Genomic DNA, 56517 nt, shown 5'->3' with positions numbered 1-56517 from the left:
CTGCAGCAGCGCGCCGATCAGGTTGAGTGCGCTGCGCAGCGCCGAGAGCCCGAGCGTGACCGTGAAGACGACCAGCACCTCGAGACCGATGAGCCGGCGCGCCCGCGCGTCCTGAACGACAGGGGTGCCCGTGTGCACGGGCGACAACCACTGGGTCACGGTTGCGGACGGTAGCAACACCGAATTTCTACAGCCGGTAGATGGCCGGTGGGAGGGCCCGGCGTAGTCTGGTCGCGTGCGACAGCTGGTCCTCTCTCCGCGCTGGATCATGTGGCACCTGCTCACGCTCGGTGCGATGGCCACATGTGGCTGGCTCGCGGTCTGGCAATGGCAGCGGGCCGGCTCCGCGATGGGCAGCGCTCTCAACGTCGGTTACGGGCTGCAGTGGCCGGTCTTCGCGGTGTTCTTCGCCGTCATGTGGTTCCGCCTCCTCCGGATGGAGGCCGCGAAGCTCGGCGAGCCGGACGCGGCGCCCGTCGAGCCGACCGCGGCTCCCCAGGCCGCCGCGGCGCCCCGGCCTGCCGCAGCGCAGCCGCCCACCGGGCCGTCGCCGTTCGGACCGCGCCCCGCCAGCAGTGCCCTGCCGGTCGTCACCGATGAGGACGACCCGGAGCTCGCTGCCTACAACCGGATGCTGGCCGAGCTCGCCCGGCGTCCAGAAGGATCGTGAACGAGCCCGTGACGCCCCCGAACGGACTTCTGCTCGCCTACCGCATCGCCGCGTACGTCACCGGCGTCGGTCTGCTCCTGCTCGTGTTCGTGGCGATGCCGCTCAAGTACTTCTTCGGCCAGCCGTGGCTGGTCGCGATCGTCGGCGTCGCGCACGGCTTCCTGTACATGGCCTACATCGTCTGCACGCTGGTGCTCGCCGAGCGTTGCCGCTGGCGGCCGCTGGACGCGCTGGTCATCCTGCTGGCCGGGACCATCCCGATCGCGTCGTTCCTCGCCGAGCGCAAGGTCACGACGAGCGTGCGCGCCGGCCGCTCGCCGTTCGCGAAGGCGGACGTCTCGCTCGACAAGGCCTGACCACCCGTCCAAAATCCCCACCGTTTTGTGCACCTGCGCGCCAAAAAGGCGCGCAGGTGCACAAAACGGTGGGGAAGTTCGGGGTCTCAGGTGCTCGCGGCGCCCTGGAACGGGCATCCGACGAGCTTGCCGAGCTCCTTGCGCAGCTGCTCCACGGTGGTCGCCTCCTCGTCCCACGCCAACCGGACGTCGTGGTCGCGCTCCGGCGCCTCGACGCGCAGCCGCAGCCCGCAGCGGTCGACGCCGAGCGGGCGGATCCGCGCCCCGCGGGTGTCGCGCAGCGTGGTCGGCAGGTGCCGCGAGAGCGCGAGGAAGAGCTCCGGGTGCGCCTCTTCGAGGTGCGCGAGCCACTGCTGCTCGTAGCGGCAGAACGGGTCGGGCTTCGCGCGGGCGAGCTCGACGGGGGAGAGCGCAGCGCTGCCCTCCGCGTCGGAGAGGACGGCCGATCCCGGGTCGAGCCGCACGAGCGTCGCGCCGTGGCCGAGGTCGAGCAGCCGTGGGTGCGGCTGGGCCTCCGCGACGCCGACCGCGATGCGCCGGGCGCAGATGAGGTTCGGCGCCCGGAGCGTCCCGGTGATCCACAGCAGCGCGCGGACGGGCTCCCGGAGCTCGACGGGCGCGCGGTCGGTCAGCTCCAGCATCACCGCGCAGCCGTCGGCGCCGGCGCCGCGGACGCGTTCCAGCACGGGCTCGTCGTCGGAGAGCAGCAGGACCGTCGAGCCGTCGGCGCGCACGTGGTGCACGATCGGGCTCGCGGGAGGCGCACCGGTGCCGACGAGCGAGGCGCTGCCGCCGCGCGCGGCGATGCTACGAGCGCGTTCGGCCGCAGCGGGCGCGGGCGGGCGGCGCAGGCGGGTCGAGCCCAACGGGTCACCTCCGAGTTAGGTGAGCCTAAGCTATAGCGCCGGCGGATTCGGTGTCCACACCCGCTTCCGATCAGCCGTTTTGGAGACGAAGAGGGGCACCCGTTAGCGTCTGGGACCGTGACGACGGCGGCCGGAGAAGACGCATTGGCCATACCTCCGGTTTTTGCCCAGCTCGTGGACGACACGAGCCTCCTCCAACCCCGTGCGACGGCCCCCGCGGCCGACGTGGTGGTGACGCGATACCTCGAAGCGCGTGACGGACGACACGGCGGGATCGTCGGGCAGCTCGTGTGCCCGGTGTCGCGGCTCGCGGCCGTGGTCGCGGCGCTCGCCAAGGCCTCGCCCGATCGTCCCGTCGACCTCTCGCTCGTGGTCGACACCGGCCTCGGCGCGGTCCCGAAGGCGCTCTCCACGGTGTTCTCGCGCCAGACGCTGCTCACCGCGCGCACCGTCGAGACGGCCGCGCCGCCCGACGTCGACGCGATGTGGCTGGAACGGGTCTCGGAGTTCGTGCCGGAGGACGTCGTCGCCGTCGTCGAGCCGCGCCGCCCGCACGCGAACGAGACCGACGGCACCGCCGTGTGGCTCGACGCCGTGCGCCGGGTCGCCGACCACGGGTGCGCACCGAAGCTGCGCTGCGGCGGCTCGCGGGTCTCCGACGTGCCGCCCGTCTCGGACGTCGCGAGCTTCGTCGCGGTCGCCGTCAACGCCGAGCGCGGGTTCACCACGCTCGGCATGCGCGAGGCGATCCGTTCGGAGAGCGGGCACGGCTTCATCAACCTGATCGTCGCCGTGTCGCGGGTGCTCAACGACGGCGACGTGCCCGCTGCGCTCGAGAGCACCGACGGCCCGGCGCTGGCCGCCGAGCTCGAGGCGCTCTCCGAGCAGCAGGTGACCGGCGTGCGCAAGATGCTCGCCCGCTGCGGCGCCGAGCTCGACGCCGAACCCGCCGAGCAGCTCACGAAGCTGGGCCTGCTGGCCTGAGCCTTAGGAGCGCCGCCCGCTACAGTCGGCCGGGTGCCCCGAATCGCGTTCCTCGGACCGCACGCCACGTTCACCGAGCAGGCGTTGCGGTCGCTCCCGGAGGCGGCCGGCGCCGAACTGGTGCCGTGTCCCGGTAGCCCGGCCGTGCTCGCCGCGGTCCGTTCCGGATCGGTCGACCTCGGGTGCGTCCCGATCGAGAACACGGTCGAGGGAGCGGTCCCGGCCGTGCTCGACGGCCTCATCGCCGACCCGCCGCTGGTGATCGTCAAGGAGACGCTGCTCGCCGTCCGGTTCGCCGTGATGGTGCGCCCGGGTACGGCCGCGGCCGACATCCGCACGGTCGCATCGCACACGCACGGCATCGCGCAGACCCGCGGCTGGCTGGCCACCCACCTCCCGGACGCCGAGGTGCTGCTCTCGTCGTCGACGGCCGAAGCGGCGGCGCAGGTGGCCCGCGGCGAGTTCGACGCCGCCGTCGCGGCTCCTGTGGCCGCCGAGCAGCACGGCCTGACGATCTTCGCGGACGACGTCGCGGACAACCCCGATGCGGTCACCCGGTTCGCGCTGGTCGCGCCGTTGCGGCCGCCGCCGGCGCCGACGGGCAACGACCGCACGACGCTCGCCGCGACCACGCAGAACCGGCCGGGAGCGCTGCTCGGGTTGCTGACGGAGCTCGCGGTGCGTGGGATCGACCTGACCCGCATCGAGTCGCGCCCGATCAAGGACCTGCACGCCGAGTACTGGTTCCACCTCGACTGCACGGGACACGTCGCGGAGCCTGCGATGGGAGAGGCCCTCGCCGCCCTGTACAGGCGCTGCGACCGCGTCCGCTTCCTCGGGTCCTATCCGCGTGCCCTCACCGGCAACGGGGGGTCAGCGGCGCCCGTAGGGGCCGTGGTGCCGCTCGGCGGCTCGGCGGCGGAGGAATTCGCCGAAGCGCAGGACTGGCTTGCGCGGGTGCGGACGGGAGTGCAGTCATGAGCGTTTCGCGGTTGGTGCTCGCCAGGCACGGGCAGACCGACTCCAACGTCAACCGGATCCTCGACTCGCGCCCGCCGGGAGCGCCGCTCAACGCGGAAGGCCTCGACCAGGCCGCCGCACTCGGCAAGCGGCTCGCGCACGAGCCGGTGACGGCCGTGCACGCCTCGGTGGCCACCAGGGCGCAGCAGACCGCCGCCCCGGTCGCCGCGGCGCACGAGCTGCCCGTCCAGGTCGTCGAGGGCGTGCACGAGGTGTTCGTCGGCGAGCTCGAAGGCCGCAACGACGTCGAGGCGCTCCAGCAGTTCGAGAAGGTCTACAACGCCTGGTGGCAGGGCGACCTCGACGCGCACCTGCCCGGCGGCGAATCGGCGCACGAGCTGCGCGACCGGTTCGTCCCCGCCGTGCAGGGCATCGTGAACACGGAACCGGGCACCGTGGTGCTCGTCAGCCACGGCGCGGCGATCCGCCTGGCCGCCGCGGCGCTGCTCGGCGACACGGCCGAGACGTTGTGGCTGCCCAACACCGGCCTCGTGATCCTGCGCGCCGAGCCCACCGTCGAGTGCGGCTGGGTGCTGGAGCTGTGGGACACCGGCGACCGGCCCCCGGTGCCCGGCGACGTCACGGGCGGGGCGCCGGACTAGGAGGACCCTCCTAGCCAGGAATCCGCTGCCGGGCTACCCCCAGCCCAGTTCGTGCAGCGTCTCCTCGTCGATGCCGAAGTGGTGCGCCACCTCGTGCACCACGGTGACGGCCACCTCGTGCACGACGTCGTCCTCGTCGTCGCAGATGTCGAGGATCGCGTCCTGGTAGATCGTGATCCGGTCGGGCAGCACCCAGCCGTACGTCGACGTGCGCTCGGTCAGCGCGATGCCCTCGTAGAGGCCGAGCAGGCTCGGCTCCTCCGGGTTGCGGTCGCCGACGAGCACCACGACGTTGTCCATCGCCGCGGTGAGCTCCGGCGGGATCGAGTCGAGCGCGTCGGCGACCAGCTCCTCGAACCGGCGCCGGGTCATGTCCACTCGTCGGCCTGCCTGTCAGGCCCCGCTGGTCGGCGCCGGTGCTGCGGTGGTGGTCTGCGGAGCGCTCGTCGGCGGCTCACCGGTGTTCGGCGGCGGGGTCGGCTCCGCAGGCTTGGTCGGTTCGACGACCGGCGGCAGCGTCACCGGCGGCTGCTCCGGCTCCTCGCCCGGGGGATCCTCGCCGGGCGGGTTGGTCGGGGCGGGCACACCGGGTGTGCTCTGCGCGGGCGGCGCGGGGTTCTCGCCGACCTGCACCGGGCCCTTGACCGAGCCGGTGACCGGGGCGAACCCGCTGCGGTCGGGCAGCAGCGCGCCGAGGTTGCAGTTGACCTTGCGGGTGCCGGCGGCCCATGAAGGCTCGTTCAGGTTGTCCCAGTAGACCGTGAGCTTCTTCGACGCGACGACGTCGGGCCCGCCCGCGTACTCGCCGGCGATCTTGCTGCATTCCTGCTGCAGGTACCCGTCCTGGTCGCCGATCTGCGGGAAGCCTTCAGCGAACTTGCTGCTGAGGTCGACGACGCCGACCGTCTCGACCGCGTGCGGCCCGGCGCAGTCGGCCGGGTCGCCGATCTCGCGGCCGTCGATGGCGAGGCAGGTGCCGGGCTCGTGGACGCCGGACTGATCGCTGTCCGCAGCTCGCCCCGCCATCGCGAACAGGGCGCCGGTCTTCGATGCGCTCTGCAGGCCGCAGCGCAGCTCGCGGTCGCCGTCGGCCCACTTCGTGGGGGAGGGCTTGAGCGCGCCGATCCGGAACTTGCCGGCCGGGTCGTACTTGCCGCCCAGGTAGCCGGTCACTACCTCGCCGCAGCGCTCGTTCACGAGCTGGCGCCACTGCCGGTCGTCCGGCAGGTTGCTCTGGTCGGTGAGCGCCACCGAGCCGGCCTGCTCGAACAGGTGCGGGGCGCTGCACTCGACGACCTCGGCGTCGGCCGCGTCGGGCCGCGTCCAGTTCAGGCACGTGCCGGGCGCCGACGGGGGCGGTTCCGACATGAACCCGCGCGAGCCCTCCGGCGCCGGCAGCGACGCGAACGTGCCGAGCACGGGGACGGTGGCGCCGGCGAACGTGTCGAGAGTTGCGACACCGAGCATCGTCGCGGCGCCGATCAGGATCGCCGTGACGAACCGGCGGACGAGCTTCGGCTCGAACGCCGTACGGCCGGTCGGGGAACCGGCTGGGCGGCCTGCGGGGGCTGGGCCGCCCGCGGGTGCGTTCCGGGCTGCAGGGCTGGGGGACCCGTGCCGGCCGGTGCGCTGGGGAGCACCGGCCTCCCGGACGACCCTCACGGGAGCGGTGGGGAGTACGTCCATGTCAACCGTCATCATGCCGTTACCTGTCAATGGGGCACGCGGCGAGGCGACGATCGGTCGTCGTCGTGCTGCAAGCGTGCAGCATCGTCACTCAATCGTCCGCTCGACGCGCCCGTGTGAGCTACACACGCCAGTCCGCTTCCCGGTACGGTTCCGGCGCGCGGGGTGGACCGCTGAGCGTCACGAGGGGGAACTCGATGCCAGACGACGACGAGGAGCTGTCGTCCGCTGGGCGGATGCGGTTCCAGGACGGGTCGACAACGCCGCGGGAACCGACTCTCGCCGAGCAGAAGGCCCGTGAACAGGCACTTCGCCGGCAGGAAGAGGCGGCGCGGGCGCAGGCGGCGGCCGATGAGAAGTCCCGCAAGAAGCGCAAGCGCATCCTGATCGGTGCCGGGGTCACCGTCGGGCTGGTCGCCGTGATCGCCGTCGGCTACGCCGTGGTGCAGGACGACGACGACGTCGACGCCCGGTGCGTCGAGGAGGACAGCGAGGTGGTCGTCGACGACGCGAACTGCGTGACCCCCGCCGCGAGCGGTGTCTACAGCCACGGCGGCGCCTACCCGATCTTCATCGGCGCCAACGGCCGGCAGTACCACTACCACTACGGCTCGAACAGCACCGTCGGCACGCGCGTGAGCGGCGGGACGACCGTGGTGCCGCGCTACGGGACGAAGGTCAAGACGCTCTCCGGCAAGACGACTGTGCTCGGGTCGGGCAGCTCGACCTTCAACTCGCCGTCGCCGTCGCCGGGCGGCACCTCGGCCGGCACCACGGACAACAGCAACGTCAGCCGCGGCGGTCTCGGGGTTTCCAACTCCGGCTCCAGCGGCTCGTAGGCGCGCGACCGGATGGAACGCCACACGGGCGCACCCCGCCCCGACTGGGAGACCAAGGTCCGCGAGCAGGGCATGGTGTACGGGACACCCGGGCGCGGCGAGGGCGGCTCGCCCCGGCCGTACTGGGACGAGTCGGTGCACTACGTCTTCTCGATGGACGAGGTGCTCTCGCTCGAAGCGGACGTCGAGGTCATCCACTCGATGTGCCTCGAAGCCGTCGACCACGTGGTCACGGCCGAGCGGTTCCGCGACTTCGCGCTGCCCGAGCACTCGTGGGAGGCCGTCGCGGCGTCGTGGAAGCGCAACGACCCGCACGTGTACGGCCGGTTCGACATCCGCTACGACGGCGGCGGGCCGGCGAAGCTGCTGGAGTACAACGCCGACACGCCGACGACGCTGCTGGAAGCGTCGATCCTGCAGTGGAACTGGCTGAAGGACACCCACCCCGACGACGACCAGTGGAACTCGCTGCACGAGCAGCTCGTCGAGCGGTGGGGCCTGATCAAGGACCGGTTGCCGAGCAGCGAGGTCTACTTCACCTGGTCGAGCGGCGACTCGACGGGCGAGGACCACGTCACCGTCGGCTACCTGCAGGAGACCGCGGCGGAGGCCGGGCTCGACACCGTTGGGCTCGCGATCGAGGACATCGGGTGGGACGCGGCGCTCGACCGCTTCGTCGACCTCGAGGAATCGCAGATGGCGGCGATCTTCAAGCTCTACCCGTGGGAGTGGGTGCTCAGCGACGACTTCGGCAAGCACGTGCTGCGCAGCCTCCCCGAGACGCTGTGGATCGAGCCGCTGTGGAAGACGCTGCTCTCCAACAAGGCGCTGCTCGCCGTGCTGTGGGAGATGTACCCCGGCCACCCCAACCTGCTGCCGGCCTACCTGGACCAGCCCGGGATGCTCACCGAGTACGTCCGCAAGCCGCGGCTGGGCCGGGAGGGCGCCAACATCGCGATCGTCGCGCCCGGCATGGAACACCAGACGGGTGGCGTCTACGGCGAGGAAGGGTACGTCTACCAGCTCTTCGACCCGCTGCCCGTCTTCGACGGATACCGTCCCGCGCTGGGCGCGTGGATCGTCGGCGACACCTCCGCCGGCCTCGGCATCCGCGAGACCGTCGGGCTCGTGACCGACGACGGCGCAGCCTTCGTACCGCACCGCATCCCACAGACCTGAACAAGCAGTACAGCTCCCCGCGCACTGGAGGACTACGTGATCGACCCGAGCTTCTTCGCCGTGATCGGCCGCGGTATCGGCGCGATCCTGCTCTACGCCGTGCTCGGCGTGCTGCTCATGCTGCTCGGCTTCTTCGCCGTCGACCTGACGACGCCGGGCAAGCTCAACCGCATGGTCAAGGAAGGCCTGCCGAACGCGGTGATCGTCACCGCCGCCGGGATGATCAGCATGGCGTTCATCGTCGTGACGGCGATCTACTCGTCGTCCGGCGCGCTGCTGGAGGGCGTGCTGGCCTCGCTGATCTTCGGGCTGGTCGGGATCATCGCGCAGGTCGGCGGCGTGCGGCTGCTGGAGTGGGTCACCGGGATCGACATCGGCACCGTCCTCACCGCCGACACCGTCCGCCCGCAGGCCTTCGTGGTGTCGGCCGCGCACCTGGCGCTCGGTCTCGTGGTCGCGGTTGCGATCCTGTAGGTGGGTCGTGCCGCACGAGTGACGGCCGGGGACGCACCGCACACGTTGCCAGGAAAGCCACTTTCCTGGCACCACAGGACAGGAAAGCCACTTTCCTGGCACTCCCAGCCACCCACCCGCAACCGGCTCGGTTGACTCTCGACCATGTCGAGGCCCGAGGGTCGTGGGGTGGAGAGCTTGCGGGGCATCGGGGCGATGTCGCGGGAGTCGGGGCTGACGGTCAGCGCGCTGCGGTTCTACGACGGCGCGGGCGTGCTGCGCCCGGCCCGCGTCGACCCGGACACCGGGTACCGGTCGTACGCGCCCGAGCAGCTCGCGGTCGCGAAGCTGGTCGCGGTGCTGCGCAGGGTCGGGATGCCGGTCGCCGGCATCCGGGAGGTGCTGGCGCACCGCGCCGACCCCGCGCACGTCGACGTCCTGCTCGACGCGCACGTGCGCAGCCTCGAACAGCGGCTCGCCGACGCCCGCCGCGCGCTCTCCTCGGTCACGTCACTGCTGAGCCCCGAGGAGCCCGCCATGTCCGCAACCACCTTCACCGTGCCCGCCGCCGCGCTCTCCGACGCCTTGCGCGCGGTCCGGTTCGCCGTCGGCGCCGATCCCGACCTGCCGGTGCTCTCGGGGGTGCTGCTCGAGGTCGACGGTTCGATGCTCACGCTCGTTGCGACCGACCGGTACCGGCTCGCGCTCGCCGAGGTCACGCTCGCTGAGCCGGCCGATCCGGTGCGGGTGGTCGTCCCGGCGCCCCTGCTCGACGAGATCGCCACGGCGAGCGGCGACGTGCCCATCACCGTCGACGGCGAGTCGCTGACCAGCGGGGACGTCGCCGGGCCGCTGCTGCCCGACGCGTTCCCCGACTACCGGCCGCTGCTGCCCGCGGCCCGCGACGGGATTCTCGTCGATGTGACGGCATTGCGGACGGCGCCCGCCCACCAGGTTCGCGACGAGCCCGACGGCTCCCGCATCGAGGTGCTCGCGCTCGACGAGCAGGGCCGGCCCGCCGCGGCCGGCGTCGGGGTGAACCGCGAGTTCCTCCTCGAAGCTTTCGACGCGGGCGGGCCCGGTCAGCTGCAGCTGGAGCTCGACGGGCCGCTCGCCCCGCTGGTCATCCGCTCGCCGCGCTCGGTCTCGCTGCTGATGCCGATCCGGCTGGACGCGTAAGCGTCAGAACCAGCGCTCCAGCACCAGCGCCAGCCCGTCCTCGGCGTTGCTCGACGTCACCTCGTCCGCGACGTCGAGCAGCGCCGGGTGCGCGTTGCCCATCGCGACGCCGTGCCCGGCCCACCGCAGCATCTCCAGGTCGTTCGGCATGTCGCCGAACGCGATGACGTCGGCCTGCTCCACCCCGAACGTCGAGGCGACCTCGGCCAGCCCGGTTGCCTTCGTGACCCGCGGCGGGGAGATCTCGACCAGCCCGCGCGGGCTGGAGAACGTGATGTCGGCGGCGCCGCCGAGCACGGGCGAGAGCGCCGCCACCATCGCGTCGCTGCTCAGCTCGGCGCAGCGGACCAGCATCTTCACGGCGGGCAGCCCGAGCAGCTCGGCACGCTCGGTGACGCCATGGTCGGCGTCGGGCCAGGCATGCTTGTAAGCAGGCTCGGCGACGAAGTTCGCCACGTTGCCCTCCAGCGCGCGTTCGCCGACGCGTTCCACGGCGAGCCCGCACTCCGGGAACGTCCCGGTCACCGCCGCGGCCAGCTCGCCAAGCAGCGCGACGTCCAGGGTCCGCGCCCAGACGATCTCGTCGGCCACGACGTCGTAGAGCACGCCGCCGTTGGCGCACACCGCGAGCCTGGCCACCCCGAGCTGCGCGGCGACGGACGGGATCCAGCGCGGCGGCCGCCCGGTGACCAGCACGAAGCCGGTGCCCGCCGCAACCAGCCTGCCGATCACTGCGGCCGCGCGCGGCGTGACCTTCTCGGACGGGTCGAGCAGGGTGCCGTCGACGTCGGTCGCTACCAATCGGGGGGCCTGCACCCGCACCAATGTACGGACCGTCACCGCTCCTAGTCTGGGCTTTGTGCGCGTACTCATCGTCGCCCTGCCGCTGGTCGGGCACACACTGCCGATGCTCCCGCTGGCCGTCGCGCTGCGTGCCGCCGGGCACGACGTCCAGCTGGCGACCGGCGGCGACGCGCTCGTGGCCGATACCGGGCCGCTCACGGTGCACGACGTCGGCGCCGACCTGCCGCCCACGTCCGCGTGGCGGCTGGTGCTCGGCAACCCGGTGCTCTCGGCGAAAGTGGCTACTGGTCGCGGTGGTGCGGCCGGGGCGGCGCTGGTGCTGCAATCGATCAACGCCGGGATCGTCGCGCCCGTGCGCGCGCTCGCCGCACAGTGGCGGCCGGACCTGGTCGTGCACGACCCGATGGCGATCGCGGCGCCGATCGTCGCGGCGGAGCTCGGCGTGCCGGCGGTCCTGCACGGCAACGCGCTGATGGACGTCGAGGAGCTGCGTTCCGCCGTCATCGAGCGGCACGGGCTGGGTGCGCTGCCACCCGCCGCGCTCGCGCTCGACATCGCGCCGCCCAGCGTCGTCGGGCCCCGACCGGGGTTGTCGCTGCGCACGGTCCCGTGGAGCGGTCAGGGCGCCGTGCCGGAGTGGCTGGCGCGCCCGGCCGACCGCCCGCGGATCGTGGTGAGCCGGAGCACGATCAACGGTGGTCCCGGCGCCGACCCGATCCCGGCCGTCGTGCGCGCCGCCGCGGCCGTCGACGCCGAGATCGTGCTGGTCAGGCCGGCGTCCGAGGCGAAGTTGCCGGGCAACGTCCGCACGGTCGGCTGGGTGCCGCTCGACCAGGTGCTCCCGCACTGCACCGCGGTCGTGCACCACGGCGGCGCCGGCACCGTGCTCGGCGCGCTCGTCGCCGGCATCCCGCAGCTCGTCGTGCCGGGCATCGGCGACCGTCGGATCAACGCCGACCTGATCGCCCGCCGCGGCGCCGGGCTCGCCGCGCCGTCGCGGAGCATCACCGCCGAGGTGCTGCGCCGGCTCATCGCCGACGACGAGCTCGCTGCGGCCGCCCGCGAGGTCCAGCAGGAGATCGCGGCACTACCGGGCCCCGCCGAAGTAGTCCCGGAGCTAGCCAGACTCACCTAGAAGCGAGGACGGCAGGACCGGGCGCGGCCGCGGGGAGGGCAGGAAAGCCACCTTCCTGCCCCCACAGGGCCTGAAAGTGGCTTTCCTGCCCTCGTGGCGCGGGAGCGTCACCGACCGGAGCCGGCGCCCCCCCACCAGCTCGCGGACGATCTCGGCGGCCGGCTTCACGTCGCGGACCAGCCCCACTCCCTGGCCGGCGTAGTGCACCATCGCCTCGACGTCGCCCTCGACGCCCGTGGTCGGGATGTCGCTGCTGTAGCGCAGCTGCGGCTCGCCCCTGCGCACGGCGACCTGCTCGCCCTCGCCCGGCCGCGATCCGGGAGGCGGGGACCCGGCCGCGAGCCATTCGCGGACGGTGCTGTTGCGCAGCGTGCGGTGCGGCGCGTCCGGCCACCCGCCGTCGAACAGCTCGCTGAGCAGGGTGTCCGTCTCGGCAGCCGCCGCCACGGCGGCGCGGTAGCCGGGATGGGCGCCCGACTCCTCCGCGAGCAGGAAGCGGGTGCCGATCCAGCCCGCGACCGCGCCGAGCGCGAGCACGGCGGCGAGCCCGCGGCGATCCGCGATCCCGCCTGCCGCGATCACCGGCACCGGGTGGACGGCGTCGACCACCGCGGGGACCAGCGCCAACGTGCCGACCTCACCCCAGACGTGCCCGCCCGCCTCCCAGCCCTGCGCGACGACGACATCGACGCCTGCGGCGACCGCCCGGCGCGCCTCGGCGGCCGACGCGACCGTGTGCAGGTGCAGCGCACCGGCGGCGTGGATCGGTGCGGAGTACGGCGCCGGGTCGCCCCAGAACGTCGAGATCACCCGCACCCCGGCCGCGAGGCAGAGCTCCAGCCGCTCGAACTGCGGACGGTCGAGCACGAGGTTCGCACCGAACGTCCGGGACGTCAGCGCGCCCGTCCGCTCGATCGCACTGCGGATCTGCGCCGGGTCCGACCACGAGAGCGCGAGCATCCCGAGCCCGCCCGCTCCGCTGACCGCCGCGGCGAGCTGCGGCGTCGCCGCTCCGCCGATCGGCGCTTGCACCACCGGAACCGTCATCCCCAGCGCACCGACCGCGCCGTCCCCCACCGTCGAAGGCGTCTCCGTCACGCGCGGCAGAGTGCCAGAGAGTTGCTTGAAGGCATGGTGACGGCTGCCGATGAGACTGCCGCGCGTAGCATCAGGGGTCGTCACGCACCCGATCGGACGCAGCCCACCCGGGCCGCGCCGCACTGGAGGCCCGCCCTCGTGGCCGAGCTACTCGACCGTCCCGGCCCCACCACCCGTCCGCCGGGGACGGCCACGCTGGTCGCAGCCGCGCCACCACCAGCGGAGATCCGCGCATTGGCCGCCGTGCAGCGCACGGCCGGCCACCCGCAGATCGTGCGCACGGCCCGCGGCATGTCGCTCTTCGGTGAGCACGCGGGCGGCTGGCTCGCGCTCGGCGCGCTGGGCGCGCTCGTGGACCGCCGCCGTCGCCGCGAGTGGCTCGTCGCCACCGCCGGTGTGGCGCTGGCGCACGGCGCGTCCGTCGGGGTGAAGCGGGTGGTGCGCAGGGCTCGTCCGGACGACCCGAGCGTCGAGGTGCTCGTCGGCACACCGAGCAAGCTCAGCTTCCCCTCGGCGCACGCCACGTCGACCACCGCGGCCGCCGTCCTCTACGGAGGCCTCGTCGGGGTCCCGCTCGTTCCGCTGATCGTCCCGCCGATGGCCGTGTCCAGGCTCGTGCTCGGCGTGCACTACCCCACCGACGTGCTGGCCGGCTCGGTGCTCGGCGCCGCCGTCGCCGCGGTGACCAGGAGGGCTTTCCGAAAGGGATCGCGATGACCAGCACGGACGTCCCAGCGCAGCACGAGGTGCCGCACCGCTCACCCGTCGGCATGGCGCTGGGTGTGCTCAAGACGATGCGCCCTCGCCAGTGGGTGAAGAACGTGCTCGTGCTGGCAGCTCCGTTCGCCAGCGGCGATCTGCTGATGCCCGGCATCGTGACGAACCTCGCGATCGCCTTCGTGGCGTTCTCGCTGGCCGCCTCCGGCATCTACCTGGTCAACGACGCCAACGACGTCGAGGCCGACCGGGCGCACCCGACCAAGCGCAACCGGCCGATCGCCGCGGGGATCGTCCCGCCGAAGCTGGCCGTCGCGGTCGCCGTGCTGCTGCTCGCGGGCGCGCTCGCGATCAGCTTCATCGCGAGCTGGGGCCTCGTGGTCGTGGTCGCGGTCTACATCGCGGTCCAGCTCTCGTACTGCTTCTGGTTGAAGCACCAGCCGGTGCTCGACATCTGCATCGTCGCCTCCGGCTTCCTGCTGCGGGCCATCGCGGGCGGCGCGGCGACGGACATCCCGCTCTCGCAGTGGTTCCTGCTCGTCGCCGGGTTCGGTTCGCTGTTCATGGTGGCCGGCAAGCGCTACGCCGAGATGATGCTCGCCGAGCGCACCGGCGCGAAGATCCGCAAGTCGCTGGAGAGCTACTCGGCGTCGTACCTGCGGTTCGTGTGGGCGCTCTCGGCCACGGTGCTGATCGTCAACTACTCGCTGTGGGCGTTCCAGATCCGCGAGGAGCAGCACAACCCGATCTGGTCGGCGGTCTCGATCGTCCCGTTCGTGGTCGCGGTACTGCGCTACGCCGTCGACGTCGACTCCGGCAACGGCGGCGAGCCGGAGGAGATCGCGCTGGGCGACCGCGTGCTGCAGGTGCTCGCGGTGCTCTGGGTGGGAACGCTCACGCTCGCGGTCTACTCCTGACCCGAACGGGTCGCCCGCCGACGTGACACCATCTGCCCCGATGAAGGGCATCGTTCTGGCCGGTGGTTCCGGCACACGGCTGCATCCGATCACCCGCGCGGTCTCGAAGCAGCTGCTGCCGGTCTACGACAAGCCGATGATCTACTACCCGCTCTCGGCGCTGATGCTGGCCGGGATCAGGGAGATCCTGCTCATCTCCACCCCGCACGACCTGCCGGTCTTCCGCAGATTGCTCGGCACCGGCGAGGAGCTGGGGCTGACGATCGACTACGCCGAGCAGGCCGCGCCGAACGGCCTCGCGGAGGCGTTCGTGATCGGCGCCGACCACATCGGCGACGCTCCCGCCGCGCTCGTGCTGGGCGACAACATCTTCCACGGCCCGGGCTTCTCCGGGCTGCTGCAGTCGTCGATCACGGACGTCGAGCGCGGCGACTGGTCCTGTGTGCTCTTCGGCTACGAGGTGCGCGACCCGCAGCGGTACGGCGTGGCCGAGGCCGACGCGCAGGGCCGGCTGCTCTCGATCGAGGAGAAGCCGGCCCGGCCGCGCTCGAACCGCGCCGTGACCGGGCTGTACTTCTACGACAACGACGTCGTCGAGATCGCGAAGGGCCTGCGCCCGTCGGCGCGCGGCGAACTGGAGATCACCGACGTCAACCGCGAGTACATGAACCGCGGGACGGCCCGGCTGGTCGATCTGGGCCGCGGGTTCGCGTGGCTCGACACCGGGACGCACGAGTCGCTCCTCGAAGCCGGCGAGTACGTCAGGGTGCTGGAGAACCGGCAGGGCATCCGGATCGCGTGCATCGAGGAGATCGCGATGCGGATGGGCTTCATCGACGCCGCGGCCTGCTACGCGCTCGGCGAGAGCCAGGCGAAGTCGGGCTACGGCGAGTACGTCATGGACGTCGCCAAGACATTCGAGGAGGGCTGACCGTGCAGGTTCTGGTCACCGGCGGCGCCGGGTTCATCGGCTCGCACTACGTGCGCTCGCTCGTCGGCGGCGCGTACCCGGCGTTCGCGGATGCCGAGGTCGTCGTGTTCGACCTGCTCACCTACGCGGGCACGCTCACCAACCTCGCCGAGTGCGAGGGCTCGCCGCGGATGCGGTTCGTGCAGGGCGACATCCGCGACCCTGCCGCGGTCGCCGCGGTGATGGCCGGCACCGACGTCGTCGTGCACTTCGCCGCCGAGTCGCACGTCGACCGCTCGATCGCGGGCGCGGCCGACTTCGTCTCCACCAACGTCGTCGGGACGCAGGTGCTGCTGCAGGCCGCGCTCGACGCCGGGGTGTCGCGGTTCGTGCACGTCTCGACCGACGAGGTGTACGGCTCGATCGAGCACGGTTCGTGGCCCGAGACGCACCCGCTGGAGCCGAACTCGCCCTACTCGGCGTCGAAGGCGTCGTCCGACCTGCTGGCGCGCTCGTACTTCCGCACCCACGGCCTGCCCGTCTGCGTCACACGCTGCTCCAACAACTACGGGCCGCACCAGTTCCCGGAGAAGGTCATTCCGCTCTTCGTCTCGAACCTGCTCGACGGCAGGAAGGTGCCGCTCTACGGCGACGGCCTCAACGTGCGCGACTGGCTGCACGTCGCCGACCACTGCCGCGGCATCCAGCTCGTCGCGGAGAAGGGGCGCGACGGGGAGATCTACAACATCGGCGGCGGCACCGAGCTGACCAACCGCGACCTGACGTACCGGCTGCTGGCGGCGGTCGGCGCCGACGAGTCGATGATCCAGCCGGTGGCCGACCGCAAGGCGCACGACCGCCGCTACAGCGTCGACTGGTCGAAGATCGCCGGCGAGCTCGGCTATTCGCCGCAGGTGCCGTTCGAGCAGGGGCTGGCCGAGACGGTGCGCTGGTACACCGAGAACCGCGCGTGGTGGGAGCCGCTCAAGTCGCCTTGAGTCGCCTCAGTTCGCGGAGTTGACGTACTCGGCGAGCCGTGAGCGCCACGACGGCAGCTCGATGCCGACCTTCTCGGCCTTCGTCAGGTCGAGCACGCTGTTGCGCGGGCGCGGCGCAGCGTCGGGCTTGCCGGCGAAGTAGGCCTCCGTCGTCGTGTCGGTCACCGTGAGGTCGGCGCGGCCGGCCAGCTGGTAGGTCGCGCGGGCGACGTCCGCCCACGACGCGGGCTCGCCGCTCGCCGTCACGTTGTAGGTGCCGAACGGCGCGTCGCTCATGAGCAGGTGCACGACGGCGGCCGCGACGTCGCGCGCGAACGTCAGCCGCCCGACCTGGTCGGCGACCACCGCGGGTTCGACGCCCTTCGCGGCGAGGCCGATCATCGTCCGGACGAAGTTGCGCCCGTCGCCGACCAGCCACGTTGGCCGCACGATGTAGTGCCTGGCCAGTGCGCCGACGGCGATGTCGCCGGCCGCCTTGGCCGCGCCGTACGCGCTGAGCGGCGCGAACGGGGCGTCCTCCGGGTACGGCTCGGGCGAGCGGCCGTCGAAGACGTACTCGCTGGAGATGTGCACCAGCGTGAGGCCGTGCTCGCCGGCGACGCGGGCGAGCGCCGCGGGCCCGCAGGCGTTGGCCTGCCACGCGGCGACCCTGCCTTCAGCGGTCTCCGCGCCGTCGACGTCGGTGTACGCGGCGGCGTTGACCACGACGTCGTGCGCGGCCCACTCGACGCCCGCGCTGCCCGGATCGGTGATGTCCAGAGCGGTGATGTCCAGTTCGGCCCGGCCCAGCGCCGTCGCCCACGGCAGCGCCGCGACCAGTGCCTTCCCGACCTGACCGCCGGCCCCCAGCACCAGAACGCGCATGTCAGACACCCGCAGGGACGACGTCGGCGAGCCGCGGGTGCCCGCGGTCCTTGTCGGAGCGGATCGCCGCGTCCGGCCCGATCGGCCACTCGATGCCGAGCGCCGGGTCGAACGCCTGCAGCAGCGTGTACTGCGCGTCGGGCGACCAGTGCTCGTTCACCAGGTAGGAGTAGACGACGTCCGGCGTGAGCGTCTGGTACGAGTTGCCGCAGCCGCGCGGCACGTAGATGGCGTTCGCCGGGGTCAGCTCCAGCGTCTCGACGACGCCGAACGTCGGGCCCGAGCGCAGGTCGACGATCGCCGCGAACGCCCGCCCGTGCGCGAGCGAGATGTACTTGTCCCACGGCTCGGCGTGGATGCCGCGGGTGACCCCCACCTCGGCGTTGTAGGACACGTTGTTCTGCACGATCTCGAACGCCGGGAACCCCTGCGCCTCCAGCTTGGCGCGCTGGAAGCCCTCCTTGAACCACCCGCGCCCGTCCTCGTGCACGTCCAACCCGATCTTCAGCAGACCGGGGATCGCCGTTTCCTCCACGCTGACCACGAGCGAGAGTGTCCCAGCAGGTGACCCGGTGTTCACCGACGGCACCGGGCTCGCCACACTGTCGGGGTGACCGAGCCCTCCGAGAGCCGCCCAGGCACCGACGCTCCCGACTACGCGGAGCGGCTGCAGACGCTGGAGCAGGCGCGCTGGAAGCAGCTGCTGGACGTGCAGGCGCCCTACCGCTGGAACATCCGGCGGCTGGAGCTCGGCCGCACGCTCGACGTCGGCTGCGGACTCGGCCGCAACCTCGCCCACCTCGGCGGCGACGGTGTCGGGGTCGACCACAACGCCGCCTCGATCGCGATCGCGCGCGAGCGCGGGCTCGAGGCGTACACGACCGAGGAGTTCATGAAGCGCTCGGCCGCCGAGCACGGCTCGTTCGACAGCATGCTCGCGGCGCACCTCGTCGAGCACATGTCGGAGTCCGACGCGATCGGCGTGCTGAAGTCCTACCTGCCCTACGTCCGGCCGGGCGGCAAGGTCGTGATCATCACGCCGCAGGAGAAGGGCTACACGACCGACGCCACGCACGTGCGGTTCTGCGGGTTCCCCGAGGTCGCCTCGTTGTGCGAGGCGGTGGGCTTGCACGTCGTGCGGCAGTACTCCTTCCCCTTCCCGCGGGCGGCGGGGAAGGTCTTCCCGTACAACGAGTTCGTGACGCTGGCTCGTGCGGGGGCCGCGGACGTTACCGGGTTGATCGCGTGATCCAGGCGGCGCGTCGCAAGGCGCCGCCCGCAGCTCAGACCGGGCGTCTTTGCAAGGGCGGCAACGCCGCGAGGCGTCGTCTGGGCGCGCGAGCGACCCGGATTGACGTCCGTGGCCGCCGCACCAGGGTCTGAGTACCGTTCGGGACGTGCCTGCCAGCCGTATGCACACGGCCGTGCACCTCGGTCTCGGACTGGGGGTGCTCGGGGCGGCGGGGTACGCGTTCGTCGCGATCGTCGGGCACGTCTTCGAGACGCCCGCGGAGGCCGGCGCGCTGGGCGCGCTCATCTCGCTCTACCTGATCGTCAACATCGTCGGCGCCGGCGTGTTCGCCGCCGTCGAGCAGGAGACCAGCCGGGCCGTCAGCTCCGCGGCCGCTCGCGGTGAGTCGCTGCGTCCGATCGTCCGGCGGGCCGCGCTGCTCGCGCTCGCGGCGTTCGGCGGGCTCGTCGTGCTGGTGCTGGCGTCGTGGCCGCTCGTGCTCAGCCGCGTGCTCGACGGGCAGGTCGGGCTGCTGGTGGCGCTGCTCGTCGCGATCGCGGGCTGCGCGCTCGTCTACTGGGCGCGCGGTGTGCTCGGCGGGCAGCAGCGGTTCCCCGCCTACGCCCGCACCCTGTACGTCGAGGGTGGCGTGCGGTTGCTGCCCTGCGTGGTGCTGCTGATCGTCGCGGTGCAGCAGCCGGCCGCGTACGGGCTGGCGTTCGCGCTCGGTTCCGCGGTGGCCGCGCTGGCCGTCGCGCCGGCGCTGCGGCTGCCGCCCGCCGGGGACGTGCAGGGCGACACGTCCGGGATGGGCCGGTCGCTCGCCTACCTGATGGGCGCCATCGCGCTGAGCCAGATGCTCGCGAACCTCGCACCCGTCGTCGTGACGTACCGGTCGCCCGGCGACCTGGTGACGGCGGGCGTCTTCGGCTCGACGTTCGTGCTGGCCCGGATCCCGTTGTTCCTCTTCGCCCCGGTGCAGGCGGTGCTGCTGCCGAAGCTGAGCGCGGCCGCCGCCCGCGGTGAGCACGACGAGCTGGTGCAGCGCCTGCGCCAGGTGCTGCTCGTGGTGCTCGGGGTGGGCGGCGCCGGCGTCCTGGGTTGCGCGCTGCTCGGCCCGTGGGCGGCCGAGGTGCTGTTCAACACCGCTTTCGCTCCGTCTGCCGGCATGATCGCGCTGCTCGGGGTGGCCACCCTGATCATGATGCTGGCGCTGGTCGTGCAGCCCACCCTGGTGGCGATCGGCCGCCAGCGGCTGGTCACGATCGGCTGGATCGCGGGTTCGATCGTCTTCCTCGTTGTCGTCGTGCTGCCCGGCGACCCCATCACGATGGCGCTGGCCGCCCAGCTCGCCGGGCCCGCCGTCGTGCTGGCAGTGCTGGGCGGCGGGGCGGTCCGCGCACTGGCCGCCCCGAGCCCGACAACCGCGCGCAGGTAGGTTGGCGCCGCACAAATGCCCGAGAAGCCTGAGAGGTCTCCGTTGGACGCACCACCGTCGGACACGGCTGCCGTGGCCGGCTCCCGCAACGGCAAGGTGAACGACGACGTCTGGGTCATCATCCCCGTCTACAACGAGGCGCAGGTGCTGGAGTCGGTCATCCAGCAGGTCCTGGAGGTCTTCCCGAACGTCGTCTGCATCGACGACGGCAGCCACGACGGCTCCGTCGAGACGGTGCTGCGCACCGGCGCGCACCTCGTCCGGCACCCGGTGAACCTCGGCCAGGGCGCGGCGCTGCAGACCGGCCTCTCCTACGCCAAGGCCCGGCCCGGCGCGCGGTACTTCATCACCTTCGACGCCGACGGGCAGCACCGGCTCGAGGACGCGTCGAAGATGCTGGACGTCGCCCGCTCCGGCGAGGCCGACCTCGTGCTCGGCACCCGCTTCGCGGAGGACGCCGCCTCGGTGCCGCTGCTCAAGCGGATCGTGCTGCGCACCGCGGTGCTGCTCAGCCCGGCGGGGCGCAAGCTCAAGCTCACCGACGCCCACAACGGGTTGCGGGTGATCACGCGGCCGGTCGCCGACGATCTGCAGATCACCATGAACGGCATGGCGCACGCCTCCGAGATCGTCTCCTACCTGGGCCGATCCTCGTGGCGGGTCCGCGAGATACCGGTTTCGATCCGGTACACGGAGTACTCCCGCAGCAAGGGGCAGTCGCTGCTGAACGGCGTCAACATCCTCTTCGACCTGTCCGTGCGTCACCGGGGAGGCTGACCCATGCTGATCCAGTTCGTGCTCGTCATCGCCGTCCTGCTGGTCCTGTTCGTGTTCGTCCGCAGCAGCAACGCGACGTACGTGCAGGCCAGCAAGCGGGTCGGGCTGGTGCTCTTCGCGCTGGCCAACGTCTACGCCGTGATGCGGCCCGACGACCTCACCGCCATCGCGAAGATGCTCGGCGTCGGGCGAGGCACCGACCTCGTGCTCTACGCGCTCGTCGTCGCCTTCATGGCCGGCATGTTCAGCATGTACCAGCGGTTCCGGGTGGTCGACCGGCGCTACACCGAGCTCGCGCGGACCGTCGCGATCCGCGAGGCCGAGATGGTCAACAGCGAGCGCGGCCTCCGCTCGGCCGAGGTGCTCTCGGTGGCGACGGGGGATGGTGACCGCACGCCGGTGGTGACGGAGGACGCGAAGCGGCCGACCATCGAAACAGCGGACGCGAAGCAGTGACGACCGTCGACGTCATGCTGCCGCACTACGGCAGGCTCGACCTCGTCCAGGACACCGTGCGCAGCGTCCTCGCGCAGGACGATTCCGCGTGGCGGCTCACGATCGTCGACGACTCCGGCGAGGCGGCCGGCGCCGAGCTGGAGGCGTGGTGCGCGGGTCTCGACGAGCCGCGCGTGCGCTACCAGCGCAATCCCGTGAACCTGGGGATCAACCGGAACTTCCAGAAGTGCGTCTCGCTCGTCGAGCACGAGCTCGCGGTGATCATCGGTTCGGACGACCTCATGCTGCCCGGCTACATCGGCACCGTCCGCGCCGCGCACAAGGCACACCCCGAGGTGGCGATCATCCAGCCCGGGGTCGAGGTCGTCGACGAGCACGGCGCGCCGACCAGCACGATCGCCGACGTCGCCAAGAGCAAGCTCTACGCGCCGAAGGTCACGGAGCCGACGGTGCTGGCCGGTGAGCAACTGGCGACGAGCCTGCTGCGCGGCAACTGGCTCTACTTCCCGTCGATCTGTTGGAAGGCCGAGCCGCTGCGGCGCACCGGGTTCCGCGAAGGGCTCTCCGTGGTGCAGGACCTCGCGCTGGTGATCGACCTCGTGATCGAGGGCGAATCGCTGCTCGTCGAGCCGGCCACGTGCTTCCGCTACCGGCGCCACAGCGCGTCCGTATCGTCGGCACAGGCCGTCGACGGGCGGCGGTTCGCCGAGGAGCGGGCGTTCTTCGTCGAGACGGCCGACCGGATGGCGGTGCGCGGCTGGCCGCGGGCCGCCCGAGCCGCCCGCCGGCACGTCTCGTCGCGCCTCAACGCGCTGACCCAGCTCCCCGCGGCGCTCAAGCAGAAGCACGGCGCCGGCACCCTGCTCGGCCACGCGTTCGGTCTGTCCCGCTGACTTCCCCACCGTTTTGCCAACCTGCACACCCGAAACGGTGTGCAAGTAGGCAAAACGGTGGGGAACTTACGAGGTGGTCGTGCCGCAGGCCGTGAGGCGGTAGAGCTCGTCGCCGCCGCTCTGCGCGACCCGCTCGAACCCCGCCTGTGGCGCGGCGATGCCGGGGAACTGCTTGGCGCGGCGGTCGTCCCGCCAGAACCGCACCTCGGCGACCAGCATGTACTCGACGTTCAGCCGGCGGGCGACCACACATACCTGCGGGTCGCTCGACGCCTCCCGCAGGTGTTCGGCGAGGTAGCGCTGATCCTCGGTCCAGGCGCCGACCAGGGCGGGGAACAGCACCTTCGTGCCGGTCAGCGGTGGCAGCAGCGCGCTGCCCGACCACGGGTTCTGCGCGACCACCACCCCGGGCGGCACGATCCCGCCGACCTCCTCCAGGAACGCACGGCGCTGCGGCGTGACGAGCCCGTCCTTGGCGGGTGGGGCGTACGACTCGCGGAAGAGGTCGGCGTGGTCGCGGATGTAGAGCCCGCTGGAGAACACCGCCAGCAGCACCGTGGCCACGACGGCGAGCACCGCCGGCTGCAGCGCACGGACGTCGGGCAGCGCGGCGGCGGCCCACGTGCCCGCGCCGATCAGGCCCGCGACGGCCAGCGGCACACCGGTGATCGGCAGCATGGCGGCCAGCCGGAACGAGTCGTTGTACCAGATCCCGGTGAGCGTCGCGGCCAGCACGGACTCCAGCGACGATGCCAGCATGAACAGCGCGCCGGAGAGCAGGTGCGCCGGGAGCAGCCACCGGGTGGACATCTGCTGCGCCGCGGCCACCATCCCGATGATCACGACGAGCGAGATCGTCCACGCCGCCTCGCGGTGGTTGGTGGCGTTCAGCAGTACTTCGCCGATGGCCTGCGGCGGGGTTTGGTAGGCGGGCCAGTCGAACGCGCGGACGTCGGCGAGCAGCGGCGAGGTGAGCATGAAGCCCAGCCCGGCGACGCCGATCGCACTGACCACAACCGCCAGCGCCACCGCGAGGATCCACCGGCGCGCCAGGATCAACCTGCGCAGCAGGCCGACGAACCAGAAGAGGATCGGCACGACGCCGATCACCGCGAGGCTGAACAGCGTGTTGGGGTGCGCCAGCCCGAGCCCGACGACGGCGAACCCGGCGACGACAACCGCCTGCCCCGTCCGGATGGTGCTGTCCACGACGTGCCCGGTGAACGTCACGACGACGGCGAGCGCGGCCGGGACGAGCGCGAGCCCGATGAAGTTCGGCCACAGCACGCCGTAGGTCATCAACGACCACGGGAACGCGACGAACGCGACGGCGACCGGCGGGGTCAGCAGCGCCGCGACGACGGATCGGCCGAGCAGCTGCCGCACGAGCACCAGGCACGAGAGCGGCCAGACGACCGCGGCGACGACGATCGCGGTGATGTTCGTGGCCACCGGGACGGTTGCGCCGCTCAGCATCGCGACCAGCGAGACCAGGTCGTGCCACGCCGCCGGGTAGAAGGCGGAGGTGGCGCCGGGGCTGGTCAGCGTCCCGATGGTCAGCGACGAGCCGTTGCCGGAGGCGAGGATCTCGGCGACCGCGTTGTAGTGGAACACCGCGTCGTAGGTCTGCGAGAGCGTGCTCGGGGTGATCATGCCCCGGACGCCGGTCAGGATGCCGACGGCGACGGCGACGGCCATCCCGATGCCGGCTGCGATGGCCGGGCGGTGTTCCGCGCCCGCGCCGCGTTCCGGCGCGTCGGTCTTGCGCACCCGCCGCACACCCAGCCTGACCAGCAGGATCACCAGCGCGAGGATCGCCGCGGCACCGAGTGCGACGACCGGCGACCAGCTCAGCCCGAGCCGCGGGGCCACGACGGCCGTCACCGCGAGCGTCCCGATGCCGATGAGCGGCGCCGAACCCCACGCGGTGATCGAGCGCAACCCCAGCGCATACGTCGTCGCGAGACCGGGGACGAGCACCCATCCGACCGCGACCAGCACGACAGGGGCCGTAGAGAGCCAGCTCATAGACCCCGCGGTCCCTCCTCGTCGACGCAGCCGGTGCCGGTAGCGCGCCGTGAGCCTACTGACCAGCAACTTCCCCACCGTTTTGGGTGGATGCGCGCCGTCCGAGCGCGCAAGTACCCAAAACGGTGGGGAAGTTCGGGGTCAGGTCCAGGCCCGGCGCATGACGTCGTCGGCGTGCAGGTCGTCCAGGCCGTGCCCGAGCGCGGACCACTTGTGCCGAAGTTCGGTGTCACGACGGTTGCGCTGCTCCACCATCAGTTCGAGCGCGCGATGCACCGTGCCCTTGATCGTCTCTTCACCGGAGGCGGCTTGAGCGGCGGCGATCAGCTCGTCGTCTATGTCACCAGGCGTTTCGTCACCGCAGCCTCCCGTGCCCGGGTCGCCCTGTGTATACGGCAGGCGGAGTGGACGGGCGTCAGGCGGGGCGGTTGGTCACCACGATGATGAGCCCGACCACGACGGTGGAGGTACCGATCCACGTCCAGAGGTTCGCGCGCTCACCCAGCAGCAGGACGCTGGAGGTCAGGATGACGAGGTAGCCGAGGGCGTTGAACGGGTAGGCGATGTTCAACGGCATCCGGCTGAGCGTGATCATCCAGGCCACGGCGGAGATCGCGAACACCGTCAGCCCGATGATCACCCACGGCGACGTCGCCGCCTTGAGCGCCAGCGAGCTCGCCGTGCGGGTCGCACCGGTGGCGGCCTGCTGCATGCCGTACTTCAGCAGCACCTGCCCGCCGGCCGCGGACGCCACCGCGAACAGCAGCACCGCGATGTTCACCGGGGTCATGAATGCGCTCCAGGATGGTTTCTGCGCGGACGGTCGGACGGATCGCGGCTGCTCAGCCTCCCTCAACAACGAGCGCCTCCTCGGCGTGCGGGGTCAATCTCATGATCCACTGGTAGCCGAAGAGCGTCGGGCGGAGCGCGACGAGTTGCTGGTCGACCATCTTGATGACGCCGAGCTTCCGCCCGTCCGCCCCGGAGACGGCGCCCAGCGGCAGGCCGGTCGAGCGCTCGTCGAGGATGTCGAAGCCGCAGCGCTTCACCAGCCGACGCAGGATGCGTCGGGTGAAGAACCGCAGGTGGGTGTCGTCGAGGATGCCGCGGCGGTCGTAGCCGAACAGCCCGGTCGCGACGCGGACGCGCGGGTACCAGTGGCCGAAGTTGGGCACCGAGAGCAGCACCTGGCCGCCGGGGCGCAGCAGTGCGCGCATCTGGCGCAGCGTCTCGGCCGGCCGCGGCAGGTGCTCGATGATGTCGCCCGCGATGATCACGTCGTACCCCGAGCCGACCTCGTCGGGGATGCCCTGGCTCAGGTCGGCCTTGACGAACTCGTTCATCCGCGAGCGGACGCCCTCGACCTCGATGACGTCGACGCCGGTGACGTGGTGCCCGCGGTCGCGCACGCACTCGGCGAGGTGCCCGCCCGAGCAGCCGATGTCGAGCACGCGCGACGGCGGGAGGCCCTGCAGCATCGCCAGCATCGCGGAGTGCGAGCTGCCGTCGCCCTCCTTGAACGCGTACTCCGCGGGCGTCGGGATCCAGTCGGCCGTGCCGAAGCCCTTGGTGGCGAGCCGGTACTCCAGGACGTCGAGGACGACGTCCTTCGCGTACTTCATGCCGTTGACGTAGCAGATCTCGTCGCCGTAGAAGACCGGCGCCGGAATCTCCACGATCCGTTTACCGGCATCCACCATCTGGATGATGATCTGAGTGTCGAAGTCGAAATCATCCGTGTTGTTCTCGAACGGAACGGAGTCGAGTGCCCGCATCGAGTAGGCCCGGTAACCCGAATGGAACTCGGTGAGCTCGGTGCCCAGCATCGCGTTCTCGACGGTCGTCAGCACGCGGTTGCCGATCCGCTTGTACAGCGGCATCCCGCCCTGCTTCGCCGCGCCCGGCACCATCATGCGCGAGCCGAACACGGCGTCGCACTCGCCGCGCACCAGCGGCCCGACCATCTCCGGCAGCAGCTCCGGCGGGTACTGGCCGTCGCCGTGCAGCAGCACGACGATGTCCAGGCCTCGCTCCCTGGCCAGCGCATATGCGGCCTTCTGGTTGCCGCCGTACCCGAGGTTCTTGGTGTGTCGCACGACGATCGTCCTGGGTGTGTCGGCGCGCGCCGCCCACTCCTCGCCGTGGCGGTAGGTCATGTCGGCGCTCGCGTCGTCGAAGATCAGCACCTCGGCGATCCGGTCGCGGAACTCCGGCGGGATCCGGTCGAGCGTCTTCACCAATGTCGTCGCCGCGTTGTACGCGACGACGACGATCCCGATCCGCGGTTGCGCCGAATCAGCCACGCTGCGCTCTCCTCAAGCCGAGCCCGTCAGATCTCTGCGGGCAACCGGGGCATCATCCCCCTTTCTTCAGGATGCCCCATGGAGACGCGCGCGGTAGGTAATTCCTTCGGGCGGCGCCACGCCCGGTCGATACCGAGAGTGACAACCGCGGCCAATGCGCACCACGTCAGGATCATCAGCACCTTCTCCTGGAAGTGGAACGGCATCGCCTCCGCCTCGAACCAGCCCCACGGAGCGTCCACACCGTTCCAGTCTGAGTAGACGGCGAGCACGAACATGCTGGCCGTGGCGTTGTAGACGGTCGCGACGACGTTCCCGACCAGGTAGGCCGCGGCGAGCGGCCAGACGACGTACTGCATCCCGAACGCCGGGCTGAGCAGCAGGAACGTGCCGAGCGCGACGCCGACGGCCGGCCCGACCGCCGCCGGACGTCGCCAGACGAGGTACGCCGGGACGATCGCGCTGAGCAGCAGCACGACGAACCGGCCCGGCCCCACCACCAGCTCGATCAGCCGCCCGGGCGCACGCACCCAGGTGAGGAACTGCGGCAGCCCCCACTCGCGCAGCGCGATGCCCTGGTAGCCGAGCACGTTGGCGCTGAACTCCGGCCACGCCGCCACGAGCAACGGCCCCCACAGCGGAACCGCGAGCGCCGCCGCGCCGATGACGAAGGCGACCAGCGCGCGCCACCCCGCCCTGATCAGCAGCACCAGCAGCAGCGGCGCGAGCACGACCGGCACGAGCTTGATGCTCACCGCCGCTGCGAACGCGAACCCGCCGCCGACGGCCGAACCCCGCACGGCCACCAGGTACACGGCCAGCAGCGCGAACATCACGAAGACCGGGTCGGTGTTGCCGTGGAACCCCGAGATGACGACGAGCACCGGGCTGACCGCCACGGCCAGTCCGGCGAGCCCTGCCAGGTGCACCGCCCGGTAGGCGCGGACGAGCCCGAACACGAGCCACGCCGTCGCGACGTCCGCGACCGAGGCCGGCACCCGGATCAGGTACGGCAGCGTCCCGAAGCCGTGGTCGGTGAGCCAGGCGACGTACGCGAGCAGCATGCTCGTCAGCGGCGGGTGGTTGTACTGGGCGGCGAACGGCTTCCCGTAGATCCCGAAGGGCCCGAACTCGCGGACGCCCTGCGCGAACTCCGTCCAGTAGTGCACGTCGTCGGTGCCGAACGTGTTCGCCGCGATCCAGAGCTTCAACGCGGTTGTGACGAGCGCGACGACGAGCACGGCGGCCCGCCACTGGCCCCTCGACACGGCGAGGAGCCAGCTCCGTCGCTCCGTCATGGCCATGGACACTAGACAGACCAGCGACGATGACGGTGGCGACACGCATGATCACGCACAGTCGACACTGGCGGGTGGAAACAGCAGGATCGAACCGCGCCGCTACCCTCAGGAGTCGTGAGCTACGCGGGATACGACCTCGTCATCGTCGGCTCGGGCTTCTTCGGCCTGACCATCGCCGAGCGGGCCGCCGCCGAGCTGGGCAAGAAGGTGCTGGTACTCGAGCGGCGTTCGCACATCGGTGGCAACGCCTACTCCGAAGCGGAGCCGGAGACCGGCATCGAGGTGCACCGCTACGGAGCGCACCTCTTCCACACCTCCAACGAACGCGTGTGGGAGTACTGCAACCGGTTCACGAAGTTCACCGGCTACCAGCACCGCGTATTCGCTCGGGCCGCCGACCAGGTCTACCCGTTCCCGATGAACCTCGCGCTGATCAACCAGTTCTTCGGCAAGGCGCACACGCCCGACGAGGCCCGCGCGTTGATCGCCGAGCTGTCGAGCGAGTTCGAGACGAAGGACGCCCGCAACCTCGAGGAGAAGGCGATCTCGCTGATCGGGCGCCCGCTCTACGACGCGTTCATCAAGGGCTACTCCGCGAAGCAGTGGCAGACCGATCCGCGCGAGCTCGATCCGTCGATCATCACGCGCCTGCCCGTGCGCTACACGTACGACACCCGCTACTTCAACGACACCTACGAGGGCCTGCCCGTCGACGGGTACACCGCGTGGCTCTCGAAGATGGCCGACCACCCGAACATCGAGGTGCGCCTCGACGTCGACTACTTCGACGTCCGCGAGCAGATCCCGGCCGGGACGCCCACCGTCTACACCGGGCCGCTCGACCGCTACTTCGACTACTCGGAGGGCGACCTCGGCTGGCGGACGCTCGACTTCGAGCAGGAAGTGCTGACCGACACCGGCGACTTCCAGGGCACCACCGTCATCAACTACAACGACGCCGAGGTGCCCTTCACCCGGATCCTCGAGTTCCGGCACTTCCACCCGGAGCGCGAGTACCCGACCGACAAGACGGTGATCGTGCGCGAGTTCTCGCGCTTCGCCGAGCCGGGCGACGAGCCGTATTACCCGATCAACACCGCCGAGGACCGCGGCAAGCTGCAGCGCTACCGCGAGCTTGCGCGCAAGGAGACCGTCAACGCGAACATCCTGTTCGGCGGGCGCCTCGGCACCTACAAGTACCTGGACATGCACATGGCGATCGGGTCGGCGCTCACCATGTTCGACAACCGCATCACGCCCTACTTCACCGAGGGTCGCGCACTGGCCGGCACCGAGACCTCCGAGGACTGAGACAGCACCACATGACGCAGACCATCGAGCAGCCCGTGCCGACCCCGGTCGAAGAACCCGCCGCCAGCAGCCTCCTGCAGCGCGTGATCCTGCCGCGCACCGGCGACCCGATGAGCGTGCGCTCCCTCTACATGGACGAGCGGACGGGCATCCGGCTGACGGTGATGCCGTCGGCCCCCGGCGTGCCGGTCGAGAAGGTCGTCAACCTCTCCGGCTCGTCGATCGGCGCCCGCCGTTTGCACGCCACCTCGCGGACGTCCGCTGAGGTGCGTGAGGCGAGCGAGGTGTCGTTCGGGGCGTACTTCAACGCGTTCCCGGCGAGCTACTGGCGGCGTTGGAGCGCGCTGACCGAGGTGCACCTGCGGCTCGAGCTGGAGGGCCACGGCCGGGTCGACGTCTACCGCACCAAGGCCGACGGCTCGCACATCTTCGAGCGCGGCGAGCTGGTGCGCGGCACCGGCCGGCAGCACGTCGAGATGACGCTCGACCTGCGGCCGTTCGAGGACGGCGGCTGGTACTGGTTCGACCTCACCACCGACACCGGCTCGCTCACCCTGCACGCGGGCGGCTGGTACGCGGGTGTGCCGGCGCCGGGCCGCGCGGCCGTCGCCATCGGCATGCCGACGTTCAACCGGCCGGCCGACGCCGTCGCGACGCTCACCGCGATCGGCTCCGACCCCGACGTGCTCGCGTCCGTCATCGCAGTGATCGTGCCCGACCAGGGCACGAAGAAGGTGCGCGACGAGCCGGGGTTCGAGGCCGCGGCGGCTGTGCTCGGCGAAAGGCTGCGGATCGTCGACCAGCCCAACCTCGGCGGTTCCGGCGGCTACGCGCGGATCATGTACGAGGCGCTGGAGAACACCGACTGCGCCCAGATCCTGTACATGGACGACGACATCCTGCTGGAGCCCGACTCGATCCTGCGGGCCGTCGCGTTCTCCCGCCACGCGCGCGAGCCGATGCTCGTCGGCGGGCAGATGCTCTCGCTGCAGGTGCGCTCGCAGCTCTCCACGATGGGCGAGGTCGTCGACCGCAACGCGTTCCTCTGGCGCAACGCACCCGGCACCGAGCCGCACCACGACCTCGCCGACCGCACGCTGCGCCAGACGCCGTGGCTGCACCGGCGCACCGACGTCGACTACAACGCGTGGTGGATGTGCTTGATCCCGCGCGAGGTGGCCGAGGACGTCGGCATGCCGCTGCCGCTCTTCATCAAGTGGGACGACGCCGAGTACGGCCTGCGCGCCCGCGCGAAGGGCTACCGCACGGCGACCGTGCCCGGCATCGCGATTTGGCACATGTCGTTCATGGAGAAGGACGACACCAGCGACTGGCAGGCGTACTTCCACTACCGCAACCGGTACGTCGCCGCCGCGCTGCGCGGGCCGGACAACCCGCGCGCGCTGGTCGTCGACACGTTCAAGCGGACGCTGCGGCACCTGATGCTGATGGAGTACTCGGCCGTCGCGCTGCAGGAGATGGCGCTGCGCGACTTCCTCGCGGGCCCCGACGAGCTGTTCCGCAACCTGCCGACCATCCTCGGGCAGATCCGCGCCAAGCGGGCCGAGTACGACGACGGGCGCCCGCTCGACTCGGCGACGCAGGTGCCGCTCTCCGAGCTCGACGCGCTCGCGGCGCAGGCGTTCCCCGACCCGCCGAAGGGCAAGGTCGCGATCCTGAAGGGCCTCGCCCGCAGCGTCGTGCACAACCTGAAGAAGCCCGACCCGGCGCATCACGTCGTGCCGCAGCGCAACGTGCCGTCGCGGCAGGCGCAGTGGTTCATCCTGTCGCTGCTCGACTCGGCGACCGTCACGACACCCGATGGGCGCGGTGTGACGTTCCGGCGGCGCGATCCGCAGCTGTTCCGCGTGATGCTCAAGCGTTCGTTCGAGCAGCTGCGTGAGGTTGGAAGGCGGTGGCCGGAGCTGCGCGGCACCTACCGCGCCGCCGACGCCACCCTCACCAGCCGCGAAGAGTGGAACAAGCGCATCTTCCAGCCGGCCGCCGAGCAGGAGTAGCCCGAACTTCCCCACCGTTTTGCCAACCTGCACGCCCTTGCGGGTGTGCAAGTTGGCAAAACGGTGGGGACCTTCTACTGGTCGTCGACGCCGTAGAGGCGGGCCCAGTTGGCGCGGCTGGTCAGGTTGCCCATCTCCGCCCGGTAGCGCGCGGCCACGCCCGGCCCCTCGACGGCAAGCCTGCGCATGACGCGCGCGCCGCGCCGGGCCAGCTGCAGCGCAAGCTTGCGGTCGCGGGTGCGCACCCGGAAGCCCTGCTCGGACATGTCTGCGACCAGCGCCTTCTCGAACGTCGAGACGTGCCACCAGTGCGCGTCGCCGGCCGGGACGAAGCCCGTGCGGTGCGGCGCCCGCTCCAGCAGCAGGAACGCGAGCCGCTTGAGCCAGGTCAGGTTCGGCCGGCCGGGCGGGTTGGCCGCGCGGACGACCTGCACCTCGCGGAAGTCCTTCTTGTCGCCGCCGACCTCGCGCATCGGGTGCATGACGGTCTCCGGGTACGCGGCCCGGATGCGACGGATCTCCGCGGCGGCGGCCGCCGAGCCGTCATGCAGGATCTCCGGACCCTTCAGGAAGTCCTCGATCGCGGTGAGCATCGTGGCCGAGAGGCCGTAGTGCATCGAGACGAGGTAGTGCGAGAGCGTCTGGCTGAGCCTGCCGACGATCCGCCTGGTCGAGAAGCCGGTGTGCAGCGCGGCGGTGATGAGGCCGTTGCGCATGTTGAAGTACCGGTGCCACTCGTCCCAGTCCTTCCACCCGAAGTCGGCGTGCCACACGCCGGCCCCCGGCAGCGAGACGGTCGGGAACCCGGCCGCTCGTGCGCGGTAGCCGAACTCGACGTCGTCCCACTGGAAGAACAGGGGGAGCGGGTAGCCGATCGCCCGCACGATCGCGGCCGGGATCAGGCACGACCACCAGCCGTTGTACTCGGTGTCGACCCGCCGCTCCTGGTTGACGGGCAAGCCCTCCTTGTCGACGCCGAGCAGGTTGGCCTCGTGCAGCGCGCCCGGCATCGGGATGCCGACCCGCAGCAGCTCGATGTCGGCGTACTCCGCCGAAATGTGCAGCTGAGCGGGGTGCAGGAGGTTCAGCATCTGCCCGCCGACGATCGTCGGGTGCGTCGTGCTGGCGGCGAACCCGGTGAGGCGGATCAGGATCTCCGGCTCGAGCAGGACGTCGTCGTCCATGATGATGATGTCGGCCTGCTCGTGCGGCTCGCCGGCCATCGCGTTGAAGATGCCGCGCGTGAAACCGGCCGCGCCGCCGAGGTTGGGCTGGCGGACGTAGTTCAGCTGCTCGCCGAGCGCGGCGGCGACACCGGCGAACCGCGGCCGCGACTCGAGCGTGTCGTTGCCCTGGTCGACGACGTGGATCGTGCCGACGCGCGAGAGCGCGAGCGGGTCGTCGGCGAGCGCCTGCATGGTGTTTAGGCAGTCGTCCACACGGTTGAACGTGCAGATCACGACGTCGGTGCGGGCGAGCGGACGCTCGGTGGCGACGCTCCACCGGACGTCGGTGACCGAGAGCTCGCCGGTCTCGGTGGCGAGCTCCAGCCACATCCCGCCGCCGTCGACGAAGCGGTCGATGCGCCCGACCAGCCGGACGTGGCGCTCCTTGGCGTCGGTGAGCTCGGCCGCCGCGACGATGCGCCAGACCTTGTTGGTGTCGGACGCCATCAGTCGCACGCGACCGGTGCCGGACACGACGGCGTCGACCTCGACCTCGGTGGCGGCCGTCCAGCGCTGCCAGTAGGTGGCGTGGAAGCGCCCGAAGTACGTGTTGGTGCTGACCAGGCTGTTGGGCTCGATCCGGACGCCCGTGCGGTCGCGCTCGGCGGCACCGCGCTCGACGCGTGAGTACAGGTCCTCGGGGACGAGCGACGAGGGGCCGTAGAACAGCCCGCGTTGCGCGAGCAGACGCGCAGGCCCTTCGCTCTCATCCGGCTCGTGCCGCTCCGCTGGAGCCGGTGGGTTCACCGACGTGTCCGTGCTGTCCGGTGTGCGAAGCATGGAAGCGGCCGTCCTCCGGTCGGATGCATGGCTGGGCCCGTACTGCTCCATTGTGATGGCGGCATTCGACGAACCCGTTGCGGGGGGTCACCCAGGCGTGTCGTGTCCGGGAACCCGTGGCTGTCCGTCGAACGCGGTGCCGGCGACGCTGCGACCAGCCACATCCGGCGTCGGCTCGACCAGCGGCACGATCGGGAGCCAGGCGCGCAGCTGCACGGCGTCGCGCATCGGGTCGCCGCGCAGGAACGTCGCCATCCGGCGTTCGGTGACCAGCAGCCGCGATGCGGCAAATGGACCCCCGAAACCTGGCGAATAGGTGATCCCGGCGGAATCGTCGCTCTGCGGGGGTGCCACTCGCCACCGCGGGAGCGTCGCCGTGCCCGGGCCGAGGGCGGCGGGCGTGAGGCAGGGGAAGAGGAAGGCGACCGGCCAGTCGAGCATCGCGGTGCTGCCCGGCGGGAGGACGTCGAGCATCGGGGTGAGCCGGGGCACCCGGGGCAACGAGACCAACGCGGGTCGGGCTGCCGGGCCGGCCCCGACGAGCCGGACGGCGTCCGCGCCGGACGGGATCATGACCCGGAGGTCGAGCGGCGCGGTGCTGTCGATCCGCAGCGTGCGACGTCCGGCTGGCTGGCCACCCTTGGCGAACTCGACGGAGACGGCGTCGCTGCGCCCGACCGCGGTGACCACCACGGGCAGCGGGCCCGGCGCGAGCTCGAACCACGCGGTCTCGAACGGGCCGGTCGCGGCGATGCCGGGCAGTGTCGTGCCGCCGATGTCGACCGGGACGACGCCGGGTGTCCGCGGGCCGGGACGTTGCTGCAGCAGGCCCGCCATGGGATCGGTCTCGACCGAGAGCAGCGGCTGGGCACCGCACGGCTCGCCGCCGAGCGCCGCCAAGGTATCGGCCGCGGGTGTGTAGCCGTCGGGGTGGTCGACCGCGACCTTCACGAACCCGCCGACCTGCAACGTCAGCGCGAGCGCGATCACGAGGGCGGTCACGGAGGCCGCGGAAGGCATGCGGTCGCTGCGACCTCGCCCGCCGGCGCGCCGCCACGCTTCTCGGCCGGCCAGCCAGAGCACCGCGGCGCCGCCGCCGACGATGACGATCGTCGAGACCGGGACGCCGAGCACGCGCGGCGGGGTCGTGCTGAACGTCGGCTCGAACCAGTTCGCCGCGTACGGCCACACGTTCGCGCCGCTCAGCACCACCGCGGCCGTCGCGGTCACCGCGGCGAGGGCGCCGAGGTGCGCACGGGCGAACGTGACCAGCCCGAGCACGAGCACCGCGGCGCCGATACCCGCGAGCACCCCGAAGTGCTGCGTCCACTTCGTCGGGGTGAAGGCCAGCGCGGCGAGGCTGATCAGGAAGGTGAGCACGAGCCTCCTGGCGGGGCCGTGCGGGATGCCGGGCGTCCTGTGCAGGAGCGCGCCGGCCGCAGCGAGCAGCGTGAACAGGACGGCGGCCCGACGGCCGAGCGCGCCTTGGAAGTCGAGCGGCGCGAGCAGCGCCGCGTAGCGCTCGAACTCCTCGTACCACTGCAGCCCGCCACCGATCACAGCGCGGACCCGGATCGCCTCGACGATCGCCGCGGCGCTCTGGTCGTGCGCCATGAGCAGGAGCGCCGATGCCGGAGCTGCGAGCAGGACGGCCATGAGTGGAAGGCCGCGTTGCAGACGGAGCAGGCGGAGCAACGGGACCGCGGACGCCAGGAAGGGGGCGAACGCGACGAGGCCGCCGGGCGTCACCGCGGCCGTCGCCGTTGCTACGACCAGCGCGGACGCGAGGGGGCGGAGCCGGCGGGTGGCGACGGCCCGCTCGACGATCGCGTACACCGCGAGGGCCCCGACGGCCACCCACGGCTCCGGGCGCAGCCCCAGGTTGAACGGCACCCACCACGCCGCGAACGCCAGCGCCGCCAGCCAGGACGCCCACCGGTGACGGGTGATGCGGGGCAGCACCGCGCGGGAGAGCAGCCACCAACAGGTCAGGCCCAGCAGCGTCGAGGGCAGGCGCATCCACGCCGCGGTCGGCGAGGCGAGCGACCACAGGTGGTACAGCTCGTACACCCAGCTGAAGGGCGCTTCGGGGGCGTTGAGCCAGCGGTAGAGGTTGCCGATCAGCCCGTTGGTGCCGCGGCTGCGGACGATCCCGGCGATGTAGCCGTCGTCGACCGTCGCGGAGCCGACGACCCACCAGACGGCGAGCACGCCGGCGACCGCGGCGTCGACCGGGCGGGGGCGCCACCAGCCGCGGGGGAGCAGCCGCACCCGCCGCTCGCCGCGGCCGAGCGAGATCAGCATGCCGGCGAGCGCGGCCAGCGCGATCACGCCGATCGCGAGCTTGAGCGGCGAGATCGTCGTCTGGAAGCGGGTGTCGGTGGTGATCGTCGCGGCGACGGCGGCGCCGCTCAGGTCGCTGAACGCGCCGGCGACGTCCGGGCGGAGGTCGCCCGCCCTGTCGACGACCGGCATCCCGTCGACGACCAGCGCGGTTCGTGCGGGATCGGACGTGAACGTCGCCGCGCAGTCGCCGGCAGGCAGTGGGGCAGCGCCCAGGTCGACGCCGGCGCTCGTGACCTGCACGGACCCGTCGCGAGCGGTGATCGTGAGCCCGGCCAGCGGCTCCGCGGCCGGGTCGACGACCCGCGGCACGGTGGCGAAGACGGTGCCCTGCACACCCCGCAGCGTCGCGCACTCGAACCGCACCTCCAGCCGCGCGGGCTGGTAAGGCATGAGCGGGATCGCAGCCGGCCCGTCGGTAGCGGACCACGAGTACGTGGCGACGGGCTGCTCCACCGGGGCAAGCGGGAACGCCACCGCTGCGACCAGCGCCACCAGCCCGAACACCAGCACGCGCACGGGCGCAGCCTAGTGACCCGCGAGTCCCCCGTCCCCGCAGGCGAGCCCCCACTCCAGCGGGCGTGTCCCCCGTTTCCGCGCGCGAGTCCCACGTTCCGGCAGGCGAGTTCCCCGTTCCGGTTGGCGAGTCCCACGTTCCGGCGGGCGCCCTTTTCGGTGGGCGTCTCCCCGTATTCCGGTGGTGGGGATGGGCGCAACCAGGCGTCTCGAACGAGAGACTCGCGCGCTGACACGTGGGACTCGGGCGCGATGAGTAGGAAACGGTCAGGAGAGTGTGAACACGCCTCCCAGTACGAGGAGGATCGCGAGAACGATGAAGGCTGGTCGCCACGAGCTGTCCGGCCAGTTCGGGCTCAGCAAGTTCGCGAGCAGCGTCAAGAAGCCGCAGACGCACAGCGCGATGCCAGTAGTTCGGGATCCCTTCATCGAGGCTTGGCCTCTTTTGAAGGCGAAATGCATTCACCACCGGGGCGCTCCATGGGGAGCAACTATGCCCTTCTCGCAGTGTGCAGGGTGACAGCTCACCTGAATGTCGGAATCGAGTGCCCGCACGGTGGGCGTCTACAGGTGGACGGACCGTCCTTCCCCTCACCCGCCCAAATCTCCCCACCGTTTTGGGTGGATGCGCGCTGAAACGGCGCGCATCCACCCAAAACGGTGGGGAAGTCAGCCGGCCGCTGGTGGCGCCACCTCGTCCGCCAGCCGGCGGAGGTAGCCGCCGAACCGCTCGCGGTCCTCGGCGGCCCAGCTCGCCGTCAGCTGCTCGAACGTGTCGCGCTGCCACTCGTGCGACGCGGTGAGCAGTTTCTGTCCGGCGTCGGTGAGCTGCAGCGCCGCCCTGCGCCGGTCGTGCTCGGCGGTGGCGCGGGCGAGGTGGCCGGCGAGCGTGGCGTCGCGGACCATCCGGCTCGCACCGGAGTGGTCGAGGCCGAGCTGGTGCGCGACGTCGGCGACGGTCGCGTCCGGCCCGGCGGCCGCGACGGCCTCGATCGTCTGGACGTGCTGCACGTTGCGCATGTCGCCGGTGAGTCCCGTGGACGTCTGGTTCATCCATCGCCGCGACCAGAAGCGGACCAGGCGGAAGAGTGCCGGGCCGGCGTCACCGTCAGTGGTCATGGGGCAGAAGACTAGTGCCGTGACGGGCCGTCCGTGGGGAGGCATGATCGAACGATGACGCTTCCCTTAACCCCCGACGAGCTGCTGACGACGACCCGCTCCGTGCGCAAGCGCCTCGACCTCGACCGGCCGGTGCCGATGGAGCTGATCAGGGAGACCCTCGAGGTCGCGCTGCAGGCTCCGACCGGCAGCAACCTGCAGGGTTGGCACTGGATCGTGGTCACCGACGCCGAGCTGAAGGCGCAGATCGGCGCCTACTACAAGGAGTCGTTCGACTCCTATCGCAACTCGTCCGGGTACGCCACCCGCGCCGCGATGGGCAGCGAGGAGCGCCAGGCCGCGACGGTGCGGGTCGGTGCGTCGTCGGTCTACCTGTCAGAGGTCATGGGTCAGGTCCCGGTGCTCGTCCTCGCCTGCATCACGGCGAGCGCGGAGCTGCCGAACGGCAACCAGGCCGGCTTGTGGGGATCGTTGCTGCCCGCTGCGTGGAGCTTCCAGCTCGCCGCGCGGGCCCGCGGGCTCGGCACCGCGTGGACGACGCTGCACCTGAAGTACGAGCAGGAGATCTCGGAGCTGCTCGGCATCCCGCCGAACGTGCGTCAGGGTGTGCTGCTGCCCACCGCCTACTTCACCGGCGAGACCTTCAAGCCGGCCCATCGGGAACCGCTCGACAACGTCCTGCACGTCGACCGCTGGTAGCTAGTGCGGCGGCCACGAACGTCTACCGGGTCGCTCGCGCGCCCAGACGACGCCTCGCGGCGTTGCCGCCCTTGCAAAGACGCCCGGTCTGAGCTGCGGGCGGCGCCTTGCGACGCGCCGCCTGGATCACGCGATCAACCCGGCAACGTTCGTGGCCACCGCACTGGACACCCGTGTCAAGCGTGTCGCTCAGCGTGTCGGGCCCGATCTGGAGCAGGGCGTCCACATTGGCGTGACGCTGCACGATCGGGCGAAGATCCGTCAACGCTGAGTGACGCGTTCGCGCATCCCGGTACGTTCCGGGCGACACTCGTACCGCGGTCGTGAAATGCCTCGTTGACCAGTCCGTGACGAAGGCGAGCCCACGAACCACCCCATCCGGCGAACGTGCGACCTTCGCCGGTGAGATCAGAGGGCTGACCGGGCTGCGCATCGTCGCCGCGGCGTGGGTGGTGGTCTTCCACTTCCACTTCACGCCACTGCCCGGGGTGGCGGAGGTGGTCGGCGTCGTGGGGCCGCTGATCACCTCCGGGGCCCTTGGAGTCGACCTGTTCTTCGTGCTGAGCGGGTTCGTCATCGCCCACACCTACCTCGACAAGCTCGGCCCGGCGCTGCGGGTCGGGGCGACCGCGCGGTTCGGCTGGGCGCGGGCGGGCCGGATCTGGCCGGTCTACGTCGTGGTGTTCCACCTCTTCGGGGTGTGGTTGCTGGCCAGGACGATGCTCGGAGCCGACGGCGAAATCGCGTTCCAGGCCGTGCAACCCGTGCTCAGCGTCGGTGAGTGGCTCCAGCAGCTCTTCATGATCCAGCTGTGGGACCAGCCGTTCTTCGATGGCGCGTCGTGGGTCGGTGCCACCTGGTCGATCAGCGCGGAATGGCTGGCCTACCTGCTGTTCCCGGTCGCGGCGCTCGCGTTCTACCGGATGCGCAGGCTGCCCGCTGCGGTGCTGGTGCTGGCCGCGCTCGTGCTGATGGCACCGATGGCGGCCGCCTACCTGACGGCGGGCCACCCGTACTACCCGTGGAGCTGGCTGGTGCGGATCCTCTGCGGGTTCGCCGCGGGCGTCTTCATGCTCATGGCGGTGCGGCGGATGCGCTGGACCTCACGCGTGCGACGCGGCGCCTCCGTGCTCGCGGTCGTGATCCCCGGGCTGATCGCGGTGGGCCTGCTGCTCGGTGAGCTGTTGGGGCCCGGCCGCGGCGGCGCCGTCATCGTGCTGTTCCCGCTGCTCGTCGCGACGATCGCGGTGGCGGACCGCGGCCCGGTGATGCTGCTGTCGAGCCGCGCCGCCAACTACGGCGGACGCCTCTCCTACAGCCTCTACCTCGTGCACATCCCGGTCTTCGAGGTGTTCTGGCTCGCGCTGCGCCGCTTCGAGTGGCTGCGGCCGGACTCGGTGCTCACGCACGTCGTCGCGCTGGGTGTGCTGCTCTCGACGCTGCTCGTTGCGGCGATCGCGTTCCGGCTGGTCGAGGAGCCGTCGCGGCTCGGCATGCGCCGGATGGCGCAGAAGCGGGAGCCGGTTGTTCCGGTCGTGTCGGCACAGCGCGTCGACCTGGTCGCGTCGTTCCGGGCCGCCCGCGAGCTCGGCCCGCGCCACGCGTCCGTTCCCGGCAGGCAGCCGAAGCTCGCCGCGGCGCTCGTGCAAGCGCAGCGGCGCCGGCCGGTGCACGGCAGCGACCTGCTGGCCGACCTCGAACGTGCCGGCATCCTGCGCAACGGCTACCTGCACACGCCGTGAACAGCGCCGTGAAAGCTCAGCCGGGTATGCGACGGAAAACCGCACGCGGCAGGTGCCGCAGCACGCTCATCAACACGCGCACCGGCGCCGGGGCCCACACCAGCTCACGGCGCTTGCGCACCGCGTCCACCACCACGGCGGCGACGGCCTCCGGGGTGGTGGACAGCGGTGCCGGCGACATCCCCTCGGTCATCTTCGAGTGGACGAAGCCCGGGCGCACGATCGTGACGTGCACGCCGTGCGGCCGCAGCGCCTCGGTCAGCCCGTAGTAGAAGGCGTCGAGCCCGGCCTTCGTCGAGCCGTAGACGAAGTTCGAGCGCCGGGCCCGCTCCGCGGCGACCGACGAGAACGCGACGACCGAGCCGTGCCCCTGCTGGCGCAGCCGCTCGGCGAGCGCGACCCCGACCGACACCGCGGCGGTGTAGTTGACCTGCGCCATCTCGACGGCCGTTGCGGCGTCGGTCCACGCCTTCTCGTTGTCGCCGAGCAGCCCGAACGCGACGATCGAGACGTCGATGTCGCCACCGGCGAACGCCTTGCTGATGACGTCGGCGTGCGACTCGAAGTCTTTTGCGTCGAACGGCAGCACCTCGACGCCGCAGCGCAGCTTCTCCAGCCGCGCCTTGGCCGCGTCGAGCCGCTCGGACGGTCGACCGGCCAGCACGACGCGCAGCGGCCGGTCGGATGCGAAGGCCTCGACGACCGCGAGCCCGATGTCGGACGTGCCGCCGAGCAGGAGAATGCTCTGCGGGTTGCCAACTGCGTCGATCACGTGAGCTCCAAGCGTCGGGACATGTCGGACGCGAACACGCCCTCCGGGTCGGCGGTCTCGCGGATCTTGCGCCACTCGTCGATGCGCGGGTAGCCGCGGCGGATCGTCTCGGCGCTCGCGCGCGACTCCTTGGCCAGGTAGAGCCGTCCGCCGGCGCCGAGCACCAGCTCGTCGAGCTCGTCGCAGAAGCGGTGCAGGCCGCGGGTGATCGGGAAGTCGACGGTGATCGTCCAGCCCGGCCGGGGGAACGAGAGCGGCGCTGCGTTGCCCTCGCCGAACCGCTTGAACACGTTGAGCCCGGAGACGTACGGCGACTGCGCGATCTTCTCGACGATCCGGCGGATCGTCGGCTCCTCACCGAGCGGCACCACGAACTGGTACTGCAGGAACCCGCGCGACCCGAAGATCCGGTTCCAGTCGCCGAACAGGTCGAGCACCTGGTAGAAGGCCGTGATGTTCTGGACGGAACCATGCTTGCGCTTCGGCGCCTTGCGGTACCAGAGCTCGCTGAACGCCCGCAGCGTGACGCGGTTGGCCAGCCCGTTCGGGAACACGTCGGGGAACGAGAGCAGCTGCGGCGCCTCGAACTTCAACGGGTCGCTGCGCAGCTTCGCCGGCAGCTGGTCGACCGTCGCGAGCGAGCCGCGGGTGAGGACGGAGCGGCCGAGCTGCGCGCCCGTGGTCGTGGTGTCGAACCACGCGGCCGAGTAGCCGTACGAGTCGTCCGAGCCGTCGGTGAGCAGTGCGAGCAGCTCGTCGAGGTCGGCGGTCCGGTCGGTGTCGACGACGAAGTACGCCGACTCGGTGCGGTGCAGCTGCACGGTGGCGCGCACGATCACACCGGTCAGGCCCATGCCGCCGACGGTCGCCCAGAACAGCTCCGACTCGGCGCCGTCCGGGGTGAGGGTGCGGACGGTGCCGTCGGCCATCACCACGTCCATCGAGAGGACGTGGTTGCCGAAGCTGCCCTTGGTGTGGTGGTTCTTGCCATGGACGTCCGTGCCGATCGCGCCGCCGATCGTCACCTGCCGGGTGCCGGGGAGCACCGGGACCCACAGACCGAACGGCAGCGCCCGGCGCATCAGCGTGTCGAGGCTGACCCCGCCGTCGAGGATGACGATGCCGGTGTCGGCGTCGATCGAGTGGATCGTCGCCAGGCCGGTCATGTCGAGCACGGTGCCGCCGGCGTTCTGCGCCGGGTCGCCGTAGGAGCGGCCGAGTCCGCGGGCGATGACGCCGCGCCGGCCTGCCGTGGTGACGGCTGCCACCACGTCCTCGATCGAACGAGGGGTGAGCACCCTCGCCATGGTGGGGGCGGTGCGGCCCCACCCCCGCAAGCTGGCGCTCGACCCGGTACTGGACATCGCAAGCCAGGCTACCGCGGTCGGGAAATCCGGTTTGAGCCTCCACCTGCTGGAAGGCCCACGGTGGTCGGCATGCCTCCGAAGAGACCGACCCACAAGGTGACGCTGCAGCTCACGGGTGGTTCCGCCGCCGTCGTCGACCTCGGCAAGATGCTCGGCCAGACCGGCGTGAACCTCGTCGAGATCAAGCGGCGCTACGACGAGATGAGCTCGTCGCAGCGCGGCGACATCGTGCCCGTCGAGGTGACGGTGTTCGACGACCGCTCGTTCGCGCTGCGGCTCAAGACGCCGCCGACCGCGTTCCTCATCCGGCGCGCGTTGGACGGCAAGGGCTCGTCGCGGCCCGGCCACGAGACCGCCGGCACGCTGAGCACCGAGACCCTCCGCGCCATCGCGCTGCGCAAGCTGCCCGACCTCAACACCACCGACATCGACGCCGCGATGCGCACGGTGGCGGGGACGGCGCGGTCGATGGGGGTGATGGTCGCGGGGTGACGCCGCCGGCCGCCAACTTCCCCACCGTTTTGGGCGGATGCGCGCCAAATCGGCGCGCAAGTGCCCAAAACGGTGGGGAAGTCGCGTCGCGGCCCCGGCTCGGACGTCCCGCCCTCGGTATCCTGCGGGACGTGAGCGAGCAGCCGTCCGGCATCCGGATCTCCGACGCCGACCGCGAGCGGGCGGCGGCGCTCCTGCACAAGGCGATGGGGGAGGGGCGCATCACCCTGACCGAGCTGGAGGAGCGCCTCGACGTCGTCTACGCGGCGAAGTACGAGGCCGACCTGCGCCCTCCGCTGGCCGACCTCCCCGGCGGGGAGGTCGCGATCCCGTCCGCTGCCGCCGTCGCGGCGCCGGGTGGGGCGCTCGCCCAGCCCGACACCTCGGTGCCGCCCGTCGTGTTGCGCGCCGGCATGTCGACGATCAAGCGCAGCGGCGAGTGGGACGTCCCGCCGCGCATCCGCGTGCAGAGCACGATGGGCTCGGTGATCCTCGACTTCTGCGACACCCCGATCCCGCACGCCGTCGTCGACATCGAGGTCGACCTCGGCGCCGGTTCCGCGAAGCTGCTGGTGCCCGACGAGTCGACCGCCAACGTCGACGGCGTCGCGGCGGGGATGGGCACGGTCAAGAGCAACGTCCCGTCCGTGCAGCGGGTCGGCGTGCCGCACTTCGTCGTGCACGGTCACGCCGGGATGGGCTCGGTGACGGTCCGCCGCCGCTACCGGCTGGGCGGCCGCAAGTTCTGAGGGCTGGTCCCGGAGGAGGGCAGGAAAGCCACTTTCCTGCCCTGTGAGGGCCGGAAAGTGGCTTTGCTGCCCTCGCGTGCGGAAGGCAGCACGACGCATCGCGGCCGGGGCCCGTCGCCCTGCCGCGAGCCGCCGGCGCTCGCGGCGATACTCTGAAAGCGTGACGAGCACCGCGGAGGCCGACATCAGCCTCACCGCGCAGCTGAGCCGGTTCGTGCTGATCGGCGCGCTCTCGGCCGCCGTCGACCTCGGCAGCTACCACGCCCTGCTCGCGCTGGGGCTGTGGGTGCACGCCGCGAAGGCGATCAGCTTCATCCTCGGCACCACCACCGCGTACCTGCTCAACCGGCGCTTCACGTTCGCCGCTTCAGCCGGCGGTCGCACCAGGTTCGCCGGGTTCGTGCTCCTCTACGGCACCACGTTCACGATCAACGTCGGCGTGAACGCGCTGATGCTGTTCGTGCTCCCTGAGATGCCGTTCCGCGTGACGGCGGCGTGGGTGATCGCGCAAGGCACCGCCACAGTGATCAACTTCGTGATGCTGCGCACGGTCGTCTTCCGCAACTGACGTCACCCGGCGGGCGGCGGCATGCGCCCCAGCTGGACGAGCAAGGTCACCTGGTCGTAGAAGAGCTCGCCGCGGACGATCTTGCCGGCCGCGTCGAACGTCATCACCTCGCAGAACTGCGCGCTCAACGCCCGGCCGGTCGCGGGCATCGGGCCGAGCGACCCGTCGTTCGTCCCGGTCGCGAGGAACAGCGCGACGCTCGTGTCGCCGCCGTCGATGTACCGGGCGTTGGTGACGGCGGCATCGGAGAAGGCGGTCGTCCAGCCGCCCTGGAGGTAGTCGATGAACTCGGCGGGGCCCTTGACGGTCACGCCGCGCGGGACGTCGGTGTATTCGGCGTCGGCCGCGAGGTCCTCGACGGTTCGGGCCCAGTCGCGTTCGTTGAAGGCTTCATGTGCTCGACGGTGCTGATCGGTGCTGGACATGGCACCCCCTTCGAAGTTGGGCGGCCAGAGTAGACCTGCCTCCAACTGGGGTGCACCGCCGAACAGAGCAGCTGCTCAGCGTCTTCTGCGCCTGGCCGGGTCAGCAGTGCTTGCGAGGGAATGCGGGGCTGCAGGGGCCGCATGAGGTGCGCCACCGATAATCGTACAGATATTCGTACGCCCAGCGGGTATGCGTCTCCTCGTCCCACACGCAATCGCAGCGCTTGTACTCGCAGAACTGCGCCGTGGCGGTGGCACGCGGCGCCACGCGTTCCAACAGGAGATCGGCGAGTCGGGCCACGTGATCCATTCAGATCTCCTCGCTTGCGTTCAATTCCAACGATCCGGACGCTACTAGCGCGCCCTTCCTTTCGTCAACGTGGCGGGTGTTCAGACAGGAAAGAAGAAATCTTCTCGGCAGTTGAGGGCGGCCTGATTTCCGTTCTGCTTCCTATTTCGGTCAGTGCCGGCGGAACCGCTCCCGGCGGCCTTCCCTGACGAGTCGCAGCCACTGCATGAACTCGCGCGGGCTGCGTTTCGTGACCAGGAAGTAGAAGGCGAACCGGGGCAGCTCCAGCAGCCCGACCTTCCGCATCCCCGGCTGCGAGATCAGGTACCCGCGGTTGCGGTAGGTGTAGAAGCGCTTGACGGCGTCGTCGGGGTCGCGGGCGTGCAATCGGCCCCGCAGCATCGGCTTGTCGTCGCTCTCGCCGGTCGGGTGCAGGTACGCCGCGCGCAGCGCAGTGCCGAACGGGAGGCCGGTGCGCACGAGCCGACGGTGGATCTCCACCTCGTCCCCGCGGACGAAGAGCCGCAGGTCGGGCACCCCGACGGCGTCGATCGTCGACGCCCGGAAGAGCGCCCCGTTGAACAGCGCGGCGATCCCGGGCAGCAGCTCGTCGTCGGCGCCGTGCCCGGTGTCGGCGGCGAGCGCCGCGCGGGAGCGGTGCCACGTCAGCCCGCGCCGGACGGCGAACGCGAGCCGGTCGGGCTCGTCCATGTCGGCGACCGTGGGGGAGACGGCCGCGAGCCCACGCCGTTCCGCGAGCTCGACGAGCGTCGCGAGCACGGTGTCGTCGGCGGCGTGGCCGTCGTCGTCGCCGAGCCAGATCCACTCGGCGCCCATCGCCAGCGCGTGCAGGATGCCGAGCGCGAACCCGCCCGCGCCGCCGAGGTTGTGCCACGACGGGATCCAGGTCGCAGGCAGCCCGCACGCCTCCACTACATCGCGTGCCGGCTGGTCGGGCCCGTTGTCGACGACGACGAGGTGCGCGATCGGGTGGGTCTGCTTGGCCAGCGCGGCGAGCGCGTCGACCAGCAGCTCGGTGCGGTGGCGGGTGACGACGACGGCGACGACCGAGCCGGGCGGCAGCGGCGCCGAGGTCACCGGGCCTCGATCTCGGCGAGCACGTCGCGGCCCTTGTAGTGGTGCAGCACCTCACGCAGCGGGCCCTGCTCGCGGACGGTGCCGTGGTCCATCCAGATCGCGGTGTCGCAGAGGTCGGCGAGGAACTCGTCGGAGTGCGAGGCGAACACGAGGATCCCGGAGCGCTCGACCAGCTCGAACAGCCGTGTGCGCGCCTTGGCGAGGAACTCGGCGTCGACGGCGCCGATGCCCTCGTCGAGGAGCAGGATCTCCGGGTCGATGCTGGTCACGACGCCGAGCGCGAGCCGGACGCGCATCCCCGTCGAGTACGTGCGCAGCGGCATCGACAGGTAGTCGCCGAGCTCGGTGAACTCGGCGATGTCGTCGACCCGGCTCTCCATCTGCTTGCGGGTCATCCCGAGGAACAGCCCGCGGATGAGGATGTTCTCCAGGCCGGAGATCTCGGGGTCCATCCCGACGGCGAGGTCGAAGATCGGCGCCACCTTGCCGACGACCTGCGCGCGGCCGCGGGTGGGCTCGTAGATGCCGGACATGAGGCGCAGCAGCGTGGTCTTGCCGGCGCCGTTGTGGCCGACCAGCGCAACGCGGTCGCCCTTGCGCAGCGAGATGTTGATGTCGCGCAGCGCCTCGATGATCGGGACCTTCGAGTCGGTGCCGATCTTGCCGCCGGCCCGGCCGAGCACGGCCTTCTTGAGCGAGCGCGTCTTGGCGTCGAAGATCGGGAAGTCGACGCCTGCGCCGTCGATGTCGATGCTGACCATTGCGGTACCTCAGACCCAGTACGCGACGCGCGCGCGGTAGTTGCGGAGGCACACCAGCGCGGCGGCGACTCCGACGATCGTGATCGCCCCGACGACCACCCAGTGCCGCCAGACGATCTCGTGGCCGATCAGCGGCTGCCGGATGATCTCGACGAAGTGCATCACCGGGTTCAGCTCGACGATGCGCGCGCGTTCGGCGAAGGCGGCGTTTCGTAGGAGCGTCTCGTACTGCCAGACGATCGGTGTCATGAAGAACAGCAGCTGGGTGACGCTCGCGATGATCGGCGGGATGTCGCGGAAGCGGGTGGCGATGATCCCGGCCAGCACCGTGATCCACGCGCCGTTGATCACCAGCAGCATGAACGCGGGGATCGCGAGCAGCACCGACCAGTTGAGCGGCGTCTGGAAGATGATCACCACGGCGACCCAGACGACCAGGTTGTGCACGAAGAACAGCGTCTGCCGCCACACCAGCCGGTAGACGTGCAGGCTCAGCGGCGCCGGCAGGAACTTGATCAGCCCCTCGTTCGCGATGAAGACCTCGCTGCCCTCGAGGATGCAGCCCTCGACGAACTTCCAGATCAACATCCCGGTGGCGACGTACGGCAGGAAGGTGGAGATCTTCTCGTCGAACAGCGCCCCGTAGAGGACGCCCATCGCCGTGGCGATGACGGCCATGCTGATGCTGATCCACAGCGGCCCGAGCACCGAGCGGCGGTAGCGCTGCTTGATGTCCTGCCAGCCGAGGTAGCCCCACAGCGGCCGTTGCGTCCAACCCTGCCCCAGGTCGTTGAACGCGCGTCGCCAGCTGCGTGGGCCTGCGGCATCGGCAATCACGGGACGCGCGGACGTCCCGCCATCGGCCCGGTCGTCACCGGTGGTCATCGTCGCTGCCACCCGGCGAGGGTACCGGCGCGCACGGCGCTGGGCGCCGCGACCGTCCCGGACGCCAGGAAAGCCACTTTCCTGGCACCTGACGCCAGGAAAGTGGCTTTCATGGCACTCTCTCGACCCGCGGAGCGCCTACAGGTACTGGCCCGTTCCACGGCCGAGGCCGCCGCCTTCCTGACCGGGCGGCACCGCACCCGGCGGCAGGCCCCTGCGCATCTGCTCCAGCTGCGCCCGAGCGGCCATCTGCTGGGCGAACAGCGCCGTCTGGATGCCGTGGAACACGCCTTCGAGCCAGCCGACGAGCTGGGCCTGCGCGATGCGCAGCTCGGCGTCCGACGGGATGTTGTCGTCGGTGAAGGGCAGGCTGAGGCGGTGCAGCTCCTCACGCAGCTCGGGCGAGAGGCCGTCCTCGAGCTCCTTGATGGAGTTCTCGTGGATCTCCTTGAGCCGCGCCCTCGACGCATCGTCGAGCGGAGCGGCCCGCACCTCCTCGAGGAGCTGCTTGATCATCGTGCCGATCCGCATCACCTTGGCCGGCTGCTCGACCATCGACCCGAGACCTTCCTGCTCCTCGCCGTCCTCGCCCTGCGGCACGCGCGCCATGCCGACCGGCCTGCCGTCCGGCCCGACGACCATGACCTGGTGCTCGCCGTTCTCCTGCTCCGATGGCTGGCTCATGATCTCCATGTTCCGTGCTCGTTGACGTGCGACTCGTCCCACCGTATAGGGATCGGGTCGGTCACCGCCCCGCCGGTGCGACGAGCACGAGCTTTCCGACGACGCCGCCCTTGTCCAGCAGCGCGTGCGCCGAGCCGGCCTCCTCCATCGGGAGCCGGTCGTGCACGACCGGCTGCACCTTGCCCTCGGCGATCAGCGGCCACACCTGCTCGCGCACCCCGGCGACAACCGCGCCCTTGCCGTTGGGGCCCTCGACCGGCCGCCCGCGCAGCCCCATCGCAGTGATGCTGGCCCGCTTGGCCAGCAGCGCGCCGATGTTCAGCTCGGCCTTCACCCCGCCCTGCATACCGATGATGAGCAGGCGTCCGTCCTTCGCCAGCGCCTTGATGTTCGCCGCGAGGCCCTTGGCGCCCATGTTGTCGAGGATGACGTCGGCGCCGTGCCCGTCGGTGGCCGCGAGCAGGGCGTCGGGGATGTCGTCGTGGTAGTCGATGACGATGTCGGCGCCCAGCTCGCGGCAGCGTTCCAGCCGGTCGGGGGCGCCTGCGGTGGCGGCGACCCGCGCGCCGAGCGCCTTCGCCACCTGGATGGCGTGCGTGCCGATGCCGCTGCTGCCGCCCTGGATGAGGAACGTCTCACCGGCCGCGAGCCGACCCGTGTGCACGACGTTCGACCAGACGGTGCACGCCACTTCGGGTAGGCCGGCCGCGGTGACGATGTCGACGCCCTCGGGGAGCGGGAGGAGCTGCGCGGCCGGCACGGCGACCTTCTCGGCGTATCCGCCGCTGGCGAGCAGTGCGCAGACCTCGTCGCCCACGTTCCAGCCGGTGACGCCTTCGCCGAGCGCGGCGACCCGCCCGGAGCACTCCATCCCGATGATGTCGGACGCACCTGGCGGCGGCGGGTACATCCCTTGGCGTTGCAGCAGGTCGGCGCGGTTGACCGCACTCGCGACGACGTCGAGGAGCACCTCGCCGGGGCCGGCGACCGGGTCGGGGACCTCGGTCCACTCCATCACGTCGGGGCCGCCGGGTTCGCGCACGGTGATCGCATGCATGGACGCGACGCTATCCCGTCCGCCCGCAAGGCAGAATCGTCGACGTGTCCGATCCGGTGAATGCGCTGTCGCCACGCGAGGCCGAGGTGTTGGCCGCGCTCGGCGAGCACCTGACGAACGCCGAGATCGCGACGAAGCTCTACATCTCGATCCGCACGGTGGAGAGCCACGTCTCGTCGTTGCTGCGCAAGCTCGGGGCGAGCGACCGGCGGGCGCTTGCCGCGCTCGCCGTCCAGGGCCAGCAGTCGGAGGGCACCACGCAGCTCCCGGTGCCGCAGCTGCCGGCGCCGCTCTCGTCGTTCGTCGGGCGGGCCGCCGAACGCGCGGAGCTGGCCGCAGCGCTGCGGTCGAGCAGGCTGGTCACGGCCGTCGGGCCGGGTGGGGTCGGCAAGACGCGGCTCGCGCTGACGGTCGCGGCCGACGTCGCGGCCGACTACGCCGACGGCGCTCGGTACGTCGACCTGCTCCCGGTCACCGACGACGCCTCGGTCGCCGCGGCCGTCGCGGGCGCGCTGGGGCTGGGCGAGCAGCAGGGCCGCTCGGTCGAGGAGACGATCGCGGGCTGGGTCGCCCCGCGCTGGCTGCTGCTCGTGCTGGACAACACCGAGCACCTCGCGGACGGGGTCGCGATGCTGGTGGAGCGCTTGCTCGTGCGCAGCGCCGGCCTCACCGTGCTCGCCACGAGCCGGGCCCGGCTGATGCTCCCGTTCGAGCGGGTCTTCCCGGTCGACGGTCTCTCCCTGCCCTCCGACGGCGACGCCGTCACGTTGTTCGTCGAGCGGGCGGCGATCGCCGGTGCCGTCCCGCCCGACCGCGACCGCGTCGCCCGCATCTGCCGTGCACTCGACGGCGTCCCGCTGGCCATCGAGCTGGCCGCCGCCCGGCTGCCGGCCGTCGGGATCGACGGGCTGGAAGCGGGGCTGGCCGAGCGGCTCGACCTGCTCGTCGGGTCGCGCCGCGTCGACGAGCGGCACCGGTCGCTGCGCTCGACGCTCGACTGGAGTGCCGCGCTGCTCGACGACGAGTCGCGCACTGTGCTGCGTCGCGTTGCGGTCTTCGCCGGCGCGTTCCGTGCCGAGTCGGCGGCCGCGGTGGTCGGCGGGCCGCCGGTCGCGCCGGAGATGGTCGCCGTGCGGCTGGGGCAGCTGGTCGAGCAGAGCCTGCTCGTCGCCGTCCCGGCCGGGGACGTCATGCGCTACCGCATGCTCGAGACCGTCCGCCAGTACGGCCTGGAGCTGCTCGCGGAGGCCGACGAGCAGGTGTTGCTCCGTGATCGCCACCTGCGGTGGTGTCGCGAGGCGGGCGCCGCGCTGCTGGCCCGCTCGCCCGTCGACGCACAGTGGCGCGCGGCGTTCGACCAGCTCGCCGACGAGCTGCGCAGGGCGTTGAGCTGGGCGAAGTCGGTCGTCGACCGGCGGGGCGACGCGCACGACGCCGCCGTAGTGCTCGCCGCGCTGGCGCACCGGCGCGGTATGCCGGCCGAGGCGCAGCGGCGGTCCGAGCAGGCGGCCGAGCTGGCCGGCAGTGAGCTGCTGGTGAGCGTCGCGCTAGGTCGCGCGGCCGGCTCGGCGCAGGCCCGCCTCGCCGGGAACGACGCGTTGCGCCTGCACCGGAGTGCCGCGGAGGCGGCATTGCGGGCCGGCCTGCCCACCGTCGCCTCGGTGCACCTCGCCCGCGTCGTCGAGCTGAGCCACCGATCGCCGGGGATCATCGTCACCCTGCCGGAACCGGACGAGCTGGAGCGGACGCTCGCCGAGGCGAGCCGCCACGCCGGTGACGACCCAGTCGCGCAGGCGTGGATCGCCACGGCGATCGCGTTCCGCTACGCGATGGCGGAACCGGGCAGGTTCGCCAACGTCGAGCGCGCGCTGGAGCTGGCCCGGCGCTCCGGCGACCCGCTGGTCGAGAGCTCGGCGCTCGACTGCGCGACCACGTTGCAGCTCACCGACGGCGACGTCGCGGGCGCGCTGGCCAGCGCCAGGAGGCGGCTGGAGATCCTCGCGCCGCTCCCGCTCGACGCCGAGATCGGCTTCGAGCTGGCCGACGCGCTCGGGATGACGACCGAGACGGCGATCGCGACCGGGGACTTCGAGACCGCGAAGAACACCGCCCGGCAGCTGGTGGAGCTGCCGCTGCACCGCGAGGTCGGGCACGTCGCCGCGCAGCGTTCGATCGTCGTGGCCGCGCTGGTCGGCGACTGGGACACGATGTTCGTCAACGCGGAGCTGTTCATCGACGGCTGGGAGGCGGCGGGACGGCCGCGGATCGGCGGCTTCCGCCGAGCCGTCCGGGCGGTGACCACCGTCTGCGGGATGAAGGCCGACGAGGCCGGTCAGGCCCGCTGGACGGAGGTGCTGGAGCAACTGCGCTCGACGCGGCACCGGATCGAGAACGAGTGCGGCGAGGAGCTCTTCACGGCCCTCCTGCACCTGCACCGCAACGACCACGCGAGCGCCACGGCAGTGCTCTCGCAGCACCCGCACCACGTCATCGGCCTGCTCGACGGCGTCTGGCGGCCGTGGCTCGCGGCGCTGTCGGTCGAGGCTGCCGCGCTGGCCGGGGCCGCCGACATCGCGGAGCGGGTGGCATCAGCGCGGCGCGCCACCGACGGCAGCGCGGTGGCCGCGCTGATCGTCGACAGGGCGGCGGCCTACGCGACCGGCGACACCGACGGCATCCGCACCGCCGGCAAGGCGATGCTCGCCGCCGGCTGCCGCTACCAGTGGGCGCGCAGCCTGGTGCTGGCCGGCGACGAGGAAGGCCCGGCGGCCATGGCCGCGCTCGGCGCCACCACCTGACCCCCAACTTCCCCACCGTTTTGGGTGGATGCGCGCCCCACAGGCGCGCAAGTGCCCAAAACGGTGGGGAACTTCTGCACGGCTCCGTGGCGGGTTTCCGTGGTGGCTCCGTGGTCGGCACGGATGTCCGGCGATGAGTTTCCCGAGATCGTTGGGTCAACACAGAAACAGCACCACAACACCTCGGGAGCCACGATGTACGACTCGATCACCACCGCCATCGCCGCCGAGCACCGCCGCGACCTGCAGGCCCAGGCCGCCGCTCACCGCGCCGCGCGCACCGTGGCCCGCCGGCGCCGCTCGGTGCTCCGCGTCGCCATCGCCGCGATGCAGCCCAGGATGACGCTGGTACCGGCTACGCGATGAGCCGACCGGACGCCACGGCGGCGAGGGGTGCCGTGACGTCCGGCGTTAACCCGTCGAGAGGGCCCTGCCGGGCTGGGATGATCTGCCGGCATGGAGCACCCCGACCCGTGGCCGTTGCGCCACCTCGTCATCCGCACCCCGCGTCTGGAACTGCGGCCCGACGACGACGCCGGGCTGCTGGAGCTGGTCGAGGAGACCCATCTCGGCATCCACCCGCCCGCGGAGATGCCGTTCGCCGTCGCGTGGACCGACGCCGACCCGGCCGTCATCGGCCGGCTGTCGATGCAGCACTACTGGGCGGTCCGCGCGCAGTTCACCCCGGCGCGGTGGGACCTCAACCTGCTCGTGCGGCACGAGGGTCGGGTGATCGGCATGCAGGGCCTGCTCGCCACCGAGTTCGGCATCTCGCGCGAGGTCGCCACAGGCTCGTGGATCGGCATGCGCCACCAGCGCCGCGGCTTCGGCACGGAGATGCGGGCGGCCGTCCTGCAGTTCGCGTTCGACCACCTCGGCGCCACTCGGGCCAGGTCGGCAGCTGCGGCGGTCAACACCGCGTCCCGGCGGGTCTCGCAGAAGCTCGGCTACCGCGAGGACGGCACCGAGTGCGTCGTCCGGCGCGGCAAGCCGACGGTGAACGTCCGGCTGGTGCTCGACGAGCCCGGGTTCGTCCGTCCCGGCTGGACGGCCGAGGTCGAGGGCCTCGACGCCTGCCGCGAGCTGCTAGGAGCGCCCTGCTAGGGATCAGCCCAGGTTGACGCCGCGGGAGAACGTGTCGCACTGCGAGGGGTCGCCCGTCCGGTAGCCGGTGCTGTACCACTTCTCGCGCTGCGCGGAGCTGCCATGGCTGAACTGGCTCTCGTCGACGCGGCCGCCGCCGAGCTCCGACTGGATGTAGTCGTCGCCGATCTTCTCCGCGGTGTCGAGCGCGGCGGCGACGTCCTCCTTCGTGACCTCGGTGATCAGCGGGCGGCCGGACGAGGTCGGCACGGTCTTCGCGTGGTTGGCCCACACCCCCGCGTAGCAGTCGGCCTGCAGCTCGAGCCGCACGGAGCCGGACGTCGGGCCGGTGTCGCCGGCCCGCACCCGGTCGGTCGTGCCGAGCAGCGCCTGGATGTGGTGCCCGTACTCGTGCGCGATGACGTAGGCCCTGGAGAACGGGCCGCCCTGGGCGCCGAAGCGGCTCTCCAGCTCGTTGAAGAACGAAAGGTCGATGTAGACCTCGTTGTCGCCGGGGCAGTAGAACGGCCCGGTCGACGAGCTGGCCGTGCCGCACCCGGTGCTGACGCCGCCGCTGAAGAAGTTGGTGCGCGGCGGTTGGTAGGTCTTGCCGGAGCGGGCGAACGTGTCGCTCCAGTAGCCGTCGAGCGAGTTGACGACGGCAACGACCTCGCAGTCGAGCTTGGAGTTCGCCTCGCGCCCGCTGCGGCAGCTCGACGCGAGCTCGGACGTGTCGCTGACGCCCCCGCCGCCGCCCGACGGCTGGTCGAGGCCGCTGGGCAGGGAGATCCCGCCGGACCCGCCGAGCTGCGAGATCAGGAAGTAGATGATCAGGCCGACGATGCCGAGGCCACCGCCGCCGATCGCGACGCGGCCGCCCATCGGGCTCCCGCCGCCGCCTCCGCCACGGAGGTCGTCGATGTTCGAAGTGTCGAGATCGGCGTTCTCGTCGAACCGCATCGTTGCCTCCGGATCCGGTGTCGGCGTGATCAGACCACACCACCACGTACCCGGTCGATCGGGACGGCATGTGCTCGTGTCACGGCGCGTTCACCATCACCTGGGAGGGTGATCGCATGTCCCGCCGCCTGCTCACCGTCCTGACGGCCGTGCTCGCGCCAGTCGTGCTGGCGACGACGGCGTCGTGCACCTCCGCGCCGGCCCAGCCGCCACCTGCGCCGGAGCAGGTGCGGGTCGCGACCTTCAACGCGTCGCTGAACCGCGCGGCGGAAGGTGAGCTCGTCGCCGATCTCTCCACGCCGGACGACCCGCAGGCGCGCAAGGTCGCCGAGGTCGTCCAGCGGGCGCGCCCCGACATCCTGCTGATCAACGAGTTCGACTACGCGCCCGCGGCCGTCGACCTCTTCCGCACCAACTACCTGGGGCTGAGCCAGGAGGGCGCCGAGCCGATCGACTACCCGCACGCCTTCGTCGCCCCGTCCAACACGGGTGTGCCCAGCGGGTTCGACCTCGACAACAACGGCACCGTCGGCGGCCCGAACGACGCGCTGGCCTTCGGCCAGTTCCCCGGCCAGTACGGCATGCTCGTGCTTTCGCGGTTCCCGATCGACACCGCCGCCGTCCGGACGTTCCAGCAATTCCTGTGGAAGGACCTGCCGGGTGCGCGGCTGCCCGCCGGCGGCTACTACTCGCCGGAGGAGCTGGCGGTGCTGCCGCTCTCGTCGAAGTCGCACTGGGACATCCCGGTGCGGGTGGGCGCGCAGACCGTGCACGTCCTCGCCGCGCACCCGACCCCGCCGTCCTTCGACGGCCCGGAGAACCGCAACGGGCTGCGCAACGCCGACGAGATCGCGTTCTGGCGGCTGTACGTCCAGCCCGGCGACCAGGCGCAGGCGCTCGTCGACGACGCAGGCCGGCGCGGCGGGCTCGCCGACGGCGAGCGGTTCGTCATCCTCGGCGACCAGAACTCCGACCCGTTCGACGGCGACTCGGTGCCCGGCGCGGCCCAGCAGATCCTCACGGCGCACCGCGTGATCGACAGCGAGCCCGGGTCCGACGGTGCGGTCGAGGCGAGCAAGTTGCAAGGCGGCCCCAACACGACCCACCGCGGTGACCCGCGCCTCGACACCGCCGACTTCGGCGAACCCGCGCCCGGCAACCTCCGCGTCGACCACGTGCTGCCCTCCGAACCGATGGAGGTGCGGGGCAGCGGCGTGTTCTGGCCGGTCGCCGCCGACCCGCTGGCACGGCTCAACGACACCTCCGACCACCACCTCGTATGGGTGGACCTCACGGTGCGGTGACCCGGTAGCCTCCGACGTGGAAGCGTGGCAGAGCGGCCTAATGCACTCGCCTTGAAAGCGAGAGACCCGCAAGGGTCCGGGGGTTCAAATCCCTCCGCTTCCGCCACAGCGGCTCGATGACGGCGATCCTTTGGTGTGGGGCGATGCGTTTCACGCTGATCGGGCCGGCCTTCCCGTGGCGGGGCGGGCTGCCGTTGTTGACGAGCGAGCTGGCCTTCCGGTTGGAGGCGGCGGAGCACCACGTCGTCGTGCGGACCTGGAGCGTGCAGGGGCCGGCCCGGTTGCTGCCCGCGCAGCGGCACCCGTTGCAAGCGCCGGAGTCGAGGGCGTTCCCGACCGTGCGCGAGCCGCTCTCGTGGCGCAACCCGCTGCACTGGAGGCGCGTCGGGCGGCGGTCCGGCACGTCGGACGTCGTGATCCTGATCTTCTACACGACCGTGCAAGCGCCCGCGCTGGCCGCGGTGGCGCGGGTCGCCCGCCGTCGGGGTTCGCGGGTGGTCGTGATCTGCGCCAACGCCGTGCCGCACGAGATCCGGCGCGGTGACCGCACGCTCATGTCGCTGCTGATGCGGGCGGCCGACGCCGTGCTCGTGCACACGGATGCCGAGCGCACGGCGTTGCGGCGGATCACCGGTAGGCCCGTCGAGGTTGCGCCGCTGCCGCCCCACCTCCCCACCGGACAGCGCGCGGAGCACCGCCCCGACCGCCCGGCGACCGGACGGCTGCTGTTCTTCGGGAAGGTCCGGCGCTACAAGGGCGTGGACGTGCTGCTCAGAGCGCTCGTCGACGTGCCGGACAGGCGGCTGGGCATCGTCGGCGAGTTCTACGAACAGGAATCGGAGTTGCGGGCGCTCGTCGCCCGGCTCGGCCTCGTGAACCGGGTGGACGTCCGCCCCGGCTACCTGGCGGCGGCGGAGATCCCGGAGCTGTTCGCGCAGTTCGACGCGCTCGTGCTGCCTTACCGCACCGCAACCGCGTCGCAGCACGTCGCGCTCGCCCACTGGCACGGCCTGCCGGTGGTCGCGACGCGGGTCGGCAACTTCCCGCACACCGTCCGGGACGGCGAGGACGGCCTGCTGTGCGCACCGGACGACCCCGCCGACCTCGCAAGGGCGATCCGCACCCTCTACGAGCCCGGCCGGCTGGAACGCCTCCGCTCCGGGATCGAGCCGACGGACGCGGCCACAGAGACGACCTGGTCGACCTACCTGACGACGATCGAGCACCTGGCCGGCGAACCAACGCGATGAGCCTCGGGTTCGGGGAGGGCAGCAAAGCCACTTTCAGGCCCTGGGGAGCCTGTTGCGATTTTGTTTTGATCGCTGGGGGTCGTGTGGCAGTGCTGTGAGGACGGGGCGGCGGGGAGAGGCCGGAGGCCTCGCTCCGCTGTTCTAGGCGGTTCTTGGTTGGGTGGTGTGCCAGCGTCGGAGGTTGTGCACGGCGGCGGCGAGGTTCAGCTCGCCGAGGCAGTTCTTCAGGCCGCGCATGCTGAAGGTGCGCAGACCGATGCGGTCTTTGAGGTGTCCGTTGACCGGTTCGACGGTGGCGCCGCGTTGGCGGTAGAGCGCGGCACCTTCAGGGGTGCGTAGCCGGTGACGCATCGCCTCGATCGGGCCGGCCTCGCCGGGTGGTGGCCCGCTGGCCGGGTCCGTGCGGGCTTGCGCTGCCACCTGGTGGGCTTTCCCGGTCGCGATCAACCGGTCCGGACCGGGCGCGGTCAGGTTCTCGACGCTGCAGTAGCCAGCATCAGCCAGCACGACCCCCAAC

57 protein-coding genes and 1 tRNA gene (1 of these 58 only partly in view) are annotated in these 56517 nt (G+C 71.4%); 32 read left to right on the top strand and 26 right to left on the bottom strand.

Annotation, left to right across the window (positions count from 1 at the left end):
- Positions 1–159: the start of a CPBP family intramembrane glutamic endopeptidase gene (locus tag LL648_RS04440; protein WP_232661107.1), read on the bottom strand. The gene continues 639 nt to the left of window position 1, outside the view; only the first 159 of its 798 coding nucleotides appear in the window; its start codon is at positions 157–159; its stop codon lies off the left edge, out of view.
- A 76-nt stretch (positions 160–235) separates the two neighbouring features.
- Here LL648_RS04440 and LL648_RS04435 point away from each other — a divergent pair, with 76 nt between their 5' ends.
- Both LL648_RS04435 and LL648_RS04430 read left to right on the top strand, forming a co-directional pair.
- On the top strand, positions 236–670 hold the full coding sequence (locus tag LL648_RS04435; protein WP_232661106.1) for a hypothetical protein: 435 nt from the start codon (positions 236–238) through the stop codon (positions 668–670).
- Complete coding sequence (locus tag LL648_RS04430; protein WP_232661105.1) at positions 667–1026, top strand: DUF3817 domain-containing protein; 360 nt, start codon at positions 667–669, stop codon at positions 1024–1026. The genes LL648_RS04435 and LL648_RS04430 overlap by 4 nt, the downstream gene beginning before the upstream one ends.
- An 86-nt stretch (positions 1027–1112) precedes the next feature.
- On the opposite strand, the gene LL648_RS04425 is transcribed toward LL648_RS04430, so the two are convergent.
- Positions 1113–1892, bottom strand: coding sequence for a DUF2470 domain-containing protein (locus tag LL648_RS04425; protein ID WP_232661104.1), 780 nt, complete (start codon positions 1890–1892; stop codon positions 1113–1115).
- Between the two features lie 174 nt (positions 1893–2066).
- On the opposite strand from LL648_RS04425, the gene LL648_RS04420 reads away from it, so the two are divergent.
- Genes LL648_RS04420 through LL648_RS04410 form a run of 3 tightly spaced genes read left to right on the top strand, consistent with a single transcriptional unit; the run spans position 2067 to position 4498 of the window.
- Positions 2067–2876, top strand: coding sequence for a hypothetical protein (locus LL648_RS04420; RefSeq protein WP_232661103.1), 810 nt, complete (start codon positions 2067–2069; stop codon positions 2874–2876).
- Between the two features lie 33 nt (positions 2877–2909).
- Positions 2910–3857, top strand: coding sequence for a prephenate dehydratase (pheA, locus tag LL648_RS04415; protein WP_232661102.1), 948 nt, complete (start codon positions 2910–2912; stop codon positions 3855–3857).
- Complete coding sequence (locus LL648_RS04410; protein ID WP_232661101.1) at positions 3854–4498, top strand: histidine phosphatase family protein; 645 nt, start codon at positions 3854–3856, stop codon at positions 4496–4498. Before pheA ends, LL648_RS04410 begins: the two co-directional genes overlap by 4 nt.
- A 33-nt stretch (positions 4499–4531) precedes the next feature.
- Here LL648_RS04410 and LL648_RS04405 read toward each other — a convergent pair whose 3' ends face one another.
- Both LL648_RS04405 and LL648_RS44810 read right to left on the bottom strand, forming a co-directional pair.
- Positions 4532–4870: a metallopeptidase family protein gene (locus LL648_RS04405; protein WP_232661100.1), complete on the bottom strand. Its 339-nt coding sequence runs from the start codon at positions 4868–4870 to the stop codon at positions 4532–4534.
- Positions 4871–4891: 21 nt separating this feature from the next.
- The gene (locus LL648_RS44810; RefSeq protein WP_305080772.1) at positions 4892–6199 is read right to left on the bottom strand and encodes a septum formation family protein; all 1308 of its coding nucleotides are present in this window, start codon (positions 6197–6199) and stop codon (positions 4892–4894) included.
- Between the two features lie 182 nt (positions 6200–6381).
- Between LL648_RS44810 and LL648_RS04390 the strand changes: the two genes are divergently transcribed.
- The 4 genes from LL648_RS04390 (at position 6382) to LL648_RS04375 (ending at position 9834) form a co-directional block, all read left to right on the top strand.
- Positions 6382–7023, top strand: a complete 642-nt coding sequence (locus LL648_RS04390; RefSeq protein WP_232661099.1) for a hypothetical protein — start codon at positions 6382–6384, stop codon at positions 7021–7023.
- 12 nt (positions 7024–7035) lie between these two features.
- On the top strand, positions 7036–8202 hold the full coding sequence (locus LL648_RS04385; RefSeq protein ID WP_232661098.1) for a glutathionylspermidine synthase family protein: 1167 nt from the start codon (positions 7036–7038) through the stop codon (positions 8200–8202).
- A gap of 36 nt (positions 8203–8238) precedes the next feature.
- Positions 8239–8676: a DUF350 domain-containing protein gene (locus tag LL648_RS04380; RefSeq protein WP_232661097.1), complete on the top strand. Its 438-nt coding sequence runs from the start codon at positions 8239–8241 to the stop codon at positions 8674–8676.
- A 144-nt stretch (positions 8677–8820) separates the two neighbouring features.
- A complete protein-coding gene (locus LL648_RS04375) occupies positions 8821–9834 on the top strand; it encodes a MerR family transcriptional regulator (protein WP_232661096.1) in 1014 nt (337 codons plus the stop codon).
- A gap of 3 nt (positions 9835–9837) precedes the next feature.
- On the opposite strand, the gene LL648_RS04370 is transcribed toward LL648_RS04375, so the two are convergent.
- Positions 9838–10650, bottom strand: coding sequence for an HAD family hydrolase (locus tag LL648_RS04370; RefSeq protein WP_232661095.1), 813 nt, complete (start codon positions 10648–10650; stop codon positions 9838–9840).
- A 43-nt stretch (positions 10651–10693) separates the two neighbouring features.
- Between LL648_RS04370 and LL648_RS04365 the strand changes: the two genes are divergently transcribed.
- Positions 10694–11773 carry a nucleotide disphospho-sugar-binding domain-containing protein gene (locus LL648_RS04365; protein WP_232661094.1) on the top strand — a complete coding sequence of 360 codons (1080 nt, stop codon included), beginning with the start codon at positions 10694–10696 and terminating at the stop codon, positions 11771–11773.
- Here the strand turns inward: LL648_RS04365 and LL648_RS04360 are convergent.
- Positions 11756–12871: an NAD(P)H-dependent flavin oxidoreductase gene (locus tag LL648_RS04360; RefSeq protein ID WP_232661093.1), complete on the bottom strand. Its 1116-nt coding sequence runs from the start codon at positions 12869–12871 to the stop codon at positions 11756–11758. The two genes, LL648_RS04365 and LL648_RS04360, sit on opposite strands and share 18 nt — an antisense overlap.
- Positions 12872–13009: 138 nt before the next feature.
- On the opposite strand from LL648_RS04360, the gene LL648_RS04355 reads away from it, so the two are divergent.
- The 4 genes from LL648_RS04355 to rfbB are packed head-to-tail and all read left to right on the top strand — an operon-like array spanning position 13010 to position 16413.
- Positions 13010–13588 (top strand): phosphatase PAP2 family protein, encoded by a 579-nt coding sequence (locus LL648_RS04355; protein WP_374111983.1) that lies wholly within the window; start codon positions 13010–13012, stop codon positions 13586–13588.
- Positions 13585–14505, top strand: a complete 921-nt coding sequence (locus LL648_RS04350) for a decaprenyl-phosphate phosphoribosyltransferase (protein ID WP_255684514.1) — start codon at positions 13585–13587, stop codon at positions 14503–14505. The genes LL648_RS04355 and LL648_RS04350 overlap by 4 nt, the downstream gene beginning before the upstream one ends.
- A gap of 40 nt (positions 14506–14545) precedes the next feature.
- Positions 14546–15436 carry a glucose-1-phosphate thymidylyltransferase RfbA gene (gene rfbA, locus LL648_RS04345; protein ID WP_232661092.1) on the top strand — a complete coding sequence of 297 codons (891 nt, stop codon included), beginning with the start codon at positions 14546–14548 and terminating at the stop codon, positions 15434–15436.
- A gap of 2 nt (positions 15437–15438) precedes the next feature.
- The gene (gene rfbB, locus LL648_RS04340) at positions 15439–16413 is read left to right on the top strand and encodes a dTDP-glucose 4,6-dehydratase (protein WP_232661091.1); all 975 of its coding nucleotides are present in this window, start codon (positions 15439–15441) and stop codon (positions 16411–16413) included.
- A 6-nt stretch (positions 16414–16419) separates the two neighbouring features.
- On the opposite strand, the gene LL648_RS04335 is transcribed toward rfbB, so the two are convergent.
- Positions 16420–17277, bottom strand: a complete 858-nt coding sequence (locus LL648_RS04335) for an SDR family oxidoreductase (RefSeq protein WP_232661090.1) — start codon at positions 17275–17277, stop codon at positions 16420–16422.
- Position 17278: 1 nt separating this feature from the next.
- Positions 17279–17821 (bottom strand): dTDP-4-dehydrorhamnose 3,5-epimerase family protein, encoded by a 543-nt coding sequence (locus tag LL648_RS04330; protein WP_232661089.1) that lies wholly within the window; start codon positions 17819–17821, stop codon positions 17279–17281.
- A 66-nt stretch (positions 17822–17887) separates the two neighbouring features.
- Between LL648_RS04330 and LL648_RS04325 the strand changes: the two genes are divergently transcribed.
- The 5 genes from LL648_RS04325 (at position 17888) to LL648_RS04305 (ending at position 22072) form a co-directional block, all read left to right on the top strand.
- Complete coding sequence (locus LL648_RS04325) at positions 17888–18526, top strand: class I SAM-dependent methyltransferase (protein WP_232661088.1); 639 nt, start codon at positions 17888–17890, stop codon at positions 18524–18526.
- A 148-nt stretch (positions 18527–18674) separates the two neighbouring features.
- Positions 18675–19946: a lipopolysaccharide biosynthesis protein gene (locus tag LL648_RS04320; RefSeq protein WP_232661087.1), complete on the top strand. Its 1272-nt coding sequence runs from the start codon at positions 18675–18677 to the stop codon at positions 19944–19946.
- A 42-nt stretch (positions 19947–19988) separates the two neighbouring features.
- Positions 19989–20723 carry a glycosyltransferase family 2 protein gene (locus LL648_RS04315; RefSeq protein WP_232661086.1) on the top strand — a complete coding sequence of 245 codons (735 nt, stop codon included), beginning with the start codon at positions 19989–19991 and terminating at the stop codon, positions 20721–20723.
- 3 nt (positions 20724–20726) lie between these two features.
- Entirely contained in the window at positions 20727–21179 is a 453-nt protein-coding gene (locus LL648_RS04310; protein ID WP_232661085.1) for a DUF2304 domain-containing protein, read from the top strand.
- Positions 21176–22072, top strand: a complete 897-nt coding sequence (locus tag LL648_RS04305; protein WP_232661084.1) for a glycosyltransferase family 2 protein — start codon at positions 21176–21178, stop codon at positions 22070–22072. The genes LL648_RS04310 and LL648_RS04305 overlap by 4 nt, the downstream gene beginning before the upstream one ends.
- 66 nt (positions 22073–22138) lie before the next feature.
- On the opposite strand, the gene LL648_RS04300 is transcribed toward LL648_RS04305, so the two are convergent.
- The 5 genes from LL648_RS04300 to LL648_RS04285 all read right to left on the bottom strand — a co-directional run bounded on the left by LL648_RS04300 (position 22139) and on the right by LL648_RS04285 (position 27701).
- The gene (locus tag LL648_RS04300) at positions 22139–24100 is read right to left on the bottom strand and encodes a DUF6541 family protein (protein WP_232661083.1); all 1962 of its coding nucleotides are present in this window, start codon (positions 24098–24100) and stop codon (positions 22139–22141) included.
- A gap of 141 nt (positions 24101–24241) precedes the next feature.
- On the bottom strand, positions 24242–24439 hold the full coding sequence (locus LL648_RS43730; RefSeq protein ID WP_308190261.1) for a type II toxin-antitoxin system VapB family antitoxin: 198 nt from the start codon (positions 24437–24439) through the stop codon (positions 24242–24244).
- 76 nt (positions 24440–24515) lie between these two features.
- Positions 24516–24890: an SMR family transporter gene (locus LL648_RS04295; RefSeq protein ID WP_232661082.1), complete on the bottom strand. Its 375-nt coding sequence runs from the start codon at positions 24888–24890 to the stop codon at positions 24516–24518.
- A gap of 52 nt (positions 24891–24942) precedes the next feature.
- Positions 24943–26403, bottom strand: a complete 1461-nt coding sequence (locus LL648_RS44985; protein WP_232661081.1) for a bifunctional glycosyltransferase/class I SAM-dependent methyltransferase — start codon at positions 26401–26403, stop codon at positions 24943–24945.
- A 26-nt stretch (positions 26404–26429) separates the two neighbouring features.
- Positions 26430–27701, bottom strand: coding sequence for a hypothetical protein (locus tag LL648_RS04285; protein WP_232661080.1), 1272 nt, complete (start codon positions 27699–27701; stop codon positions 26430–26432).
- A 117-nt stretch (positions 27702–27818) separates the two neighbouring features.
- On the opposite strand from LL648_RS04285, the gene glf reads away from it, so the two are divergent.
- Both glf and LL648_RS04275 read left to right on the top strand, forming a co-directional pair.
- A complete protein-coding gene (gene glf / locus LL648_RS04280) occupies positions 27819–29015 on the top strand; it encodes a UDP-galactopyranose mutase (protein ID WP_232661079.1) in 1197 nt (398 codons plus the stop codon).
- Between the two features lie 11 nt (positions 29016–29026).
- Positions 29027–31033, top strand: coding sequence for a glycosyltransferase (locus LL648_RS04275; RefSeq protein WP_232661078.1), 2007 nt, complete (start codon positions 29027–29029; stop codon positions 31031–31033).
- A 74-nt stretch (positions 31034–31107) separates the two neighbouring features.
- Here LL648_RS04275 and LL648_RS04270 read toward each other — a convergent pair whose 3' ends face one another.
- From LL648_RS04270 to LL648_RS04260, 3 genes are all read right to left on the bottom strand, one after another.
- Positions 31108–33039: a glycosyltransferase gene (locus tag LL648_RS04270; RefSeq protein WP_232661077.1), complete on the bottom strand. Its 1932-nt coding sequence runs from the start codon at positions 33037–33039 to the stop codon at positions 31108–31110.
- 87 nt (positions 33040–33126) lie between these two features.
- Positions 33127–35901 (bottom strand): arabinosyltransferase domain-containing protein, encoded by a 2775-nt coding sequence (locus LL648_RS04265; RefSeq protein ID WP_232661076.1) that lies wholly within the window; start codon positions 35899–35901, stop codon positions 33127–33129.
- Between the two features lie 666 nt (positions 35902–36567).
- Positions 36568–37017, bottom strand: coding sequence for a MarR family winged helix-turn-helix transcriptional regulator (locus LL648_RS04260; RefSeq protein WP_232661075.1), 450 nt, complete (start codon positions 37015–37017; stop codon positions 36568–36570).
- A gap of 54 nt (positions 37018–37071) precedes the next feature.
- On the opposite strand from LL648_RS04260, the gene LL648_RS04255 reads away from it, so the two are divergent.
- On the top strand, positions 37072–37716 hold the full coding sequence (locus tag LL648_RS04255) for a nitroreductase family protein (RefSeq protein ID WP_232661074.1): 645 nt from the start codon (positions 37072–37074) through the stop codon (positions 37714–37716).
- 347 nt (positions 37717–38063) lie between these two features.
- On the top strand, positions 38064–39458 hold the full coding sequence (locus LL648_RS04250; protein ID WP_232661073.1) for an acyltransferase family protein: 1395 nt from the start codon (positions 38064–38066) through the stop codon (positions 39456–39458).
- Between the two features lie 16 nt (positions 39459–39474).
- Here LL648_RS04250 and LL648_RS04245 read toward each other — a convergent pair whose 3' ends face one another.
- Both LL648_RS04245 and LL648_RS04240 read right to left on the bottom strand, forming a co-directional pair.
- Positions 39475–40230: a decaprenylphospho-beta-D-erythro-pentofuranosid-2-ulose 2-reductase gene (locus tag LL648_RS04245; RefSeq protein ID WP_232661072.1), complete on the bottom strand. Its 756-nt coding sequence runs from the start codon at positions 40228–40230 to the stop codon at positions 39475–39477.
- Positions 40227–41537 (bottom strand): FAD-binding protein, encoded by a 1311-nt coding sequence (locus tag LL648_RS04240; RefSeq protein ID WP_374112003.1) that lies wholly within the window; start codon positions 41535–41537, stop codon positions 40227–40229. Before LL648_RS04240 ends, LL648_RS04245 begins: the two co-directional genes overlap by 4 nt.
- A 129-nt stretch (positions 41538–41666) precedes the next feature.
- Here LL648_RS04240 and LL648_RS04235 point away from each other — a divergent pair, with 129 nt between their 5' ends.
- The 3 genes from LL648_RS04235 to LL648_RS04225 all read left to right on the top strand — a co-directional run bounded on the left by LL648_RS04235 (position 41667) and on the right by LL648_RS04225 (position 43406).
- Positions 41667–42089, top strand: coding sequence for an uL11 family ribosomal protein (locus LL648_RS04235; protein ID WP_232661070.1), 423 nt, complete (start codon positions 41667–41669; stop codon positions 42087–42089).
- 131 nt (positions 42090–42220) lie between these two features.
- A complete protein-coding gene (locus LL648_RS04230; RefSeq protein WP_232661069.1) occupies positions 42221–42838 on the top strand; it encodes a DUF1707 SHOCT-like domain-containing protein in 618 nt (205 codons plus the stop codon).
- Between the two features lie 160 nt (positions 42839–42998).
- On the top strand, positions 42999–43406 hold the full coding sequence (locus LL648_RS04225) for a GtrA family protein (protein WP_232661068.1): 408 nt from the start codon (positions 42999–43001) through the stop codon (positions 43404–43406).
- A gap of 2 nt (positions 43407–43408) precedes the next feature.
- On the opposite strand, the gene LL648_RS04220 is transcribed toward LL648_RS04225, so the two are convergent.
- The 6 genes from LL648_RS04220 to LL648_RS04195 all read right to left on the bottom strand — a co-directional run bounded on the left by LL648_RS04220 (position 43409) and on the right by LL648_RS04195 (position 48605).
- Positions 43409–43831 (bottom strand): ester cyclase, encoded by a 423-nt coding sequence (locus LL648_RS04220; protein ID WP_232661067.1) that lies wholly within the window; start codon positions 43829–43831, stop codon positions 43409–43411.
- Between the two features lie 460 nt (positions 43832–44291).
- Positions 44292–45218, bottom strand: coding sequence for a galactofuranosyltransferase GlfT1 (gene glfT1 / locus LL648_RS04215; RefSeq protein ID WP_232661066.1), 927 nt, complete (start codon positions 45216–45218; stop codon positions 44292–44294).
- Positions 45215–45979 (bottom strand): galactan export ABC transporter ATP-binding subunit Wzt/RfbE, encoded by a 765-nt coding sequence (gene wzt, locus LL648_RS04210; RefSeq protein ID WP_232661065.1) that lies wholly within the window; start codon positions 45977–45979, stop codon positions 45215–45217. The genes glfT1 and wzt overlap by 4 nt, the downstream gene beginning before the upstream one ends.
- 9 nt (positions 45980–45988) lie before the next feature.
- Complete coding sequence (gene wzm / locus LL648_RS04205) at positions 45989–46876, bottom strand: galactan export ABC transporter permease subunit Wzm/RfbD (RefSeq protein WP_374111982.1); 888 nt, start codon at positions 46874–46876, stop codon at positions 45989–45991.
- Positions 46877–47002: 126 nt separating this feature from the next.
- The gene (locus LL648_RS04200; RefSeq protein WP_374111981.1) at positions 47003–47548 is read right to left on the bottom strand and encodes a bacterial proteasome activator family protein; all 546 of its coding nucleotides are present in this window, start codon (positions 47546–47548) and stop codon (positions 47003–47005) included.
- A 61-nt stretch (positions 47549–47609) separates the two neighbouring features.
- Positions 47610–48605 carry an NAD(P)H-quinone oxidoreductase gene (locus tag LL648_RS04195; protein WP_232661064.1) on the bottom strand — a complete coding sequence of 332 codons (996 nt, stop codon included), beginning with the start codon at positions 48603–48605 and terminating at the stop codon, positions 47610–47612.
- Positions 48606–48649: 44 nt separating this feature from the next.
- On the opposite strand from LL648_RS04195, the gene LL648_RS04190 reads away from it, so the two are divergent.
- The 3 genes from LL648_RS04190 (at position 48650) to LL648_RS04180 (ending at position 52507) form a co-directional block, all read left to right on the top strand.
- Positions 48650–51403, top strand: a complete 2754-nt coding sequence (locus LL648_RS04190; protein ID WP_232661063.1) for an ATP-binding protein — start codon at positions 48650–48652, stop codon at positions 51401–51403.
- 195 nt (positions 51404–51598) lie between these two features.
- Positions 51599–51769, top strand: coding sequence for a hypothetical protein (locus LL648_RS04185; RefSeq protein WP_232661062.1), 171 nt, complete (start codon positions 51599–51601; stop codon positions 51767–51769).
- A 90-nt stretch (positions 51770–51859) separates the two neighbouring features.
- Positions 51860–52507: a GNAT family N-acetyltransferase gene (locus tag LL648_RS04180; RefSeq protein ID WP_232661061.1), complete on the top strand. Its 648-nt coding sequence runs from the start codon at positions 51860–51862 to the stop codon at positions 52505–52507.
- A 3-nt stretch (positions 52508–52510) separates the two neighbouring features.
- On the opposite strand, the gene ypfJ is transcribed toward LL648_RS04180, so the two are convergent.
- On the bottom strand, positions 52511–53446 hold the full coding sequence (gene ypfJ, locus LL648_RS04175; protein WP_232661060.1) for a KPN_02809 family neutral zinc metallopeptidase: 936 nt from the start codon (positions 53444–53446) through the stop codon (positions 52511–52513).
- Between the two features lie 116 nt (positions 53447–53562).
- Between ypfJ and LL648_RS04170 the strand changes: the two genes are divergently transcribed.
- The 3 genes from LL648_RS04170 to LL648_RS04160 all read left to right on the top strand — a co-directional run bounded on the left by LL648_RS04170 (position 53563) and on the right by LL648_RS04160 (position 56000).
- Positions 53563–54750, top strand: a complete 1188-nt coding sequence (locus tag LL648_RS04170; protein ID WP_232661059.1) for an endonuclease/exonuclease/phosphatase family protein — start codon at positions 53563–53565, stop codon at positions 54748–54750.
- 18 nt (positions 54751–54768) lie between these two features.
- Positions 54769–54856, top strand: a tRNA-Ser gene (locus tag LL648_RS04165).
- A 37-nt stretch (positions 54857–54893) separates the two neighbouring features.
- On the top strand, positions 54894–56000 hold the full coding sequence (locus LL648_RS04160) for a glycosyltransferase family 4 protein (RefSeq protein ID WP_232661058.1): 1107 nt from the start codon (positions 54894–54896) through the stop codon (positions 55998–56000).
- Positions 56001–56141: 141 nt separating this feature from the next.
- On the opposite strand, the gene LL648_RS04155 is transcribed toward LL648_RS04160, so the two are convergent.
- Positions 56142–56517, bottom strand: a 376-nt coding sequence (locus LL648_RS04155) for a transposase (RefSeq protein ID WP_232661057.1), incomplete at its 5' end; no start/stop codon positions are given.

This window comes from Pseudonocardia sp. TRM90224 (genome assembly GCF_021245725.1).
Classification (GTDB): domain Bacteria; phylum Actinomycetota; class Actinomycetes; order Mycobacteriales; family Pseudonocardiaceae; genus Pseudonocardia.
This window is presented reverse-complemented; position numbering and strand designations above follow the sequence as displayed.

Coding starts and splice junctions, on each gene's coding strand:
- rfbA (WP_232661092.1), top strand. CDS start 14,546: ATGAAGGGCATCGTTCTGGCCGGTGGTTCCGGCACACGGCTGCATCCG.
- LL648_RS04285 (WP_232661080.1), bottom strand. CDS start 27,701: ATGACGGAGCGACGGAGCTGGCTCCTCGCCGTGTCGAGGGGCCAGTGG.
- LL648_RS04300 (WP_232661083.1), bottom strand. CDS start 24,100: ATGAGCTGGCTCTCTACGGCCCCTGTCGTGCTGGTCGCGGTCGGATGG.
- LL648_RS04335 (WP_232661090.1), bottom strand. CDS start 17,277: ATGCGCGTTCTGGTGCTGGGGGCCGGCGGTCAGGTCGGGAAGGCACTG.
- ypfJ (WP_232661060.1), bottom strand. CDS start 53,446: ATGCGGTTCGACGAGAACGCCGATCTCGACACTTCGAACATCGACGAC.
- LL648_RS04275 (WP_232661078.1), top strand. CDS start 29,027: ATGACGCAGACCATCGAGCAGCCCGTGCCGACCCCGGTCGAAGAACCC.
- LL648_RS04350 (WP_255684514.1), top strand. CDS start 13,585: ATGACCAGCACGGACGTCCCAGCGCAGCACGAGGTGCCGCACCGCTCA.
- LL648_RS44810 (WP_305080772.1), bottom strand. CDS start 6,199: ATGATGACGGTTGACATGGACGTACTCCCCACCGCTCCCGTGAGGGTC.
- wzt (WP_232661065.1), bottom strand. CDS start 45,979: ATGGTCAGCATCGACATCGACGGCGCAGGCGTCGACTTCCCGATCTTC.
- LL648_RS04390 (WP_232661099.1), top strand. CDS start 6,382: ATGCCAGACGACGACGAGGAGCTGTCGTCCGCTGGGCGGATGCGGTTC.
- LL648_RS04200 (WP_374111981.1), bottom strand. CDS start 47,548: ATGAGCCAGCCATCGGAGCAGGAGAACGGCGAGCACCAGGTCATGGTC.
- LL648_RS04260 (WP_232661075.1), bottom strand. CDS start 37,017: ATGACCACTGACGGTGACGCCGGCCCGGCACTCTTCCGCCTGGTCCGC.
- LL648_RS04220 (WP_232661067.1), bottom strand. CDS start 43,831: ATGTCCAGCACCGATCAGCACCGTCGAGCACATGAAGCCTTCAACGAA.
- LL648_RS04405 (WP_232661100.1), bottom strand. CDS start 4,870: ATGACCCGGCGCCGGTTCGAGGAGCTGGTCGCCGACGCGCTCGACTCG.
- LL648_RS04375 (WP_232661096.1), top strand. CDS start 8,821: ATGTCGAGGCCCGAGGGTCGTGGGGTGGAGAGCTTGCGGGGCATCGGG.
- LL648_RS04310 (WP_232661085.1), top strand. CDS start 20,727: ATGCTGATCCAGTTCGTGCTCGTCATCGCCGTCCTGCTGGTCCTGTTC.
- LL648_RS04240 (WP_374112003.1), bottom strand. CDS start 41,537: ATGGCGAGGGTGCTCACCCCTCGTTCGATCGAGGACGTGGTGGCAGCC.
- LL648_RS04295 (WP_232661082.1), bottom strand. CDS start 24,890: ATGACCCCGGTGAACATCGCGGTGCTGCTGTTCGCGGTGGCGTCCGCG.
- LL648_RS04185 (WP_232661062.1), top strand. CDS start 51,599: ATGTACGACTCGATCACCACCGCCATCGCCGCCGAGCACCGCCGCGAC.
- LL648_RS04195 (WP_232661064.1), bottom strand. CDS start 48,605: ATGCATGCGATCACCGTGCGCGAACCCGGCGGCCCCGACGTGATGGAG.
- LL648_RS04410 (WP_232661101.1), top strand. CDS start 3,854: ATGAGCGTTTCGCGGTTGGTGCTCGCCAGGCACGGGCAGACCGACTCC.
- LL648_RS04255 (WP_232661074.1), top strand. CDS start 37,072: ATGACGCTTCCCTTAACCCCCGACGAGCTGCTGACGACGACCCGCTCC.
- LL648_RS04170 (WP_232661059.1), top strand. CDS start 53,563: ATGTCCCGCCGCCTGCTCACCGTCCTGACGGCCGTGCTCGCGCCAGTC.
- LL648_RS04160 (WP_232661058.1), top strand. CDS start 54,894: ATGCGTTTCACGCTGATCGGGCCGGCCTTCCCGTGGCGGGGCGGGCTG.
- LL648_RS04180 (WP_232661061.1), top strand. CDS start 51,860: ATGGAGCACCCCGACCCGTGGCCGTTGCGCCACCTCGTCATCCGCACC.
- LL648_RS04385 (WP_232661098.1), top strand. CDS start 7,036: ATGGAACGCCACACGGGCGCACCCCGCCCCGACTGGGAGACCAAGGTC.
- LL648_RS04235 (WP_232661070.1), top strand. CDS start 41,667: ATGCCTCCGAAGAGACCGACCCACAAGGTGACGCTGCAGCTCACGGGT.
- LL648_RS04270 (WP_232661077.1), bottom strand. CDS start 33,039: ATGCTTCGCACACCGGACAGCACGGACACGTCGGTGAACCCACCGGCT.